The 54,990-nt window shown below is 63.0% G+C and carries 59 protein-coding genes and 1 tRNA gene (1 of these 60 running past the window's edge); 29 read left to right on the top strand and 31 right to left on the bottom strand.

The window, feature by feature from the left end; genetic code table 11:
* On the bottom strand, window positions 1-952 hold the 5' portion of the coding sequence (locus V1286_RS30555) for a patatin-like phospholipase family protein (protein WP_334485950.1). The gene continues 224 nt to the left of window position 1, outside the view; only the first 952 of its 1,176 coding nucleotides appear in the window; its start codon is at window positions 950-952; its stop codon lies beyond the left edge, outside the window.
* A gap of 35 nt (window positions 953-987) precedes the next feature.
* Window positions 988-2,319, bottom strand: coding sequence for a TRAFs-binding domain-containing protein (locus V1286_RS30550; RefSeq protein WP_334485948.1), 1,332 nt, complete (start codon window positions 2,317-2,319; stop codon window positions 988-990).
* 289 nt (window positions 2,320-2,608) lie between these two features.
* Here V1286_RS30550 and V1286_RS30545 point away from each other — a divergent pair, with 289 nt between their 5' ends.
* The 3 genes from V1286_RS30545 to V1286_RS30535 all read left to right on the top strand — a co-directional run bounded on the left by V1286_RS30545 (window position 2,609) and on the right by V1286_RS30535 (window position 5,335).
* Window positions 2,609-2,938, top strand: coding sequence for a hypothetical protein (locus V1286_RS30545; RefSeq protein WP_334485946.1), 330 nt, complete (start codon window positions 2,609-2,611; stop codon window positions 2,936-2,938).
* A gap of 159 nt (window positions 2,939-3,097) precedes the next feature.
* Complete coding sequence (locus tag V1286_RS30540) at window positions 3,098-3,295, top strand: hypothetical protein (RefSeq protein ID WP_334485943.1); 198 nt, start codon at window positions 3,098-3,100, stop codon at window positions 3,293-3,295.
* Between the two features lie 249 nt (window positions 3,296-3,544).
* Entirely contained in the window at window positions 3,545-5,335 is a 1,791-nt protein-coding gene (locus V1286_RS30535) for a peptide ABC transporter substrate-binding protein (RefSeq protein ID WP_334485940.1), read from the top strand.
* Window positions 5,336-5,412: 77 nt separating this feature from the next.
* Here the strand turns inward: V1286_RS30535 and V1286_RS30530 are convergent, their stop codons facing one another.
* From V1286_RS30530 to V1286_RS30520, 3 genes are all read right to left on the bottom strand, one after another.
* Window positions 5,413-6,456, bottom strand: a complete 1,044-nt coding sequence (locus tag V1286_RS30530) for a lytic transglycosylase domain-containing protein (RefSeq protein ID WP_334485938.1) — start codon at window positions 6,454-6,456, stop codon at window positions 5,413-5,415.
* A 201-nt stretch (window positions 6,457-6,657) separates the two neighbouring features.
* Window positions 6,658-6,927: a hypothetical protein gene (locus V1286_RS30525; protein ID WP_334485937.1), complete on the bottom strand. Its 270-nt coding sequence runs from the start codon at window positions 6,925-6,927 to the stop codon at window positions 6,658-6,660.
* Window positions 6,928-7,412: 485 nt separating this feature from the next.
* Window positions 7,413-8,000 carry a TetR/AcrR family transcriptional regulator gene (locus V1286_RS30520; RefSeq protein WP_334485935.1) on the bottom strand — a complete coding sequence of 196 codons (588 nt, stop codon included), beginning with the start codon at window positions 7,998-8,000 and terminating at the stop codon, window positions 7,413-7,415.
* 144 nt (window positions 8,001-8,144) lie between these two features.
* Between V1286_RS30520 and V1286_RS30515 the strand changes: the two genes are divergently transcribed.
* Window positions 8,145-8,861, top strand: coding sequence for a hypothetical protein (locus V1286_RS30515; RefSeq protein WP_334485933.1), 717 nt, complete (start codon window positions 8,145-8,147; stop codon window positions 8,859-8,861).
* Window positions 8,862-9,147: 286 nt separating this feature from the next.
* Here the strand turns inward: V1286_RS30515 and V1286_RS30510 are convergent, their stop codons facing one another.
* Window positions 9,148-9,396 carry a hypothetical protein gene (locus V1286_RS30510; protein ID WP_334485931.1) on the bottom strand — a complete coding sequence of 83 codons (249 nt, stop codon included), beginning with the start codon at window positions 9,394-9,396 and terminating at the stop codon, window positions 9,148-9,150.
* Window positions 9,367-9,451: transfer RNA gene (locus V1286_RS30505), tRNA-Leu, on the bottom strand. Before V1286_RS30505 ends, V1286_RS30510 begins: the two co-directional genes overlap by 30 nt.
* A gap of 170 nt (window positions 9,452-9,621) precedes the next feature.
* On the opposite strand from V1286_RS30505, the gene V1286_RS30500 reads away from it, so the two are divergent.
* Window positions 9,622-10,161 (top strand): disulfide bond formation protein B, encoded by a 540-nt coding sequence (locus V1286_RS30500; RefSeq protein ID WP_334485929.1) that lies wholly within the window; start codon window positions 9,622-9,624, stop codon window positions 10,159-10,161.
* 391 nt (window positions 10,162-10,552) lie between these two features.
* Here V1286_RS30500 and V1286_RS30495 read toward each other — a convergent pair whose 3' ends face one another.
* Complete coding sequence (locus V1286_RS30495; RefSeq protein ID WP_417021196.1) at window positions 10,553-11,638, bottom strand: AbrB family transcriptional regulator; 1,086 nt, start codon at window positions 11,636-11,638, stop codon at window positions 10,553-10,555.
* Between the two features lie 142 nt (window positions 11,639-11,780).
* Window positions 11,781-12,020, bottom strand: a complete 240-nt coding sequence (locus tag V1286_RS30490; RefSeq protein ID WP_334485927.1) for a PsiF family protein — start codon at window positions 12,018-12,020, stop codon at window positions 11,781-11,783.
* Between the two features lie 176 nt (window positions 12,021-12,196).
* Here V1286_RS30490 and V1286_RS30485 point away from each other — a divergent pair, with 176 nt between their 5' ends.
* Complete coding sequence (locus V1286_RS30485; protein ID WP_334485926.1) at window positions 12,197-12,703, top strand: hypothetical protein; 507 nt, start codon at window positions 12,197-12,199, stop codon at window positions 12,701-12,703.
* A 41-nt stretch (window positions 12,704-12,744) separates the two neighbouring features.
* On the opposite strand, the gene V1286_RS30480 is transcribed toward V1286_RS30485, so the two are convergent.
* Complete coding sequence (locus V1286_RS30480; RefSeq protein ID WP_334485925.1) at window positions 12,745-13,338, bottom strand: TetR/AcrR family transcriptional regulator; 594 nt, start codon at window positions 13,336-13,338, stop codon at window positions 12,745-12,747.
* A 97-nt stretch (window positions 13,339-13,435) separates the two neighbouring features.
* On the opposite strand from V1286_RS30480, the gene V1286_RS30475 reads away from it, so the two are divergent.
* The 4 genes from V1286_RS30475 to V1286_RS30460 all read left to right on the top strand — a co-directional run bounded on the left by V1286_RS30475 (window position 13,436) and on the right by V1286_RS30460 (window position 15,931).
* Window positions 13,436-13,861, top strand: a complete 426-nt coding sequence (locus tag V1286_RS30475) for an acyl-CoA thioesterase (protein WP_334485924.1) — start codon at window positions 13,436-13,438, stop codon at window positions 13,859-13,861.
* 5 nt (window positions 13,862-13,866) lie between these two features.
* Window positions 13,867-14,343, top strand: coding sequence for a PaaI family thioesterase (locus tag V1286_RS30470; protein WP_334490007.1), 477 nt, complete (start codon window positions 13,867-13,869; stop codon window positions 14,341-14,343).
* Between the two features lie 90 nt (window positions 14,344-14,433).
* Window positions 14,434-15,219 carry a sulfite exporter TauE/SafE family protein gene (locus V1286_RS30465; RefSeq protein ID WP_334490005.1) on the top strand — a complete coding sequence of 262 codons (786 nt, stop codon included), beginning with the start codon at window positions 14,434-14,436 and terminating at the stop codon, window positions 15,217-15,219.
* Between the two features lie 31 nt (window positions 15,220-15,250).
* Window positions 15,251-15,931 (top strand): DsbA family protein, encoded by a 681-nt coding sequence (locus V1286_RS30460; RefSeq protein WP_334485922.1) that lies wholly within the window; start codon window positions 15,251-15,253, stop codon window positions 15,929-15,931.
* 75 nt (window positions 15,932-16,006) lie between these two features.
* Here V1286_RS30460 and V1286_RS30455 read toward each other — a convergent pair whose 3' ends face one another.
* From V1286_RS30455 to V1286_RS30425, 7 genes are all read right to left on the bottom strand, one after another.
* On the bottom strand, window positions 16,007-16,213 hold the full coding sequence (locus tag V1286_RS30455) for a hypothetical protein (RefSeq protein WP_334485920.1): 207 nt from the start codon (window positions 16,211-16,213) through the stop codon (window positions 16,007-16,009).
* A 53-nt stretch (window positions 16,214-16,266) separates the two neighbouring features.
* Window positions 16,267-17,337, bottom strand: a complete 1,071-nt coding sequence (locus V1286_RS30450; protein WP_334485918.1) for a carboxylesterase family protein — start codon at window positions 17,335-17,337, stop codon at window positions 16,267-16,269.
* 91 nt (window positions 17,338-17,428) lie between these two features.
* The gene (locus tag V1286_RS30445) at window positions 17,429-18,400 is read right to left on the bottom strand and encodes a S1C family serine protease (RefSeq protein ID WP_334485916.1); all 972 of its coding nucleotides are present in this window, start codon (window positions 18,398-18,400) and stop codon (window positions 17,429-17,431) included.
* A gap of 162 nt (window positions 18,401-18,562) precedes the next feature.
* A complete protein-coding gene (locus V1286_RS30440; protein ID WP_334485914.1) occupies window positions 18,563-20,080 on the bottom strand; it encodes an AMP-binding protein in 1,518 nt (505 codons plus the stop codon).
* 281 nt (window positions 20,081-20,361) lie between these two features.
* Window positions 20,362-20,682 carry a hypothetical protein gene (locus V1286_RS30435; RefSeq protein WP_334485912.1) on the bottom strand — a complete coding sequence of 107 codons (321 nt, stop codon included), beginning with the start codon at window positions 20,680-20,682 and terminating at the stop codon, window positions 20,362-20,364.
* A gap of 125 nt (window positions 20,683-20,807) precedes the next feature.
* A complete protein-coding gene (locus V1286_RS30430; protein ID WP_334485910.1) occupies window positions 20,808-21,731 on the bottom strand; it encodes a division plane positioning ATPase MipZ in 924 nt (307 codons plus the stop codon).
* Between the two features lie 212 nt (window positions 21,732-21,943).
* On the bottom strand, window positions 21,944-22,501 hold the full coding sequence (locus V1286_RS30425) for an HNH endonuclease (RefSeq protein ID WP_027539519.1): 558 nt from the start codon (window positions 22,499-22,501) through the stop codon (window positions 21,944-21,946).
* A gap of 193 nt (window positions 22,502-22,694) precedes the next feature.
* On the opposite strand from V1286_RS30425, the gene V1286_RS30420 reads away from it, so the two are divergent.
* Window positions 22,695-24,455 carry a chloride channel protein gene (locus tag V1286_RS30420; protein WP_334485906.1) on the top strand — a complete coding sequence of 587 codons (1,761 nt, stop codon included), beginning with the start codon at window positions 22,695-22,697 and terminating at the stop codon, window positions 24,453-24,455.
* Window positions 24,456-24,638: 183 nt separating this feature from the next.
* Window positions 24,639-25,469: an N-acyl homoserine lactonase family protein gene (locus V1286_RS30415; RefSeq protein ID WP_334485904.1), complete on the top strand. Its 831-nt coding sequence runs from the start codon at window positions 24,639-24,641 to the stop codon at window positions 25,467-25,469.
* 29 nt (window positions 25,470-25,498) lie between these two features.
* On the opposite strand, the gene V1286_RS30410 is transcribed toward V1286_RS30415, so the two are convergent.
* On the bottom strand, window positions 25,499-26,131 hold the full coding sequence (locus V1286_RS30410) for a LysE family translocator (protein WP_334485902.1): 633 nt from the start codon (window positions 26,129-26,131) through the stop codon (window positions 25,499-25,501).
* A gap of 49 nt (window positions 26,132-26,180) precedes the next feature.
* Window positions 26,181-26,606 carry a YybH family protein gene (locus V1286_RS30405; protein ID WP_334485900.1) on the bottom strand — a complete coding sequence of 142 codons (426 nt, stop codon included), beginning with the start codon at window positions 26,604-26,606 and terminating at the stop codon, window positions 26,181-26,183.
* Between the two features lie 211 nt (window positions 26,607-26,817).
* Here V1286_RS30405 and V1286_RS30400 point away from each other — a divergent pair, with 211 nt between their 5' ends.
* Complete coding sequence (locus V1286_RS30400) at window positions 26,818-27,741, top strand: LysR family transcriptional regulator (RefSeq protein WP_334485898.1); 924 nt, start codon at window positions 26,818-26,820, stop codon at window positions 27,739-27,741.
* On the opposite strand, the gene V1286_RS30395 is transcribed toward V1286_RS30400, so the two are convergent.
* The 3 genes from V1286_RS30395 to V1286_RS30385 form a co-directional block, all read right to left on the bottom strand.
* Complete coding sequence (locus V1286_RS30395) at window positions 27,738-28,709, bottom strand: peptidyl-alpha-hydroxyglycine alpha-amidating lyase family protein (RefSeq protein WP_334485896.1); 972 nt, start codon at window positions 28,707-28,709, stop codon at window positions 27,738-27,740. The two genes, V1286_RS30400 and V1286_RS30395, sit on opposite strands and share 4 nt — an antisense overlap.
* Window positions 28,710-28,873: 164 nt before the next feature.
* A complete protein-coding gene (locus V1286_RS30390) occupies window positions 28,874-29,554 on the bottom strand; it encodes a response regulator transcription factor (RefSeq protein WP_334485894.1) in 681 nt (226 codons plus the stop codon).
* Entirely contained in the window at window positions 29,542-30,948 is a 1,407-nt protein-coding gene (locus V1286_RS30385; RefSeq protein ID WP_334485892.1) for a sensor histidine kinase, read from the bottom strand. Before V1286_RS30385 ends, V1286_RS30390 begins: the two co-directional genes overlap by 13 nt.
* Window positions 30,949-31,351: 403 nt before the next feature.
* On the opposite strand from V1286_RS30385, the gene V1286_RS30380 reads away from it, so the two are divergent.
* Window positions 31,352-31,774 carry a DUF3280 domain-containing protein gene (locus V1286_RS30380; RefSeq protein WP_334485889.1) on the top strand — a complete coding sequence of 141 codons (423 nt, stop codon included), beginning with the start codon at window positions 31,352-31,354 and terminating at the stop codon, window positions 31,772-31,774.
* A 60-nt stretch (window positions 31,775-31,834) separates the two neighbouring features.
* A complete protein-coding gene (locus tag V1286_RS30375) occupies window positions 31,835-32,344 on the top strand; it encodes a DUF2380 domain-containing protein (RefSeq protein WP_334485887.1) in 510 nt (169 codons plus the stop codon).
* A 15-nt stretch (window positions 32,345-32,359) separates the two neighbouring features.
* Here V1286_RS30375 and V1286_RS30370 read toward each other — a convergent pair whose 3' ends face one another.
* The 5 genes from V1286_RS30370 to V1286_RS30350 all read right to left on the bottom strand — a co-directional run bounded on the left by V1286_RS30370 (window position 32,360) and on the right by V1286_RS30350 (window position 39,312).
* Window positions 32,360-34,120, bottom strand: a complete 1,761-nt coding sequence (locus tag V1286_RS30370) for a flavin-containing monooxygenase (RefSeq protein WP_334485885.1) — start codon at window positions 34,118-34,120, stop codon at window positions 32,360-32,362.
* A 95-nt stretch (window positions 34,121-34,215) separates the two neighbouring features.
* Window positions 34,216-35,301 (bottom strand): DUF2855 family protein, encoded by a 1,086-nt coding sequence (locus V1286_RS30365; protein WP_334485883.1) that lies wholly within the window; start codon window positions 35,299-35,301, stop codon window positions 34,216-34,218.
* A 233-nt stretch (window positions 35,302-35,534) separates the two neighbouring features.
* Window positions 35,535-37,067, bottom strand: a complete 1,533-nt coding sequence (locus V1286_RS30360; RefSeq protein ID WP_334485881.1) for an acyl-CoA synthetase — start codon at window positions 37,065-37,067, stop codon at window positions 35,535-35,537.
* A 30-nt stretch (window positions 37,068-37,097) separates the two neighbouring features.
* On the bottom strand, window positions 37,098-38,285 hold the full coding sequence (locus V1286_RS30355; protein WP_334485879.1) for an ABC transporter substrate-binding protein: 1,188 nt from the start codon (window positions 38,283-38,285) through the stop codon (window positions 37,098-37,100).
* Between the two features lie 52 nt (window positions 38,286-38,337).
* Window positions 38,338-39,312, bottom strand: coding sequence for an NAD(P)H-dependent flavin oxidoreductase (locus V1286_RS30350; RefSeq protein ID WP_334485877.1), 975 nt, complete (start codon window positions 39,310-39,312; stop codon window positions 38,338-38,340).
* 204 nt (window positions 39,313-39,516) lie between these two features.
* Here V1286_RS30350 and V1286_RS30345 point away from each other — a divergent pair, with 204 nt between their 5' ends.
* A complete protein-coding gene (locus V1286_RS30345; protein ID WP_334490003.1) occupies window positions 39,517-40,404 on the top strand; it encodes a LysR family transcriptional regulator in 888 nt (295 codons plus the stop codon).
* Here V1286_RS30345 and V1286_RS30340 read toward each other — a convergent pair.
* Complete coding sequence (locus V1286_RS30340; RefSeq protein ID WP_334485875.1) at window positions 40,361-41,053, bottom strand: DNA-3-methyladenine glycosylase family protein; 693 nt, start codon at window positions 41,051-41,053, stop codon at window positions 40,361-40,363. The genes V1286_RS30345 and V1286_RS30340 overlap by 44 nt on opposite strands.
* A 134-nt stretch (window positions 41,054-41,187) precedes the next feature.
* On the opposite strand from V1286_RS30340, the gene V1286_RS30335 reads away from it, so the two are divergent.
* The 3 genes from V1286_RS30335 to V1286_RS30325 all read left to right on the top strand — a co-directional run bounded on the left by V1286_RS30335 (window position 41,188) and on the right by V1286_RS30325 (window position 44,268).
* On the top strand, window positions 41,188-42,045 hold the full coding sequence (locus tag V1286_RS30335; RefSeq protein ID WP_334485873.1) for a nucleotidyltransferase domain-containing protein: 858 nt from the start codon (window positions 41,188-41,190) through the stop codon (window positions 42,043-42,045).
* Window positions 42,045-42,947 (top strand): tRNA glutamyl-Q(34) synthetase GluQRS, encoded by a 903-nt coding sequence (gluQRS, locus tag V1286_RS30330; RefSeq protein ID WP_334485871.1) that lies wholly within the window; start codon window positions 42,045-42,047, stop codon window positions 42,945-42,947. Before V1286_RS30335 ends, gluQRS begins: the two co-directional genes overlap by 1 nt.
* 64 nt (window positions 42,948-43,011) lie before the next feature.
* Entirely contained in the window at window positions 43,012-44,268 is a 1,257-nt protein-coding gene (locus V1286_RS30325; RefSeq protein ID WP_334485869.1) for an ATP-binding protein, read from the top strand.
* On the opposite strand, the gene V1286_RS30320 is transcribed toward V1286_RS30325, so the two are convergent.
* Complete coding sequence (locus V1286_RS30320; RefSeq protein WP_417021290.1) at window positions 44,192-45,052, bottom strand: YihY/virulence factor BrkB family protein; 861 nt, start codon at window positions 45,050-45,052, stop codon at window positions 44,192-44,194. The two genes, V1286_RS30325 and V1286_RS30320, sit on opposite strands and share 77 nt — an antisense overlap.
* A 191-nt stretch (window positions 45,053-45,243) precedes the next feature.
* On the opposite strand from V1286_RS30320, the gene V1286_RS30315 reads away from it, so the two are divergent.
* The 6 genes from V1286_RS30315 to V1286_RS30290 all read left to right on the top strand — a co-directional run bounded on the left by V1286_RS30315 (window position 45,244) and on the right by V1286_RS30290 (window position 49,504).
* Window positions 45,244-45,438, top strand: coding sequence for a twin transmembrane helix small protein (locus V1286_RS30315; protein ID WP_108512116.1), 195 nt, complete (start codon window positions 45,244-45,246; stop codon window positions 45,436-45,438).
* A gap of 21 nt (window positions 45,439-45,459) precedes the next feature.
* Window positions 45,460-46,032: a cob(I)yrinic acid a,c-diamide adenosyltransferase gene (locus V1286_RS30310; protein ID WP_334485865.1), complete on the top strand. Its 573-nt coding sequence runs from the start codon at window positions 45,460-45,462 to the stop codon at window positions 46,030-46,032.
* A gap of 116 nt (window positions 46,033-46,148) precedes the next feature.
* Window positions 46,149-46,898, top strand: coding sequence for an electron transfer flavoprotein subunit beta/FixA family protein (locus V1286_RS30305; RefSeq protein ID WP_334485863.1), 750 nt, complete (start codon window positions 46,149-46,151; stop codon window positions 46,896-46,898).
* Window positions 46,898-47,842 (top strand): electron transfer flavoprotein subunit alpha/FixB family protein, encoded by a 945-nt coding sequence (locus V1286_RS30300; RefSeq protein ID WP_334485861.1) that lies wholly within the window; start codon window positions 46,898-46,900, stop codon window positions 47,840-47,842. The genes V1286_RS30305 and V1286_RS30300 overlap by 1 nt, the downstream gene beginning before the upstream one ends.
* 290 nt (window positions 47,843-48,132) lie before the next feature.
* A complete protein-coding gene (locus tag V1286_RS30295; protein ID WP_334490001.1) occupies window positions 48,133-49,014 on the top strand; it encodes a 3-hydroxybutyryl-CoA dehydrogenase in 882 nt (293 codons plus the stop codon).
* Between the two features lie 310 nt (window positions 49,015-49,324).
* Window positions 49,325-49,504 (top strand): putative motility protein, encoded by a 180-nt coding sequence (locus V1286_RS30290; RefSeq protein ID WP_334485859.1) that lies wholly within the window; start codon window positions 49,325-49,327, stop codon window positions 49,502-49,504.
* 151 nt (window positions 49,505-49,655) lie between these two features.
* Here the strand turns inward: V1286_RS30290 and tlpA are convergent, their stop codons facing one another.
* Entirely contained in the window at window positions 49,656-50,324 is a 669-nt protein-coding gene (gene tlpA / locus V1286_RS30285; protein ID WP_334485857.1) for a thiol:disulfide interchange protein TlpA, read from the bottom strand.
* A 147-nt stretch (window positions 50,325-50,471) separates the two neighbouring features.
* Between tlpA and argH the strand changes: the two genes are divergently transcribed.
* The 3 genes from argH (at window position 50,472) to lysA (ending at window position 53,584) form a co-directional block, all read left to right on the top strand.
* Window positions 50,472-51,869 (top strand): argininosuccinate lyase, encoded by a 1,398-nt coding sequence (gene argH, locus V1286_RS30280; protein WP_334485855.1) that lies wholly within the window; start codon window positions 50,472-50,474, stop codon window positions 51,867-51,869.
* Between the two features lie 112 nt (window positions 51,870-51,981).
* Window positions 51,982-52,248, top strand: a complete 267-nt coding sequence (gene lptM / locus V1286_RS30275) for an LPS translocon maturation chaperone LptM (protein WP_334485853.1) — start codon at window positions 51,982-51,984, stop codon at window positions 52,246-52,248.
* Between the two features lie 70 nt (window positions 52,249-52,318).
* Window positions 52,319-53,584: a diaminopimelate decarboxylase gene (lysA, locus tag V1286_RS30270; RefSeq protein ID WP_334485851.1), complete on the top strand. Its 1,266-nt coding sequence runs from the start codon at window positions 52,319-52,321 to the stop codon at window positions 53,582-53,584.
* 133 nt (window positions 53,585-53,717) lie between these two features.
* Here the strand turns inward: lysA and V1286_RS30265 are convergent, their stop codons facing one another.
* Complete coding sequence (locus tag V1286_RS30265) at window positions 53,718-53,972, bottom strand: hypothetical protein (protein WP_334485849.1); 255 nt, start codon at window positions 53,970-53,972, stop codon at window positions 53,718-53,720.
* 293 nt (window positions 53,973-54,265) lie between these two features.
* Between V1286_RS30265 and V1286_RS30260 the strand changes: the two genes are divergently transcribed.
* Complete coding sequence (locus tag V1286_RS30260; protein WP_334485847.1) at window positions 54,266-54,559, top strand: DUF4167 domain-containing protein; 294 nt, start codon at window positions 54,266-54,268, stop codon at window positions 54,557-54,559.
* The last annotated feature ends 431 nt before the right edge of the window (window positions 54,560-54,990 follow it).

The following is a 54,990-nucleotide window of genomic DNA, read 5'->3' as shown; positions in this document are numbered from 1 at the left end:
CGAGGACTCCCTCGAGCGGATCGCCCTGCCGCGGAATCATGTCGCCGATCTCGCGGTCGATCGGCTCGCCGAACACGCAGCGGCCGATAGCGCGGCAATTGATATCCTGGTCGATCGCAGCGCCGCCCATCAGCACGCCGGGAAGGTGCGCGACGTTGGCCGGGATCAATTGTCCGCGCGCGTTGAGGTCACGGCTGACCGCTGCCGCCGCTCCCGTGCCGACCGAAATCAGCATCATGCGGTCCTCCCCGGTAGGCCAGTTCAGCCGGTACTGCGGCAGCGTCGCCATCCGGAACAGCAGGAAGGCCGGGTTATTGTAAGGTGTGACGCCGCCATCGACGAAGAAGAAGGTTTTTGCAGGGTCGTCTTTATCCCACTCGACTATTTCAGGCGGGAAATAGACGGGTGCGGCGGTGCTCGCCCGCACCAGCTGCCACAGCGGAATTTGCAGATTGCTGTCCGGGCGGTCGCGATCGTTGTACCGGGCGAGGGGATTGCTAGAGACGGGCCACGGCGAATCCGTCGTTGCATTTCGCGTGACGACCAACAGCAGCGAACGCAGGTCTTTGGCTCCAAGCGTGCGCTCCCCGAACACGTCGTTCAGTTTCTCGCGCAGCGGATCGGCCTGATAGAAGCTGCGCAGCCGGCCGATCAGGGATGTCTTTTCGAACATCAGCGGTCCCGCCTCGATGTAGAAATCGATCAGTTCCTGAACTGACTTTCCCATCGCGAGGCCGGCCGCGATGATGGCGCCGGTGCTGGTGCCGCCGATATAGTCGAAGAAGTCTCCGAGACGGAATGACGCGCCCTTGCCGGTGGCCGTCGCCAGATCCTGCTCAATCTTGCGCAGGATTTCGAGCGACATCACGCCGCGGATTCCGCCGCCATCGAGCGCCAGCAGCCTGCGCGGTTTTGCGGTCGAAGATTCTGCTTGCCCGTTGAGATCAGCCATTTGTCGCCCCGATTTGCTGTCGTGTTTCGAACCCGTCAAGGCGGCAATAGCTCGCCCAGCTTCTTCAACTGGTCGTTCAGGCTGGACCCCATCCAATTCACGGCGTCGCCATTGCGGCCGGCCTTGATCAGGCGCTGGCGTTCCTTCTCGACAATCTCGGTCTTCAGACTTCCCGCCTCGTCTCTGCGGCCCAACCCGAACAAGGCCTCAACCTTCGTCCCCCCGATCCAGAACAACTCGTCGGCGCTGGCGCCGGGTGCGTCATGCTTCGATCCGGGTTCGGCCGCCGCGGCTGCGGCTTGCAACAGACGGTCGCAGATTTTCAGGACGTCCTTGCGGACCCGTCGCGCGAGAAGCCGATCCACCAAAGCCTCATCGCCCTCGCTGCGGGACGCGCGAACGTCGAGCACGAATGCGTAGTTGATGCCGTTATAATAATCGGTTTTGATGTAGTAGCCTCTCGCATAAGCCCGCACCGCATCATCGAGATCCTCAGGATTTTCCGTCTCATCCCACAGCCGTTTGTGGATGGCGCCCCACAGTCCCACCGTCTCGGCATCGCTCGACGTTTGTGGCGCAAGCGCGTTCAGAATGTTCTTTGCATTGATAAGCGATGTCTTCTTGTCCGGCTGTTGGAACTTGTAGGTCGCGAGCGCCAGTTGCTGGAGGATGTAGGGGTCGTCAGGCTGCATCGCCTTCAGTCGCTTCAGAAGGGCCAGAGGTAGAGCCCAATCGTCAGCCTCCTTGACCTCGTCTTTCGCGGCGCGAAAGCTTACGAGCAGTTCGGCGAAGCTCTTCTGCTCCCGATCCGTGGGCTCAGAGGAGGGCGCGGGCGGCCCCGCGGCGACCATCGCCGGCGCCTTGGGAAGGCTGGCAGGCTGAAGCGAGGGGATGAACAGAAAGACCGGGCTGTCGGGCTCGGGACTGTCCATCAGCACCGTGATCTTTTTTTTCAGTTCTTCCCTGACGCGCATCACCTCCTTGAACCCAATCTCCTTTCCGAGGTGTTCGTATTTCAGGATGCTGAGATGATTGAGGTCGAACGGGAAGCTGAAGTTCTTCTCCGCCAGCACGATCGTCCGCTGTGGGCGGAGCGCGTGACGAACGCCGAGCTCATACACCGCGTTGACGTTGGCCGTGGACAGGTCCGCAATGACCAGATCTGCCGAAAGCAGATTGTCGTACATCGGCTTGTCGATGACGGTGGAATGGATGATCTCGTCCGCGCGAACGCAGGTGTGGCCGGCCTCTTCCACCACCGGCTTGATGATGTCTTCGTAGGTCCTGTTCAGGTTCAGAACACGCTGCGGGTTCGACTGGAAGTCGGTCTTCTCGCCAAAGCCCATAATGACAAAACAGCTACCCATAATATCCTCCGGCCGGCTGGTAAGCGGCACCGCTGGAGTCGTCGGCAATCAATGGTTGCTTATGAAATGATGCACAAGTCTGAACCAGAACGAGTGTGATTGCAAGCTGGAAGCTTCGCGGGTGGATGTGCTGCCGAAGTCAACGCGAACTTCGCGATGGTCAATTGTTCAGAAGAACTGCGTTCAGTTTCATGAACATTCGTTCAGGCGATCTTGGGCTTTATGTCGCACGCCGGAACGTCACGTGCGCCGGCCGGTTAGCCTTCACTCGTTCTACTGGAGTTCGACGATGAAGAAGCTAGCTATCGTGTTTGCCGTTGGTGCCGCCGCCCTGATGGGAGGTTCCGCGGCCTACGCCGCCGACAATGCGGTGAAGTCGAGATCTTCGGCGGATGCCTCCCGGACTGCCACGCAGTCCTCGACCGACATCAGCGCGCAATATCGCTATCGCCACTGGCATGGCCATCACCATCACCACTGGCGCCACCGTCATTACCGGCCGTACTATGGGAGCTACAACTACTATGCCCCGCGCCCTTACGGCTATTACGGTCCCCGCTACTACGGCGGCGGCCCCGGCGTAACCTTCAGCTTCGGCACCGGCGGCTACCGCTGGTAGGAGAGGTTGCAAGAAACGAAAAGCCCGCGAGCGCCGCGGGCTTTTTGTATGCTCGATGGATGACGCCGCGCCATTGATCGATATGGTACCGGCGGCTGGATCGGTGTACGCATGAGATTGGCGCCGTGGCGTCGATCCCCTCCGTTGAAAGCAACCAAAATGAGCGAGCGACTTGAAACGCTGAAGAAAGCCCGTGAGCGCATGATCGAGGACAGGGACATGCATGCGAAGGTGCTGGCCGCTCCCTTCGACCGCGACAAAGCCGAACGGGCCCGCAACAAGTTCATCGAGATTCAGGTGCTGATCGACGCCCTGGACCGCGCGATTGGCGGGGAGGGGGCAGGCTCGCCAACATAATGGCGGCGGTGACAGCGCACTTCATTCGCAGGCGAGCCCGCGAAGGCCTGACGTGTCAATTGAGTGCACCGCCGCCGTAATTTCCATCAGCCGGCTGGCGCCGCGTCACCTTGTCTCGGTTGGATTTGGCAAAAATCGACTTGGTATGAAGGGATGGCCCGTATCCTGCTTTGACAGGTTCGCGCTGACCTGATCCATTTCCATCATCGAGAGTGACCAGGCATTTACCACCAGTGAGAGAGCCGGCCCATGAAAGAGCGGGAACTTCGAGACCTGATTGCAGACGTCAAGACCGGCCGGTTGTCGCGGCGGGCCTTTGTCCAGCGAATGATTGCCGTGGGCCTTTCGGCGCCGATGGCCGGGATGATGCTGAGCCAGTCCGGAGTCGCGATGGCTGCGACCGCGCTTCCCTACAAGCCGACCAAGGCCGGCGGCGGCGGCGTGCTGAAACTGATGTACTGGCAGGCCATCACCCTGCTCAATCCCCATTTCGCCGTCGGCACCAAGGATCAGGAAGGCTGCCGGATCTTTTACGAGCCGCTGGCGGGATGGGATGGCGACGGCAATCTGGTTCCGATCCTCGCCGCCGAAATCCCGAGCAAGGAGAATGACGGCTTGGCCGAGGACGGTCGCTCGGTGGTCTGGAAGCTGAAACGCGGCGTCAAATGGCATGACGGCATGCCGTTCACGGCCGACGATGTCGTTTTCAATTGGGAATATGCCAGAACGCCGGAAAGCGCGGCGGTCTCGATCGCCAGCTACAAGGACGTCACGGTCGAGAAGATCGACGACTTCACCGTCCGCCTTATTTTTGCCAAGCCGACGCCGTTCTGGGCCGATGCCTTTGTCGGCAACTACGGCGCGATCATCCCAAAACATCTGTTCAAGGATTACGTCGGCGCCAAGTCGCGCGAGGCACCGCACAATCTGAAGCCGGTCGGCACCGGCCCTTATCTGTTCGTTGATTTCAAGCCGGGCGACATGCTCCGCGCAAAAATCAATCCCACCTATCACGTCGCCAACCGGCCGCACTTCGATGAGGTGGAGGTCAAAGGCGGCGGCGACGCCGTGTCGGCGGCGCGCGCGGTGCTGCAGACCGGAGAGTACGACTATGCCTGGAACATGCTGGTCGAAGAGGAGATCCTGCAGAAGCTGGAAGCCGCCGGAAAGGGCAGGGTCAACATCACGGTGTCAGGCAATGTCGAATTCATACAGCTCAACTCGACCGATCCCGCGGTCGAGGTCGATGGCGAGCGCGCCAGCATAAAGACCAGGCATCCGCTGTTCAGCGACCCGGCCGTGCGCCAGGCCATCCATCTCCTGATCGATCGCGTGTCGATCGAGAAATTCATCTATGGCCGCACGGCGCGGGCCACTGCGAACTTCCTCAACAACCCGGAACGCTTCCGGTCGAAAAACACCAAGTTCGAATTCAACATCGAGAAGGCCAACCAGATCCTCGAGGCCGCCGGTTGGAAAAAGAGCGGCGACGGCATTCGCGCCAAGGACGGCAAGGCGCTGAAGTTCGTATTCCAGACCTCGATCAATGCGCCCAGGCAGAAGACCCAGGCCATCATCAAGCAGGCGTGCCAGAAGGCGGGCATCGACGTCGAGCTGAAGTCGGTGGTGGGATCGGTGTTCTTCTCCTCCGACACCGCCAATCCCGACACCTACCCGCATTTCTATTGCGACGCGCAGATGTACAACACGACAATGCCGCAGGCCGATCCGCAGCTGTTCATGAACCAGTATGTGTCGTGGCAGGTGGCGAACAAGGAAAACAAGTGGCAGGGGCGCAATGTCTCGCGCTGGCAAAGCAAGGAATACGACGAGGTCTACAAGCAGGCCGAGCAGGAGCTCGACGCCGTGAAGCGCGCGGCGCTGTTTATCAAGCTCAACGACCTCGTCGTGACAGACAACTACATCCAGCCCATCGTCTCGCGGACCCGGGTCGCGGCGCTCGGCAACAAGCTGACCGCGCATATCTCGGGCTGGGACAACGATCTGTGGCAGCTCGCGAGCTGGTACCGGGAGGCGTGAGAGCGGGGTTTCCCGCGACAAGGAAGCCCGCGAGCGACGCGGGCTTCTTTCGTTTGGCGACCGATCGGTGGCAACGGTTACAATTCTCGCGCCCTCGATGACTTCGTGCGGCCGGCGGTGGAAGAAGCCGACGCGAGACGCACGGCGGCTTGTTTCCCCTGCTTGCGCGACGGTCCCTTTGCGGCCAGCAGGACAGCGCGCGCATTGGTCTTTCGGAAGGCCGCGCCGGCATGCCGAGCCGCCGAAACTGCCGCAACGCGCAGCTTGCTGGCGGCCGCGTTCTTTTTGTCCTCGGCGTCGTCGGCCTCCGCCTTGCGCAACAGCGCGCTGGCGGAAGGCGTCAGGTCGACATTCACGGCGGCGATCTGGTCTTGCCGCGACAGGCCGCCGACGCCCTCGCACGGCGCTTTCTGCGGCAGATCGGTCGGCATGTGGACGGTATTCTCTTCGTCGGTCCACGCTTCGGCCTTGTGGCCGGTGATGATCTTGACGTAAGCGCGCGTTTCCTTTGGGAGTGTGCTGCGGCGTGAGAGCCACTTCTCAATCCGGCCGCCGCCCGCATTGTAGGCAGCCGCCGCAAGCCCGAGATTTCCGAACTGGTTATGAAGCTTGCGAAGAAATCTTGCCGCCACAGGGATCGCCTGCAGCGGATCGAACGGGTCTCTCAAGCCCATTTCGACGGCCGTTTGCGGCATGAATTGCGCAATGCCCCGCGCGCCTGCCGAGCTGATCTCCTCGGCGCGAAACCTGCTTTCCTGCCAGAGCAGGCGCGCGAAGAATCCGATCGGGATATCGTTTTCCTCCGCGGCGACCTTGACCGCTTCGCAGATCGGATTCGGTGGCGCGGACTCGTCGTAGAACGATGCGGCTGCATGAGCGGCGGCATCGGCTGCTACAGCTTTCTCGTATGGCGCAGCGACGACGTTTGTTGAGTCCAACGCCTGCGAATACTCGACCGACGCGGCCGAAATTCCAGCGTGGGAATTCGGTGTCGTGGCCGGTTCCGATTGCGCTTCGGCGACGACGAAAGACGGTTCCATCCAGACTGACCTGACGTCGGAACTTTCAAAATCCACTGCGATCACGAACACAGCAATCACGGCGGCGAAAAGATATCGCATCAAACTTCCATCCATGGGTGTGAAGGCCGGCCGGATAGAAGTCGGATGTGGACATTTCGCGGATGAACTGCGGCAGCGTTGTGTTTTCTGACCCGTAGTACTACCGAACAGAGTTCCCGCGTGCCGAGTTCAATGCAGAGTCAGTACGCGCGACAACGCAGCTTCGCGCTGCCGAATTGAATTTGACGCTGACGGACGTGGTCAAGCGCCCAGCGTAAAAGCTTCGTGCCCGGACGATTGCACTGAGATCACCAGGTCACGTCGCAACAGCAGGTTCAGCGGGCGGTTCAGCGCCTGCTGGAGACGCCGATGATCTCGACGAGGGAGCCGACCGATATGCCGGGCCGGCGCGCAATGACGTAGAGGATTGCGATGGTGCGCTCGCGACAATCCCAGCGTGCCCAGATATTCATCCGCCGCCAGCGTCATCCCGCGCCAACCGAAATACATCAGCTCTAGCGCGTCATCCAATTCATGGATCTTCTTCAGCGAGGCCCGGTACGTCTCGACCGAATGAGGTGCTCTTCGCATGGCGTGCCTGGATGGCTTGGACAGATCGAGGGCGGGCGTGAATTACGGAATTACGGTGACAGCCTGTCACAGAAATTATCGTGTCTCATTCCAGGGGTGCAGTCCAGTGCACCAAATGGGATGATCGCGTCTTTTGGTCATAGCGATGCGCGCTTGATCTACACCCGCATCGCAAGCAGGAATTTCATTCGCCTTCCCATGGCCGCAGCCGCGCGCCATGTCGAACGTAATGAACAATGACCTCGTCCGATCCGACCTCATATACGATCAGATAGCTGTGACCGGAAATCGTCGGAATTTCGGATTGCGGATTGCCGGGCCGAGATGCGGTTGCTCGGCGATCAGTGCTGTCGCCTGTTCGATCCGGGCGACGAATTGGGACGCTGCTCCCAAGCTCGTTTGATGGCAACCGCAAGGCATTGATTCTACCGTTGGCGGCCGTCCGAGACGATTGCCCGCCCAATGCCTTGCATCACCAGATGACGGAAAATGGCGTTCGCCTCGGAAGGCGCCAGTTTCGACCGCTTTTCGAGGCACCATATCAGTGTTGTCAGAAACGTTCCCACGACGAATTGCAGCATGAGTTCGCGCGGCACCGCGCCATCGTCGCCGAGCGTCGGCAATTCCTCCTTCACCAGTTCGGAAAGGGCGCGGCGGATTTCGTTGACGGCGATGATGCTGCCTTGTCCTCCCAACATGGCGCGATAAACATCCCGGTAGGCGCAAGCATGCTCGAACATCGCGAGGCTGAATGTCAGGGGCTGATCCCGCTCGCCGCCATGCCGCGGAGCTTGTCGTGCGGCTTTCAACTCGCTGCGAAGCCGCTCGAAGCCGCCGCGGAGCAGAGCGTCCTTACTGCGGTAGTGGGCGTAGAAAGTTGCACGGCCAATATCGGCCTCGTCGATGATCTCCTGCACGGTTAGGGCATCAAAGCCCTTGCGCATGATCAGTCGGATCAGTGCCTCGTGAAGCGCTCGCCGCGTGCGCGCGACGCGCCGGTCGATCTCTTCCATTCCTCACCTTTTTTCCGGACTCGTGCCGTCGATCGTTCGGTAACGAACGGCAGGCCACGGGCTGTCTGTTGTTCCGAACACGATGTTCACTATCATACGCCGGGTTCGGTTGTGGCACAGCAGCAAATGCTCCGGGAGGTCACCATGCTCGATATCGTCGCAGCGATTTTTGCCACCGCCTATTGCGCGGCTCAGGCAGGTCTGTTGATTGGCCCTGCGTTCCTTCGCGGAGCAACCAAGATTGCCCTTTTTGCTGCGACCGCGGTGTGGCTCGCAGTTGTCGTCGCAGTCTATGGGCTGGGGGTCCTCTCGCCCGGGACACTTGGCCCGTTTCCGGTCAACCTCGTGCCATTCACCCTTTTTCTTGCGATCCTGTTTGGAGCCTGGGTGCTGATCCCGCAGGCGCGCGATGCATTGCTGTCTGTTCCAATGCCAGCTCTGGTGGCGGTGCATGCCGGCCGTGTCGCCGGCGTGTTCTTCTTGCTTCTTTATTTCGACGGGCGACTGTCGGCACCGTTCGCGCCGGTCGCCGCTATTGGCGATATCATTACGGGCGCGGTAGCGCTCTTGCTCGTGCCGTTGCTGGTACTTGGGGTCAAAATGCCAAAGCTATGGCTCGGGGCTTGGAACGCGTTCGGACTGCTCGATCTGCTGACCGCACTCACTCTTGCGATGTTGTCGGTCCCGGGCACGGCATTCCGCGTGTTCACGGAAGGGCCGGGCACGCTCGTCATGGGGACGCTGCCCTGGATCTTCGTGCCCGCGATGCTGGTTCCGGTCGATCTGCTGGTCCACGTTGTGATCATGACCAAGCTCAGATCTGCCCCTCGTGTGCTCGGGGCGATGGCGATGGCTGGTTGAACGCGAGGGACCTCAATGACCGAAATAGCGACGAAACCTCACTCGCTTTCCCATGGCGAACGAAGTGAACGATGACCTCGTTCGATTCGACTTCGTAGACGATCAAGTAGTTACGGGAAATCGACGGAATTTCGGATTGCGGGTTGCTGCGCCCAAATTTCGGTTGCGCGGCGATTTCGGCTGTCGCCGCATTCGATGCGGGCGACAAGTTGAGCCGCCGCTGCCCCTTCGCGATGTACGCAAAAATCTCAGAGATCGGCGAGCGCGCCGCGTCCGTACCGGAGCTTCATGCGTTGCGGTAGCGGCTGAAAACTGCCTCAACCTGTTCGTCGCTCACCAGATCGCACCGGGCGGCGCGTTCTTCAGTTATTCGCCATTCCTCTTCGGAAATGTCATCGGCATCCAAAGCAGCGAAGGCTCGTCCGTCTTCGTTCTCGCGTTGCTCGAGCTTCGCCGGACATGCTCCGACGTGGCTGCGCCACGCGAAGCCCGCGAGGGCGAAGCGTGGTGCCCCTGGCCGGAATCGAACCAGCACTCCTTGCGGAACTCGATTTTGAGTCGAGCGCGTCTACCAGTTCCGCCACAGGGGCCTTCGGTCGCGGGCCGGAGGGCCGGTGCGGCGAAGCGGGCGGGAATATAGCGGGCGGCCTGCGCGGGTCAACCCGCGCGGATGTGATTGTGGCGTCTCTCGACACCCGGGCGGCGAGGGGATACGACGCTGTTGCCTGTTTGAGCATGGATTGTGCTCCGGAGAACGTCCGTGACATCAGATGCAGCCGCCCATTCGTCGCCTGCGCGCCTGTCCGCTGATCCCGCGCTGGTCGCGGCGCTGGCGATTGCGTTCATTGCGGCGGATGCGCTGGCGGGCGCGTGGTTCTTCCAGCTGGTCCTGGACATCCGCCCCTGTCCGCTCTGCCTCGAGCAGCGCTACGCCTATTATCTGGCGGTCCCGCTCGGCCTTGTGGTGGCGTTTGGGGCCTACCGGGGGGCGCCGAGGCCGGTGCTGCTGGCGGGCCTCGCCATTCTTGCGCTCGCAGCCCTCGCCAATGCCGGGCTCGGCGCCTACCACGCCGGCGTCGAGTGGCAATTCTGGCAGGGCCCGACCGATTGCTCCGGCCCCATCGCCGATCTCGGCAGCGCCGGCACGCTGCTGCAGCGGCTCGACACCGTCAAAGTGATCCGCTGCGACGAGGTGCAGTGGCGCTTCCTCGGCCTCTCGCTCGCCGGCTACAACGTGCTGATCTCGCTGTTGATGGCCGCGATCGCCGCGTGGGGCATGGTGTCGGCGAAGCGGGCGTAGCTTCGTAGGGTGGGCAAAGGCGCACTTGCGCCGTGCCCACCATCAAGCATTCCGCTCGTGATGGTGGGCACGCTGTCGCTTTGCCCACCCTCTACGACTTCACTTGTCAGGCAAGTCACCAAAAGTCTGTCCAGCCCTTCGCGTAAAAATATTCTGCTTTCGTTCTCGCGCAAATCAGCGGCTTCCCTGCGCCCTCTGAACAAGAGGGCGGGAAGTTGATAGCAAACCTCGGGCGCAATGCGCCGCGAGATCGCGAAACTACATCCACGTTATTGCGAGCGGAGCGAAGCAATCCATTGTCACCTCGTGCGCGGAAAGACGGGATTGCTTCGCGGAGCCTGTCATCCGGCGGCGCTTTGCGCCGACCGGGTGGCTCGCAACGACGGCCACCCTAATCGTCCACATCCTCCTGCGGACGGCCGAACAGATGCACGATGCCGGGCGTCGTGATCGATACGAACACGAAGCGCGACAGATGATGGGCGCCGACGAAAATCGGATCGATATGCAGCGTGAGCGCCAGCGCCAGCATGGCGTCCATCGCGCCCGGCGCGAACGCCACCACGACGTCGGCGAAGCGCACATGGGTGGAGAGCACGATCACCGTGACGAAAATGGCTGATATGGCGATGGCGACCGCAAAGGAGCCCAGCCCGGCATTGATGTGGCTGACGAGCGTCGACTTGCTGATCCGCGAAAACCGCGTGCCGATCACAGCGCCGATGCCGACCAGCGCCACGTTGCGCATCCATGGCGGCAGGCCGCCTTCGATCAAGTCAGTGCCGTGCAGCACGGCGGAGGCGATCATCGCGCCGAACATCCAGCTCGCCGGAAATTTGGCCAGCCGCAGCAGCAGCGCGACGGCTATGGCAGCGGCCGCCAGCACGGCGAGTTCGAGCGGCGAGGCGATCAGGCTGGCGACTTCAGCCGGCGCCGAGGGCGCAATCCCGGTAAACGCCAGCAGCAGCGGCAGCGCCGCGGTCAGGATGATCACGCGCATGGTCTGCACCACCGCGATCGCGGCGACATCGGCGCCCTTCTCGGCGGCCAGTATCGTGATCTGCGACAGCGCGCCGGGGCTGCCAGCCAGAAATGCCGAGGTCTGGTCCCAGCCGTGCATGCGCTGCAGATAGAAGCTCGAGCCGAAGGTCGAGCAGAATGTCGCCAGCGCCAGCAGGCCGATGGTCAAGGGATAGGCACTCATGTGCTGGATCAGTTGCCGCGACACCAGCGAGCCCAGCGTGATGCCGAGCAGCACCAGCACGGTCTGCGTCAGGACCGGCGGCATGGTGACCGGCCGCCCGGCGAGAGCGGCGATGCCGACGGCGACCATCGCGCCGGAAATCAGTCCGCCGGGCAGGTTGAGCCACAGAAACAGCAGGCCGCCGCCGGCGCCGATGACGAGCGTTTCGAGCGTGCCGAGAATTTTGGCACGGTCGGCAACAGCGGAGGACATCGAGGCGGGGATCAGGCTCACGCCGCCTTATGGCAAATCCGCATACGAGGGACAAATGCGCCACGCGATTGCAGCAATGCGCGGGCGGCGCCGGCGGTGGCCTGCCGGCGTCATAAAAATGCTGATGGTCCCGACACGGCCCTCGCGCAGGAGGGCGGGGCGGTTACTTCGCCTTTTCGGCGGCGGCCTTCTTGCACGCGGAGCGGAATTTCTTGCGTTCCTTGCCGTGAAGCCCCTTGGCATCGGCTTCCTTCGAACATTCGAGCGAGGCGGCGGTGCGCGGTTTGGCCGGCTCAGTCTTGGACGGCTCGGTCTTGGCCGGCGCCGTGGTTTGCGCGAAGGCGGAGCCCATGAGCAGAAGGGAAACGGCGGTTGCGGTGGCGAGGGAGGATATTTTCGTCATGGGGCACCTCGGATTGAAACAAGGACGCAACCGTTGCGTTGCAATGCTGAACCACAGGTGAATGGAGTTGAACTGGCTGACACAAAATTTTTTACCGGAGGGTCGCTCTGCGCGTTGTCGCAAGCTGTGGTTGCGCTAGGATGGCAGGTGCAGATGACTTCCCCAAGGAGACCAGGATGACTATTCAAGCAAAAATACTGGGCGCGATTGCGATGTCGGGTTTGGCTGCGTTTGCGATGACGTCGCAGGCGAACGCTCTGACCGCGCAGGAATGCAGCGCCAAATACCAGGCTGCCAAAACCGCCGGCACGCTCGGCGGCCAGAAGTGGAACGACTTCCGGAAAGCCCAATGCGGTGCCGACGCAACGGCCGCGCCAACGACCGCCGCTCCCACCGCTGCGGCTCCGGCCCCCACCGCGGAGCCGAAGGAAGCCGCCAAGAAAGCATCCAGGAAGGAAGCCAAGGAAGCCGCGGCGCCGGCGGCACCGGCAGGCCCGGCGGTCTTTCCGAACGCCGTGGATCCGAAATATTCCAAGGAGACCGCCGGCAAAGCGCGCATGCACACCTGCGTGGATCAGTACAATGCCAACAAGGCCACCAACGGCAATGGCGGCCTGAAGTGGATCCAGAAGGGCGGCGGCTATTACAGCGAATGCTCCAAGAAGCTGAAGGGCGCAGCCTAAGCAGCAACCCACAAGGGCGCGGCCGGATGTTTCGGCCGCGCCTACACCCCGCGGAGCAATGTTTCGGCCGACTTCGCCACCAGTTGCGCGCGCTTGCGCGGGCCGCGTTCGAGAAACAGCAGGCTCTGGCCGAACACGAAACAATAGAACAGGAACGCCTGCGCGTCGGCGTCCTCAGCCGCCAGCCCCCTGGCGCGGTAGAGATGCCCGACATTCTTCAACCGCGCGGCGTCGACGCGGGCCACCGCGTTGGCGGCAAGCTCGTCGGAGCGGGCCCATTGCCGGATCGCGAGCTCAACAGCCATGCCTTCGGTATTCATCCGTTCGGAGTAAAGCGCGATCAGCGCCTTCAGCCGCTCGCGTGCGGTGGCGCCATCGAGGCTGGTGTGCTTTTCGATCGCGGCAATCCGCCCCTCGCTCCAGTGCTGCAGCATGGCTTCGAGCAAGGCCGCGCGGTCGCGGAAGCGGCGGTAGAAGCCGCCCTTGGTGACACCGAGGTGTTTTGCCAGCACCTCCACCCGCACCCCCTCGACGCCGGTCCGGGCGATTTCCTCAAAGCCGGCCTCGATCCAGCTCTCGCTGCGCACCTCGCCGGTTCGCGCCTCCGCCTTGGCGTCGCTTTTGGGATCGCTCATGGTCCGGCCTCACCGATTCTTGATACGGTACCGTATTGCTAACCCGGGCGGGGTCTGATACGCCACCGTATCAAAATTAAAAAAGCGGGAGCGAACGATGGAGACGGACGCGACCTATTGCGGCACGGTCTATCCCTGGCAATGCGATCATGTCGGGCACATGAACATCATGTGGTATGTCGGCAAATTCGACGAGGCGAACTGGAATCTGTTCGCAAGGCTGGGGCTGACGCCGTCCTACTTGCGCGAATCCGGCCGCGGCATGGCCGCCGTGCAGCAGACCGTCACCTACAAGCGCGAGCTGCTGGCCGGCGATATCGTCGAAGTCAGGAGCCGGCTCCTGGAAATCCGCGACAAGTCGGTCCGCTTCATGCACGAGATGCGCAACGCCGAAACCGGCGAGATCGCCGCGGTCTGCGAATTCGTCGGCGTCCACATGGACCGGCAGGCGCGGAAGTCGACGCCGTTCGCGCCCGCGATCCGCGACGCCGCGATGAGGTATCTCGAGCCGGCGATGGCGTGAACCGCATGCCGCGCTTCCAGCCGAAGAACCCGGATTATCGCGCAATCGCGATCCATACGTTCAACCAGCAGCGCGCGATGCAGACGCTCGGCATTTCGATCGCGCGGCTGGAGCCGGGCGAGGTCGACCTCGCGATGGACTATTCAGCCGACCTCACCCAGCAGCACGGCTTCGTCCACGCCGGGATCATCACCGCAGGTCTCGACAATGCCTGCGGCATCGCTGCCTTCACGCTGATGCCGGCGGCAACGGGAATTCTCACCGTGGAATTCAAGACCAACCTGCTGGCGCCCGCGCGCGGCGAACGCTTCACCTTCCGTGCCACGGTGGTAAAACCCGGCCGCACGCTGACGGTGTGCGAGGCCCGCGCCTATGCAACGCATGACGGGGTCGAGACCTTGATCGCGACCATGAGCGGCACGCTGATGGCGCTGGCGGCCCGCGAGGATGCCCCGCAGGAAAGGGCGCACGCACCGACCTGACGCTGCTGCAGTGCATACTTATGCTATCGGCATAGCAGGACGTGAAAAATCCTTCTATGGTCCGGCCGTGCAACTGAGTCTTTCAACTTGATCATCACAGCCGCGCATGGCGTGCTGGGACTGGCGTCGGGGATGCTGGTCGGGTTCTCGCTCGGCCTGGTCGGCGGCGGCGGCTCGATCCTGGCGGTGCCGCTGATGGTCTATGTGGTCGGCGTGGCGGAGCCTCATGTCGCGATCGGCACCAGCGCGATCGCAGTGGCTGCGAACGCCGCGATCAACCTGTCCAACCATGCGCGCGGCGGCACCGTGATCTGGTCTTGCGCGCTGATCTTCGCCGCCGCCGGCATGGCCGGTGCCTTCGGCGGCTCGATCCTCGGCAAGATGGTCGACGGCCAGAAACTGCTGGCGCTGTTTGCGCTGGTGATGATCGTGATCGCGCTGTTGATGCTGAAGACGCGTTCGCGGATCGGCCTGCCTGACGTCAAGGTCTCGATGTCGAACATGCCGGCCATCGTCAGTCTTGGTCTGGCGACCGGGACGATATCGGGATTCTTCGGTATCGGCGGCGGCTTCCTGATCGTGCCGGCCCTGATGCTGGCCACCGGCATGCCGATCATGAACGCGGTCTCCTCGTCGCTGGTCGCTGTCACCGCGTTCGGCCTAACCACGGCCGCCAGCTATGCCTGGTCGGGCCTGGTTTCGTGGGCACTGGCGGGACTGTTCGTGGCGGGCGGCATCGCCGGTGGATTGGCCGGCACGCGTTCGGCCCGGCACCTCGCCGAGCGCCGCGGCGCGCTCAATATCGTGTTCGCCGTGGTCATTATTGCGGTGGCGCTCTATATGCTGGCGCGTAACATATCCCCATCTCCGGCGTAGACAGGGGATGCAGCCCCTTCGCGAGACCCACATGAAGCGATCGAACAATCCGGCCGGGGCCAACCACCCGGGATGCACGCGGCGTAAGGCGCTCGGCCTGCTTGGCGGCGGTGCCGCGCTGCTCGGCGCCGGCGCGGCGTCGCGATCGGCGTTCGCGCAAGCCAGCGACGACGTCCTGACCGAGGCGCTGGTGCTGCGCGACCCTGATGTACCCTCCACCGGCAATCCCGACGGCGACATCAACATCGTCGAATGGTTCGACTACAACTGCCCGTATTGCCGCAAGATCGCGCCCGAGATCCAGCAGGTGGTGCAGGACGACGGCAAGGTTCGCCTGGTGCTGAAAGACTGGCCGATCCTGGGCGAGATCTCGAAATTCGGGGCGCGGATGGCGCTGGCGGCGAAGTATCAGGGCAAGTACATGGCCGCGCATGAGGCGATGATCGGCGTCAGCTCGAAACTGACCGAACCGCGCATCCGCGAATTGCTGGCCGGCGCCGGCGTCGACATGGATCGCCTCAACCGAGACGCCACGTCCAACGCCAAGGCGATCGACATCATCCTCGCGCGCAACCACGATCAGGCGGTGGCGTTCGGATTCAAGGGCACGCCATCCTTCATCGTCGGCAAGTTCCGCGTGCCGGGAATCCTGACCATGGCGCAATTCGAGATGGTGATTGCCGACGCGCGCAAGGCGAAGAAGGCCAACTAGCCATCAGAAAAAATGTCCAGAAAAAACGCCGTCGTGCATGACGACGGCGTGAATCCTATCGCTGCTATCGCCGAATTACTTCGACGAAATCTTGACCCAATCCTCATGGGCGCGCGTCTTCAACTTGTTCCAGTCGGCGGCCGCGACGTCCCAGTTGACGATAGTGCGATTGGCCTGGGCGACCTGGCCGCTCGCGACGCTCGACGTTTGCATGGAATCGTAGACATAAACGCCGCCAACCAGCAGCAGCGCACCCAAAATCATTCCGACAAACGTCTGCATGGCAAACCCTCCGTTGCGGCTGATAACGCCGCACCCGGAGCATGGTTCCATGTCTACGGGCCATCAAGCCATTGCAGCATTTCCGCGTTCATCTCGCGCGGATAGGCATGGCTGAGATCGTCGAGCTCGCGGTAGGTGACGTTGGCGCCGGCTGCCGACAGCGCCTGGCTGGTCTGCCGCGCCACCTGCACCGGAAACATCCAGTCGAGCCGGCCATGCACGATATGAATCGGCAGGCCGCGCAGCCTGTCGGCATCGGCCATTTCCGCCAGCATCGGATGAAATGTCGCCGATACCGGCGCGAGGTGGGTGAAGGGCGAAGCGCCGTCGAAGCCCGTCACATAGCAGAATGTGCCGCCGTCGCTCATGCCGGTCAGCAGCATCCTGCCCGGATCGACATTCCAGCGCGCGCGGACGGATTCCAGGATGCACATGAGGTTCGGTGTATCGGTGTCGTCGCCCATCAATGCCCAGGTACTGCCGGTTGCGGTCGGTGCGACCAGGATCGCGCCGCGACTGCGGGCGTCGCGCAGCCAGCTCCACAGGAAGCCGCGGCCGTTGCCCCTGCCGCCGTGCAGCGCCATCACCAGCGGCCATGCGCGATCGGGCGTGTAATATTCCGGCACGTAGAGCGAGAAGCCGCCGCGGCTGTCGGGCTCGTTATGATTGTGGAAGACGCCGGTGTTTGAGTTGGCCGGCGCCGCCAGCCGCGCTTCAAGCCCGGCGTCGTCGCGCAGCGCGGGATCGACAAAGAACTGGTTCACCGGCGGAAGTTTCGCCGACAGCGCATAGAGCGCCTCCTGCGCGCGCGGGGCGTAACGCAGCGCACGAAACAGGCTGACGAAATCGCCCTGGCCGTTTTGCACGACGCGCAAGGCCGCGAAAGCGGCCAGCGCCGCATCGCTGGCCGTCTCCAGCGGGGTCTTGATGTCTGCAAATTCCGCCGGCCATTGCGCGAGTCGCGGCCGAATGGCGCGCAGGGCTTCATCCGGTTGCCCAACGCGCTCCATCACGCGGTCGAAATCCGGCGGATTGAGGTAGCGCGCGATGAACCCCAGGGCTTCAAGCGAGTGCAACAGCGGCGGCAGCACGGCCACGATGTCGTCCACCACGGCCTCACTCATCGGGCGTACTCTGCTTTCAATGGTGGCTTGGTTCTTGGTTCAATTCAATGAAGCCTTAGCTTAATGAAGCCTTTCTTAATGCAGCCCTAGCTCAGTGAAGCCTTGGCGCCTTCAACAGCCTGGCGCGGTCGGTCGAGCTCAGCACCACGTCGAAGGTAACGCCCTCATGGTAGACGGTGAGCGGCACGTCGACGCCGGCGGCACCGAGCGACCAGAGCTTGCGGTAGAAGCCGGTCTGGCTGGTGATCTTGTCGCCGTTGACCGCGAGGATGACGTCGCCCGTCTTCAATTCGGCGCGCGCTGCCGGTCCCTTGCTGGCGATGCCGACCACCACGACGCGGTTGTCGATCTCGGTGGTGTACATGCCGAGCCACGGCCGTGACGGCTTGTTGACGCGGCCGAATTTCCTGATGTCGTCGAGCACGGGCTTCAAGAGGTCGATCGGGACGATCATGTTGACGTGCTCGGCCTTGCCCTCGCGCTCGCGTTCGAGCTGCAGCGAGCCGATGCCGATCAGTTCGCCGCGGTTCGAGATCAGCCCGGTGCCGCCCCAATTCGGATGCGCGGGATGGGTGAAGATCGCCTCATCCAGCAGATATTCCCAATAGCCGGCGAATTCCTGCTTGGCCGCGATCTGGCTTGCGACCGAGCGCGTGCGCCCGCCGGCACCGCCGACCACCACGCGGTCACCGACCTGGGTGGTGGCTGAAGAACCGAGCGGCAGCGGTTCGAGATCGAGGTCGCCGAGCGCCTGCACCAGGCCGAAGCCGGATTCGAAATCGAAGCCGAGCGCGTGGCCTTCCACGACGCGGCCGTCGCCGCGATGCAGCCACACTGCTTCAGCCTCGGTGATGAGATAGCCGATCGTCAGCACCAGCCCGCTATCGATCACGACGCCATTGCCGGCACGTTCGGTGCCGAGCGTCTCCGCGCTGTGGGCATCGGACGGGATGATCGAATGCAGCCCGACAACCGACGACAGGGCTTTGTCGAGGTCGAAAGCGTAGTCGCTCGCGCGCGGCTGGTTTGCGGGCGGCACTCTCCACTCGGTCAAAGTGGCCATGGATGGTCTCCTGGGGAACCGGCGCGCTTTCGGCAGGGCGAAAGCGCCGGGAATTCATGACAATCTATGCTGCAAACGGCCGTCTTGAAAGTGTCCCCCAAAAAGGGCCGTCATGCGACTCATAAGAGGCCATATTTATAAATGTTCCACGGACATTGAAGGTTAGCTCGCCTTGGCCCGTTCGCGCGACGGCATGATCCGGAAATCGCGATTTTGCTTCAGCCAGCCCGCGCGTTCGTCGCGCAGCAGCGTCCGGCGAACCTTGCCGGAATCGTCGCGCAGGCCGACGGTAACGGCCTCAAAACTTTCCGGGTGCTTGTAGCGGCTGAGCCGGTCGGCCAGGAACGCGGCCATGCCGTCGGCAACCGCCTGTGCATCGGCGCTCGGGTCGAGTTCGAGGATGGCGTGCACGCGCTGCCCGAATTCCGGATCGGGGAGGCCTACAGCGACGCAGGAACGCACCTCGGGATGTTCCGTCACCGCGGCCTCGACTTCCGCCGGATAGATGTTCGCGCCGCCGCGCAAAATCATGTCGGCGAGGCGGTCGCCGAGATAGAGATAGCCTTCCGCATCCAACCTTCCGATGTCGCCGAGCGATTCCCAGCCGTCGGCGCGGCGCTTCGGCTCGGCGCCGAGATAGTGATAGGTCGAGCCGGCGCCGTCATTGGGCAGGAAATAGATCTCGCCGGTTTCGCCGGTGGCGACCTCGTTGCCGTCTTCGCCGATGATGCGCAGGCGCGCGGTCTCGCCGATCTTGCCGACCGAGCCGCGGTGTTCGAGCCATTCGACGCCCGATATGATCGTGGCGCCCTGTGCTTCGGTGCCGCCATAGAGTTCGTAGATGCGCTCGGGCCCCAACCACTCGATCCATTTTTCCTTCAGCCATGGCGGCATCGGCGCGGCCATGTGAAACACGATCTGCAGGCTGGACAAGTCGTAGCGGTTGCGCACCTCGTCGGGCAGCGCCCAGATCCGGTGCATCATGGTGGGCACGAAATTGACCCACTGTACCCGGCTGGCCTCGATCAGGCGCAAGCATTCCTCGGCGTCGAATTTGACGAGGCCGGTGACGCGTCCGCCGTTGAACAGCGCGGTGTGCGAAACGATGAAGGGGGCGTTGTGGTAGAGCGGGCCGGGGTTGAGCAGGGAAGCGCCGAGTGGCATGCCGAGCGCCGCCGATCCGCCGGTATCGACCACGGCGGGCTTGTGATCGAGGATCACTTTCGGCCGACCGGTCGAGCCGCCGCTGGTCATCGCCTTCCAGTAGCGCGCCACCGGATTGCTGATTGGCTCGTCGGAAAAGCCATCCAGCACGAAATCGGCCGGCACTGAATTGGGCGCGTTCCAGTCGGGCTGGCCGCCGACCACCAGCGATGGCTTGAGGATGTCGAGCACGGCTGCGGCCTCGCCGCGCGGCAATCGCCAAGTCAGCGACGTCGGCGTCGCGCCACATTTCCACACTGCAAAGGTGGTCTCGAAAAACACATTGCTGTTGGGCAGCCCGATGGCAACGAAATCGCCGGGCTTGACGCCTTTAGCGGCAAAAGCACGTGCGCGCCGGTTGGCGTTGCGCTCGAGCTGCTCCCAAGTGATGGCATCGTCACCGTGGCTGACCGCGATGGTGTCCTTCGGTTTCCGTTCGGCATACCAGCGCGGCACGTCGGCGATGGGAATGAGCATGGGGGCGTTTCCGTTGGGGCGTTGTTGCCGCTCTTGTGGTTGTGACGAGGCGGGCGCCTCAAAAGTATCGTGACAGAATTAGGTGGCTGAGTGAAGGGAGACCGGAGCACGTGTGCCGGGTCGGAACGCATTTGCCCGGACATTGTTACCGGCTTGAATCAGCGCAGTGGCGCCATGTTCGACCGCAAGGGGTCGGCACGCTGCGAGGCAGACCGCGAAAAGAAAAGGCCCCGCTTCGGCGGGGCCTTCCTACGCGGGCGTTGGGCGTCTACGCGTTCGGCTCACCAGTCAGAAACGACAATGTTGCCGTAGGGTGCGTAGTCGAGGGGCACCGGCGCGCCAAACGCGGGGGCCGGCACATAGGCCCGACGGCTCACCACCACGGTGCGGGGCCGCACGATCGGCGGTGCTCCGATAACCGGCCCTGGTGCGACGTAAACGCTGCCCGGAGCCACTGCCACGGGATACGGATCGGCTACGGGATAGGGGTCGGCATATGAATCGACATAGATTGCCTGTGCCGACGCACCGGTGACGCTGAGGGCCAACAAACCGGCGATTGCCAGGCCGGCCGTCGAGCAAATGCGCGATCTCGTTGTCATGTTCCGCAAACTCCTTCACTGCTTGTTAAGGCTTGCAACCGAACTACCGAACCCACACCGCGCGCGGTCGTTCCCGGCGCTCACGAGGTTTTTGACCGCAAGTTCCACCGTGATAGCTTCGCACTTTACGGACCGGCCAGGATATCGGTATCCAGCGGGCGATCGCGAGAAGCAAACCATTCGGCGCGAAGCGCTGCATGGCGGCGAGCGCGATCGTTGATCGGCAGTTTCAACCCCTCGAGCAGGCCCTCAACCTCGCAGCACGCGGGGATGCGAGAGACCTCCCCATCGATGCCGGGCATTGTCTCGCATAGCGCGTCCAGCGCGGTGAGCCCCCGGGGAAAAAGGTCGCGATAAATCGGGCGGTCGTGAAAGCCGGGTACAACTCGAAAACCTGCATCGAGGGCCAGCTCCTGCAAGCAGCCGCAAAGAACCTGGGCGGTAGATGATCGTCGCGGCGAAATCCGGTTGCGCACGACCACCCAATCGATGAGGGCGCCATCGACCGGCCGGCGATGGCGACGCGTCTCGCGCACCAACTCGCCGTAATGGCTGATCCCCGTGACCGTCAACGTGACCGGATCGAGCGTCGCCAGCACATCGAGGTCGACAAAACTGTCGCTGAGCGGCGTCACCAGGGTGTCGGTGATCGAATGGGCGAGCCGCATCAGATAGCTGTCATGCGGAGGCGTATCGATCACGACGAAGTCATGGCGATCCTGTGCAGCGGCAATCGCTCGCTGAAAATCGGAGCATTCGGCGGCCTCGTTTTCCGCCACCATGGCACCTTCGACGCGTGCGATGCAGGAATGCGTCGGCAACTCCAGATCGACTTGTTTCCGCCGCGCCCAGTCGCGCCGGCTCTCGACATAATGGGTGAGTGTCCGCTGCCGGCTGTCGAGGTCGACGGTTGCGACGCGCTGGCCGGCCTTCAGCAGCGCAACCGCGATGTGCATTGCGATAGTGGTTTTGCCCGAGCCGCCCTTCTCATTACCGACCACGACGACATGCGGCGGGGGACGCAATTGATGTACGGGCGCGGTAAGCACGGCTGCGCCTTAACATTCGGTTGCTTTCAAGCCTGCTCAGGAGGGACGAGATCCGCGAGGCGGCGGCAGTCCCTGCAGGCCAAGGGATTGAATAACTGCGCAATCAGCCAGTTTGTTCCTGGAACGGCCAGTCGCCCATTTGTGTTGATGTTGTTGCCGGCTCGAACAGAAGGCCAACCGAGGGATGGCGCGACAAATCCGTGGCGCGAATCCTACGGATCGAGCTCGGTATCCCAGTACAAATAATCCAGCCAGCTATCGTGCAGATAGTTCGGCGGAAACAGTCGCCCGTTGCGATGCAGTTGATGCACCGTTGGCGCAAACGGGTGTTGCCTTGGAAACATCCGCGCCTGCTGCGGCGTCAGATTGCCCTTGCGCAGATTGCACGGCGAACAGGCTGCGACGACATTTTCCCAGGTGGTCTGGCCGCCCTTGCTGCGCGGGATGATGTGATCGAAGGTGAGGTCGTCATGCGCGTGGCAGTACTGGCAGACAAAGCGGTCGCGCAGGAAGACGTTGAACCGGGTGAAGGCGGGGTGCGTCGTCGGCTTGACGAACGACTTCAGCGACACCACGCTCGGAAGCTGGATCTCGAAGGTCGGGCTGCGCACCGCGCGGTCGTAGTGCTCGACAATGTTGACGCGATCGAGAAATACCGCCTTGATCGCGTCCTGCCACGACCAGAGAGACAGCGGGTAGTAACTCAGCGGCCGGAAATCCGCGTTCAGCACCAATACCGGCCAACCGCCTTGCGAGACATGTGCGTTCAAGTAACGCTCCTGACCCCCATGTTAGCTGCGAAGCAGCATGCGCCTTGCATACTACAGGCAGCGTGACGGGATTGTGAAGAGCGTTCCGGGCCTTATCCGCCACTGCCACCGTTCCGCCCGCATTTGCAACATGGCCGTGAAGACCGCTAAACCGGACGGACAGGCATCGTTCAGCCGCTGGCGGACCTCAAAAATGGCCACCCCTTCACGTTATCTTGAGGCTCCGCGCCGGTTACGGGCGTTCGTTCGCGCCCATGAAACGAGCCTGGTGGTGCTGGCGGCGATGATCGGAACCATCGGCGGCCTGGTGGTGCTGGCGATGAGTGTGGCGGTAGCGGCGCTGCACGCGCTGCTGTTCAACATCAGCACCACGGAGCGGCTTTCCAGCCAGCCGAGTGTCGAGACGCTGCGGGCCGTGCTGGTTCCAAGTCTCGGCGGCTTGCTGCTGGGGGGCGCCCTGCTGCTGTTGCTGCGCTGGCGGCCTGCGCGCGAGATCGACCCGATCGAGGCCAACGCCCTTCATGGCGGGCGGATGTCGTTTCGCGGCAGCGTCATCGTGGCCCTGCAGACCACCTGGTCCAGCGGGGTCGGAGCGTCGGTCGGCCTCGAAGCCGGATATACCCAACTTGCGAGCGGCCTTGCCGCTTCGCTCGGCCGTGGATTTCACCTGCGCCGCGCCGACCAGCGCATCATGGTCGGCTGTGGAGCGGCGGCTGCGATCTCGGGCGCGTTCGGCGCCCCGCTCGCCGGCGCCTTCTATGCTTTCGAACTCGTGATCGGAGGCTATACGTCGGCCAGCCTGACGCCCGTCGGCGTCGCCGCCGTGGCGGGTTATTTCGTCACCCATGGATTTGAGGACCTGTCGCTCGGCATCAGCGTCGGCCCGGTCGGCGACGTGGTCGGGCGCGATCTTGCGGTTGCTGCGCTGCTCGGAATTTTGGCGGCACTGTTCGGCATCCTCATCATGCGCGGCGTCGCGTTGTGCGAGACGGGGCTGGCGAAGACCCGTCTCTGGCCGCCGCTGCGCCCGGCACTCGGCGGCCTCGCCGTCGGTCTGCTCGCGCTGCTGACGCCGCAGGTGATGTCATCAGGTCACGGCGCGTTGCATTTTTCCGGCCTCGTTTCGATGCCGTTGCAGATCATCGCCGGCGTCTTCGCGCTGAAGGCGCTGGCCTCGATCATCTCGCTCGGCTCTGGCTTTCGCGGTGGATTGTTCTTCGCCACGCTGTTCATGGGTGCGCTCGGCGGCCGGCTGTACGCCGCCGGCGTCGATCTGGTCTGGCCGGGCCTTGCGCTGGATCCCAATGTCTATGCCGTGATCGGGATGAGCGCGCTGTCGGCGTCGGTGATCGGCGGCCCGCTGACGATGTCGTTCATCGCGCTCGAATCGACCGGCAATCTCTGGCTCACCACGGTGGTGCTGGTCGCGGTCATGATCTCCACCCAGATCACCCGCGAATTGTTCGGCTACTCGTTCGCGACCTGGCGCCTGCATCTGCGCGGCGAAACCATCCGCAGCGCCGCCGATGTCGGCTGGATCCGCGATCTCACGGTGCGGCGCCTGATGCGGTCGGATGTCGCCACGGTCGATGCCGGTATCGGGATCGAGGACTTCCGGGTGAAATTTCCGCTGGGATCGAAGACGCAGGTCGTCGCGGTCGATGCCACGGGGCGCTATGTCGGGCTGGCTGTGGTCGCCGAAGCGCACGCACCTGACATCGATGCCACACGCGGTCTCATCGGCATCCTGCATCATCGGGACGTCGTGCTGCATCCGGTCATGAACATTCAGGAAGCCATCGCGGTATTTGACGCCGCCGAAGCGGAATCGCTGGCGGTCGTCGAAGCCGGCGGCGAACATCGGCCGGTCGGAATTCTCACCGAAGCCCATGCCATGCGGCGCTACGCGGAAGAATCCGACAAACGCAGGCGGGAGGCGATCGGCGAGGTTTGAGCGCCGGCGTCTATGGCGCTGGCCTCGACAGGCTGCCGCGGTTCCTGGATGGCAAAGTTAACGCGCCCGCTGGTCAATCCACCGTGATCGCGCGGGTCGTTCGTGCGCCGGCGCGCTAGCCGCCGATGATCAAGGCGCTTAACCTGAGGTTTCCTGGGGTTTCCAACCATCGCAGAGGCTGCCATGAAAGTTCACGCGATTCAGACCGGCTTTGTCCGGATCAAAACCGCGCAGGTCGAAGGACGCGGACATGGATGGTCGCGGCGGCTCGCTATTTTTGCCGACCCCACCTGGACCGATTGGCTCCCGACCTATGCATGGGCCATCGACTGCAGCGAAGGCGTGATCGTGGTCGATACCGGGCAGGGTGCGCATCTGCTCGAATCCGGCAAGTCGTTGCATCCCTATGTCCGTTGGGAAGTTGCGTTCCGGATCGAGCCGGAGCAGGAGATCGGTCCGCAGCTGCGTGCACTTGGTGTGGGCCCGCGCGATGTCAAACGGGTCGTTCTCACCCATCTGCACATGGATCACGACGGCGGGCTGGCGCATTTCCCGAACAGCGAAATCCTGGTGGCGCCGGGTGAGTTGAAAATCGCCAGCGGCTTTGCGGGCCGGATGCGCGGCTATCTTCCGCACCGCTGGCCGTCCTGGTTCGATCCGGCGCCGTTGCGGCTTGAAGCCCGGTCGTTCGGACCCTTCGCGCAAAGCCGGCGATTGACGGCCGCGGGAGATGTTATCGCAGTCGCCACGCCCGGCCACACGGCCGATCATCTCTCGATCGTGGCCGACGATGGCAATACCACCTATTTTTTCGCTGGCGACACTTCCTACGACGAGAGATTGATGCTCGCGGGCAAGCTCGACGGTGTCAGCGCCGACGAGGGGGTTTCCACCGCCACCCTCGACGCGATCCGGAATTTCGTCCAGTCCCGTCCGACCGTCTATCTGCCAACCCATGATCCGCAGGCGGCGGCGCGGCTGGCGGGCCGGCAATTGGCCGGCGCCGAGGTCTAGATCTTCTCCAGCTTCTGCAGGCTGCCCGTCTACGGTTTGGCGGCGCTGGTAATGAGCTTCAGCCCGAGAGCGAACATCACGGCGCCGGCTGCTCGATCAACCCACGACTTGCAAGACAGATAAGCCCGTTGCGGCCCTGACGACGAGAAGAGAAGGGCGACCAATACATACCAGCCGGTCTCGACGAAAAGCACGGCTGCAAGCAGCGCGGCAGCGAACCCCAGCGTGAACGACGCCGGGAGAAAAGCGGCGAACACGCTTGCATAGACGATGGCGGCCTTCGGGTTGCTGAGCTGTGTTGTAAGGCCCAGCCAGAACGCTGTAAGGGGCCGGCTGCTGCCCTTGCCGCTGTCGGCGACAGCCGCGAGAGGCTGCCGCGCAGATCTGAATATGAGAAATCCGAGGTAGCAAAGGTACAGACCGCCAACGACCCTGAGGGCAGCATAGAGCGCGGGCACCGCCAGCAGGACGCTCTGCAGCCCGAGCAGCGCCGCCGCGCCGAAGATGGTGCCTCCCACGCCCATACCCAACGCTGTGGCAAGCGCGCGAATTCTGCTTGATGCGACAGCCACGCGGGCCACCATCACGAAGCTCGGCCCGGGGCTGATCACTCCGACGCTGAGCGCGGCAACGATACTGGCGAGCGTTGCTAGTTCTTGCATTGTCTAATCCTCCGGGCGGCTTGCACGGGCTTGAGTCGCACGGCTTGGCTTATTCGGTGTGCGGCGGAGCTTCGACCGCCCAGCTCGGATCGGCACCGAACGGGTGATCCATGAAAAACACCCAGCTGCCATCGGGCAACCGGCGGTGAACCTCCATGCCGTGATGATGCACCTCGGTTGGCTTGCCGTCCTTGTCGGTGCCCTTGATCAGCCATTGCGACCGCGTCATCGCGAAGTCGCCGGAGACGGTGGTGTGATGGGTCACGACGTCCATGTGCGGCTTCAATCCGACATAGGCGGCCATCGTCTTGCGGATGCCGTCGGCGCCGCGCGCGATAGTGCTGCCGCCATGGACTTCGTCGACCTGAACGATCGAGGCATCGGGGTGGTACATCGCGGCCGCGGCATCGACGTCCTGTGCATTGAATGCGCGTGCCAGCCAGAGATTGCAAAGCTCGGGTGACGGAGCTCCCATGGCTCAACTCCCCATGTTCAGGGTTGATCGATCAGCGAGCTGACGCAAGCCGCCTCGTGCTACGGCAGCAAAGCTGAACTGGCGTCATGCTGTGTTCCATTATCTCGCTTTTCTCGCTGCTCAGACAGGTAACGTCTGGCGCAGCGGAAAGCACGTTGGAAATGCGCCAGCGCGGCTTGCGAAACTGCAAGGGACCCCTAGCTGTGCAGCCATGGAGGACTGGAACGAGCCTCAACTCGTATTGGCGGTGCATCGGGCAAGCAGCCTCACCGGTGCCGCCAAAGCGCTTGATATTGACCATTCGACCGCGTTCCGGCGTCTGAATGCCCTGGAAACGCGGCTCGGTGTTCGTCTGTTCGAACGGCTTCCCGGCGGCGCTTACCAGGCGACGCCGGCGGGCGAGCGGATGGCGGCAGCCGCCGAGCGGATGGAAGATGAAGCGCTCGCCATCGACCGCGACATTGCCGGCCGCGACCGCCACCTCTCCGGCCGCTTGCGCGTCACCTCCTCGGAAACGCTGGCCTATCGAAAGCTGACCAGCCATCTCGCAACGTTCCGGCAAACCCATCCCGGCATCATCGTCGAGCTCGTGGTCGACAACCGCGTCCTCAACCTCTCGCGACGGGAGGCGGACATCGCGCTTCGTCCCATGCGGCCGAAGGAGGGCGACCTCTGGGGCCGCAAGCTCGCCGACGTCGCATGGACGATCTATGGCGCTGTGGCCTATCTCGAAGAGAGCGGCGGGACGATTTCTTCCGCGGACGATCTCCGCCGTCACGCCCTGATCGGATGGGAAGAAACGGCTGTTGGCATCATGGCTGCCGATTGGCTGAATCGCATGGCGCCGGACGACGCCTTCGTCTACCGGACCAACAGCCTCGTCAATCAGTTTGCCGCCGCGAAAGCCGGCATCGGTCTCGCGCTGCTTCCCTGCTATCTCGGCGACGAAGATGCCGACCTCGTCCGCGCGCTGCCCGGTCCGGTGCCGGATTTGGTTGGCGAACTATGGATCGTGACCCACGCCGACCTGAAGCGGACCGCGCGGGTGCGAGCGTTCTTCGAAATCGTTGGAGAGGGCCTTGCCCGTGAGCACAATCTGTTCGACGGGCAGGGCCGATCCCGTCCTGCCGCCTAGATCTTCTCCAGCTTCTGCAGGCAGCGGCTCACCCGAACCTCCGGCGGCATCGGCGTGTCCGGAAAGCTGGTCTTCCAGTCGGTGACGCCGACTTCGCCGATATAGATGTCGCCATTGGAATCCATCGCGATGCCGTGCGGCGCGAGGAATTTTCCGGCCTCCAGCCCCGGGCCGTTCTCGCCGCCGAGGCGGGCGATGCGCTTGCCTTTTGAATCGACGATCGAGAGTCGAGGGCCGAGATTGGGCACCTTGCGGTTGACGGCCAGGCCGGGGCCGAGCTCGCCGATGATGAAATTCGGCTGCTTGCCGCCGCCGCAACGACACAGCGCACAGGGCCGGTGCAGATTGTTCCACTGCGTCTCGTATTTGCCGTTGCCGTCGAACACCTGGACGCGATGGTTCTCGCGGTCGGCGACATAGACCCAGCCGTCGGCATCGGTCGCGATGTTGTGGACGATGTTGAACTGGCCGGGATCGGTGCCGGGCTCGCCCCAGGTTTTCAGCAGCTTTCCATCCGGCGAATATTTATGGACGCAGGCATTGCCGTAGCCGTCCGAGACATAGATCTCGCCCCTCGGCGACAGCGCCGTATGGGTGCAGCGGTGAAACGGCTCGCCGCTCATGAACGGCGCGGGCTTGTTTGGGATGCCGATCGTCAGCAGTACCTTGCCGTCGGTCGTGCACTTGCGCACGGTATGGTCGCCGTCATCGGTGCAATAGAGATTGTCGTCGGCATCGATATGCAAACCATGCGCACGATTGAACAGGCCTTCGCCCCAGCTCCTGAGGAAATTCCCTTCGCGGTCCAGCACCACCATCGGATGGTCGCCGCGGTTGAAGACATAGATGCGGTCCTTGCTGTCGACCGCGACGGACGCGGCGTCGGTCAGGCTCCAGCCGTCAGGCAGCTTCGCCCAGTTTTCGACGACGCGATAACGGTGCTCGCCCGAGCCGAGAATAGCCGGCATCTTCGGTCCTCCCCAATGTTACATCGTTGATGCGAGTGTCGCAGACGCCGGTTCGGATCGCGAGGGGCTTTTGCGCATGGCCGCAGCCCGCCGATGGTGGTCTCTTGCGCGTATCGAGATGCATCGCGGATCGCGTTTCGGGTTTGCGTCGAAGCCCGTCCAGTCTAACTCCTCATATCCTCCGCCGCGATGATCCGCTGGCGAAGCGCCAGGCGTACCAGTTCGATGTCGGAGCCGACGCCGAGCTTGGCGCGGATCTGGTAGCGGGTGTTGGCCGCGGTCTTGACGCTGATATGCAGCGTGGTTGCGATCTCGTCCACGGATTTCTCCGCCAGCAGCATGCGCAGGACTTCGAATTCCCGCGGGCTCAGTGCGTCGATCGCCGAAGGCTCGTCGGCGAGGCTGTTGATGGCGAGTTCGTGGTCGATGTCGGGGCTGAGTGCGATGCGCCCGGCCATGACCTCGGCGATCGCGCGCAGCAGCGCCTCGGGCGGGTTGCTTTTGGTGACGAAGCCGCGTGCGCCGGCCTTGATCGCCTGGATCGCATAGGCGGCGCTCTGGTGCATCGTGAATACAAGGATGCGCGCGGACTTGTCCCACTGCCGGATGCGCCTGATGGCCTCGACCCCGCCAATTCCGGGCATCGACAGGTCCATGATGACGAGGTCGGGCCTGGCTTCCTTGTAGACGCGATAGGCATCGGCCCCGTTGTCGGCCTCAGCGACGACCTGAAGGCGATCCTGCTTCTGCAACAGCGAGCGATAGCCCTCGCGCACGATGGCATGGTCGTCCGCCAGCATCACGCGCGTGCGGCCTGCGGTGTCCGCCAAGTCTAAGGCTGCCATGGCTGAGGCTCCGCCCGCATGGTGGGAATGCGCGCGACAAGCCGGGCGCCGCCCGCCTCGCGCCGCTCGAATTGCAAGGTCCCTCCGAGCGAAACCACGCGCTCCTGCATACCGAGCAGTCCCATGCCGGCTTTCGGCGCGAGGCTGGCGCCATCAGCTTCGCCATCGTCCTCGACGCTCAGGACGATGTCGGCATCTCCGGCCTCGAGGCGCAATTGCACGTGCCTGGCGTGCGCGTGCTTTGCCGCGTTGGTGATCGCCTCCTGCGCGATCCGGTAAAGACTGGCGCTGACACCGGGCGGCAAATCGTCGGCCTCGCCAATGACGGCAATCTCAAAGCGGGTGCGGCCCTTCTCAAAACCGTTCCAGCTCGCAACCAGGCTTTCGAGGCTGATCGTGAGGCCGAGTTCCTCGACATCGGGCGGACGCAGGCGCACCAGCGCCCCGCGCAGGGTTTCCATCATATGCGCGGTCGTGCGCGAGATGCCCCGGCATTCCTCGTAGAGCGGCGGGCATTCGCGCTCCGCGGTGTGGGCGGCGGCGGCGGCCTGCGCCGCGATAGCGGAAAGCGACTGGCCGAATTCGTCGTGCAACTCGCGTGCAAGATGGCGCCGCTCCTCGTCCTGCACTTCGATCAGCTTTCGCGTCAGGGCGTTGCGTTCGGCGAGGGTGGTCTGCAGCCGTTCTGCAAGCGTATTGAATACGCCGGAGATGACAGACAATTCCGCGAGATCGAAGCGGGGCAGCCGCGCGGAAAGGTCGTTCGCCGCCAGCTGGTTCAGCCCGGCGCCAATGGCCCGCGTCGGCCGCAGCGCGCGCGCCAGCGTGGCATAGACCGCAATGCAAAGCCCAGCCAGCGCGAAAGCCATGATGGAGAGCAGCCGGCTCGCCTCGCGCCAGCTCTGGCCGATCTGCGTGGCCGGGTCGAAGGTCGCGACGGCCGTGCCCCGGGCACTGCCCGCCACGAGGACCGGCATCGAGACCGGTTCACCCGGCCGAAAAATGGCCCGGTAGAGCGACGCGAAGATTTCGGGGGCGGCCATTTCGTCGGCGGGCGCTCCGCTGCAGACGCCTTGCCGAAACGCGCCGGCGTTGTCGCGGTAGGCGATGCAGAGCCCCGGCTCCATCAACGCCGCGATTCCCTGCAAATCCGGCGTCGAGTTGATGGACACCGAGACCCATTGCGCCCGCGATTGCTGCAACGAGATATCCCGGGCCACGATCTCGGCGATACGGCTTGCTTTGGCCTTCGCGACACGGTCGCTGTCAAACAAGGCGTAGGCTGCAACCGCGATGAAGCAAACCGCCGCGAGCGCCGCGACGCGTAACGCCAGCCGCAGCTTCAGATCGATGGCGGGCGGGTGGCTCGCCACGGAGTTGGATGCCTGTCGCAAGCTTCCTCCTCAAGCTTTCTCCCATCGGCATCGATAGTGAGGCAAATCTCGCCGGGAAGAAAGTGGGGCAGGAGGGGCAGGACAAGATCGGGTATTTCACCCGGCCGATCCAGGGAAAGCGGCCGTTTCCGCAGGGCAGCAGCTCGGGCGATATCGCAACGAGTAAGGCAGTTCCGAGATAGAGCGTTTTCAAGCGAAGTGGACGCCGGTTCGCGTGAAGAAAACGCATCAAAACAAGAATCTAGAGCCCGGTTCTGATGCAATCAGAACCGAAAAGGCTCTAACAGTTCCGAGGTGATCCATGTGCTCCATCGCCCTTATCCTTGCTCCGGCCATCGTACTTGCAGCGCTATCGACGGCTGGAGCCGCTGAGGCGGTCGCGCCGTCTCCGATCAAAATTGCGGTGTTTCCGTTCGAACTGGAGGATTTCAGCGCCGGGGCCGCCTACGTCTCCCCTGATGACATCGACCGCGAGCAGTTGCTGCTGTCGACGGAGGAAGCCCGCCGGCTGATCGCGGCATCCGGGCGCTACCAACTGGTCGACGTCAGCACTGTGAACGACCAGGCGGCGAAGGCGGGCAAGTTGCGGGATTGCGACGGCTGCGATGCCAGGATCGCCGCCGGCCTCGACGCAGATCAATCAATGATCGGGATCGTCACGCGCATCACCCGAATGGAATACGCCGTCACCTACAAGGTTCGCGACGCCAGATCCGGGGCGATCGTCGCCGTCGCGCAGACCGACCTGCGTATGGGCGCCAACGTGGCCTGGAGCCGCGGGGCGCGGTGGCTGATCGAAAACCGTCTGCTGGAGCAGGCGAAATAGTTTGCCAGAACGAAACGCAAGTTATGCAATGCAAAGGAACCATTTGCGATGGAAAATCTGATGAAAATGCGGATGCTGAGCCTCGCCTTGACCGCCGCCGCTGTTGTCTGCGCCTGTTCTGTCCGGCAAGGTCGGGCGCAGGCGCCGACGCTCGTGCTCGCCGTCGCCGAAATCCACTATGTCGACACCTCGGGTGAGGTGATCGATCAAAGCGCCGACCATCGCCGGCGGCTGCGTGAATTCGAAGCCGCGTTGCGCAGCGATCTGGTAGCGAGCGGAAAGATAGCAAATGCAGCGCTTGAATGTCCGCCAAACGCCTGCTCGGTGGGCGACATCCATGACGGTCAACTGCTGGGCAAGGCGAAGGAGGCCGGCGCCACCCATCTATTGATTGGCCGCTTTCACAAGATGAGCACGCTGATACAGCAGGCGAAATTCGACGTCATCGACGTGAAAGCGCGGAAAGTCGTGTTTTATCGTTATATCAGCTTCCGCGGCGACAACGACGCGGCCTGGCGCCGGGCGGAATCCTTCCTTGCCCGGCAAATCCTCGATCACGGCGAATGGTGAACGGCAGCGCTGGCGTTAGCGCTGCAGCAGCCCCTCCTCGATCGCCTTGATCTGCAGCGCTAAGTGTTTCGAGCCGATGCGGCATTGCGCGAGGCCGCCGGCGATCAGCCAGAGGCCGGGCTGGCCGGTGCGGGCGTACATGTTGCGCAGTTCCTGCTCCTCGCCAAAGCCCCAGATCGTGCCGACGCGTTTCTCCACCGTCTCGCCGAACAGTTTTCGCACCAGCTCTTCCTGGCGCTTGTAGCCGGTCGCCAGCACGACGAGGTCGGCGGCAATGGTCTCGCCGCCCTTCATCTTGGCGCCATCGGCCGTGAACGTATCGAGATCGGCGAATTGCCTCAGCGCGATTTCGCCCTTCACGATCAGGTCGGAGCAGCCGACGTTGAAATAATAGCCGCCGCCGCGGGTGAGATATTTGAACTGCCAGCCGGTATTGTCGTCGCCGAAATCGAGCTTGAAACCGACGCGCTCCAGGCCGTCGAGCAATTCCTTGTCGAGCGCCTTGGATTTTTCTGCAGTCATCGCGTGACTCCTGCGCGCCAGCTTGAGCGGCATCGAGACGGTGATCAGGTCGTTATCCTCCAGCGTGCCTTCATTGTAGGGCGCGTAGACCAGCTGCGCCGATGGCTCGATGCTGACGATCAGCGTGGAAGAGCGCTGAAACAGTGTGACTTTTGCGCCGCTCGAATGCAGGTCCTGCGCGATGTCGTGGCCGCTGTTGCCGGTGCCGATCACGATGGCGCGCTTGCCTTTCCAGTTCTCGCCGTCGTCGTATTGGCTGGAATGCATTACCTTGCCGGCAAAATCCTTCAGTCCGGCAATGTCAGGCACGCTCGGAATGCCGCTGACGCCGGTCGCGAGCACGACATGGCGCGGATGCATGGTGCGCTTGGCGCCGTCGGCACGGCGCAGCGTCACCGTCCAACGGCCTTGCTGCTCATCGTAACTGCCGCCCTCGAAGTCGGTCTCGGTCCAGAAGTTCAACTCCATCGCCTCGACATAGGCTTCGAACCAGTTGGCGAGCTTGTCCTTCGGAATATAGGTCGGCCAGTTCGGCGGGAAATGCAGGTAAGGCAGGTGGTTGACCTGAACTTGATTATGCAGCGTCAGCGCATGGTAGCGCTTGCGCCAGTTGTCGCCGATGCGCTGCTCGCGATCGACGATCAGCGTGTCGACATTCAGTTGCTTCAGGCGGGCGGCGATGGAAAGCCCGGATTGGCCGCCGCCGATGACGAGGACGGTTGGATCGTGGTCGGCATATTCGGCGGAGGCCTTGCGCAGGTCGAGCCAGTTAGGCCCGCGAAAGTCCCGTGAATAGGCGTTGCCGCGCGGCCGATTGACGCCGAGTTGCTCCTCAAAACCTTTCAACTCGCCAAGCTCGGTCAAGAGCGTCCAGGCCTTCAAACGGTTGCCATCGTCCGCATCGGGGATCAGGCGGATGATGCCGCTGCCGCGCCCGACCCTGGTTTCGAACTTGAAGATGGCCTCGATCGCGTTGGTGCCCGCACGCATCACCTTTCGCGGCGCGGCGCGCCCGGGCGTAACGGCGAAGCCGCTGGGCGAAGCGCTGCGGGCCAGCGGCGGAAGGGCTTTCAGGATCGCATCGGCGCCATTGATCGTCTGGATATTCCAGCTCAGCGCCAGCACGTCGCGCCAATAGCTGTCGGGATGGAACAGCGTCTTCAGCAGGGCTTCATCGGGCTTTCCGAGCGCTTCCTCGAATTGCGCCAGCCAATTGTCTGCGGCAACCGAACTGTCGTCCGTCCTGTCGAGCATGGGCGATTCCCGTCACCAGCCGTCTGTGCGGCGTTTCCCTTTCTGCGAGCCTATACCTATTCGGGACGGCGCAGAAAGGGGCGAGGAGATGCCGCCTATTCCGTTAGAGAGAGGATAAGTCCCTGATTCGGCGGCACGCGGCCGTTGAGGGTATCAAGATAGGCGCGTTGAACGGCTGCAGGCCCATGGCTCTCGCTCACTTTCACCCACTGATCCAGCCTCGGGACGAAGCCTGACCATGCGGCGCCAAACCGCATGTCGACGCCGCCCGGTCCCCATTCCTTGGCCCGCTTGCGGATCTGGTCCGGCGCGAAGAACCAACTCGGCTTCGCACCCGGCAATTCCGGCTCGTCGGCCGCCGTGCTGCGATGGGTTAGCCCGACCCGGCCGGAGTATTTCATCTGCTCGCCGAAATGCCGGTGCAGTTGTTCGCGCAAGGAGCTGTTGCCCGCCATGTCGACATACGCCACGGGCAGGTCCGCCGCCATCGAGTTCACGCGGTCATAGGTCACAACGTCGTCGTAGCAGCCGAGCGATTTGACGAACTCGCTATTGCCGGCCGAAGTCAGGCCGATCACCTTGATGCCTCTCGCGTGCACAAGATGCGCAAGGCCATAGGCCGTCTTGCTGGAGGCCGAGGAAAGCATCACGCGCTTTGCGCCATAGAATTCATTCTCGGCGAGAAAGTCATCGACCAGGAACGACAGCATGAACAAAGGCCGCAGCAGCGCCTGATAGTCGCCCTGCTTGCCGGTAAACGCCGGATTGCCGCTGACGCGCGCATAGGCATTGTAGACCGGCGCCACGCCTTGCCGGTGCGCGGCGGCGTCGCGCAGGCCGCGCTTGGAGACGTCGGCGGCTTCGATGACGAGATGCGTCGCCATCGGGAAATAGCCGAACAGCGTTTCGCCTGCGGCAATCCCGGGATGCTTCGAGGCAATCACCTCGCCAAATCCCCATACCGGAACGTTGCCGAAACCTTCGGGTGCCGGAAACAGCTGCCAATACTTCAGACGATCGCCGAGCACGGCATAAGTGATGTTATTGGCGGTGAAGGCGAAGCGCGTGATCTTCACCAGCAGCGCCTCATCAGGCAGCGCGGCTGCGTCAGGCAGTTGCGTCTCGATCGCCTTGCATTGCTGCAGATCATTGCGGGCAACGACGAAGTCGGTGGCTTGCATTGTTTCGATCCCTGCTTCTTACATGCAGCGATCTTTGCGCCGTCCGATGACCGTTTTGCAACAGCAATGATGTTTAAAACGGTGTTCGATTTCGAGGCCGGATGGCTCCCCCGTCATTGCGAGCGAAGCGAAGCAATCCATCTCTCTGCACGGGGATAGACGGATTGCTTCGTCGCTTCGCTCCCTTGCGCAAACGCTTTGCGTTTGTCGCAGGCATGCCGCGGGGCGAGAGTTCACGCCAACGCGCGCAGCCTGCCCTCGGTATACAGATCACGCAGCTTGCGCTTGAAAATCTTGCCGGTGGCTTCGCGGGGCATCGCGTCCATGAACTGGATGTCCTTTGGCACCTTGAAATTCGCGAGGCGTCCGCGCAAAAATTCCTGCACCGCGGCCGGTGATAGCGCGGCATTCGCTTCCGGCTCGATGCAGGCGAACAGCCGCTCACCGAATTCGTCGTCGGGGACGCCGAACACCGCGCAGTCGCGCACGCCGTCCATGCCGATCAGCGCGTTCTCGATCTCCGCCGGATAGATGTTGACTCCGCCGGAGATCACCATGTCGCGCTTGCGGTCGCACAGGAACAGGTAGCCGTCTTCGTCGAGGTAGCCGACATCGCCGACGCTGACGAGGCCGTCGCGGCCAGCCTCAGTGCGCGCCTCGGCCTTGCCGTGGTAGTCGAAATCCGGAACGGACATTTGCCGCATGAAGATCTCGCCGGGCTCATTGACGGCACACAATTCACCGTTCGGGCGGAAGATCTTGACGATGCCGCCCTCGATCGTGCGGCCGACGGTGCCGGGTTTTGCAAGTGCCTCCTCGGCCGAGTGCCAAACCGGAATGCCGGTTTCGGTCGAGCCGAAATATTCGTTGATGACCGGACCCCACCATTCGATCATGGCGCGCTTGACCTGAGGCGGGCAGGGCGCTGCGCCGTGAACGATGAAGCGCAGCGACGACAGATCGTAACGCCGCTTGACGTCATCCGGCAGCCGCAGCAGGCGGACGAACATCGTCGGCACCATGTGCATGTGGGTGACGCGATGACGCTCGATCAGCTGCAGCATGTCTTCGGGATCGAAGCGCGGTTCGAGCACGATTTTGCAAGCACTGCGGAACGCCAGCATACCGTAGGAGTTCGGCGCCGAATGATACATCGGGCCGTTCATCAGTATGACCTGATCTTCGTTCGGCTTCACGCCATAGGCGATGCCGCCGACCCGCGCCGAGGCCGCGATCTGTTCCGGCTTCATCGGCTTGCGGCGCACGCCCTTGGGCAGCCCGGTCGTGCCCGATGTATAGAACATCGGCGCGCTGCCGATCGGGGCTTCCTGCAACGGTGTATGCGTGTCGCGCCAGCGGTCCCAGTCGGTCATGCCGTCGGGGACTTGCGTCAGCGCGGCGGGGACGTTGAACGCCGCGGCGATTTCCGGCGGGGTCGCCACCACCAGTAGTTTGATATCGCCGGGCAGGCCGTGGCTGATCTGCGGCAGCAGGTCGGCATGACAGACCAGGATTTTCGCACCGCTGTCGGCCAGGATATAGGCGACCTCCTCGGCCTTCAGATGCCAGTTGATCGGCACCACCGGGCTGCCCAGCGTCGCCGCCCCGACCGAGACTTCGAAGAACGCGAAGTCATTACGCAGCATCATGCCGACCGGCGTGCCGCCACTGACGCCGAGCGCCCTGAAGCCAGCCGCCGCCCGCGCGATGCGGGCGTGGATCTCCGGATAGCTGATTTGGCGTTCACCACTGATGATCGATGTCATATTTCCTCCCGGCCGGCCGGAATCGTCGGCCTAGCCATCATCCAGAATTTCGTCGAAGCCGATCCAGCTTTTGCCGTCGAAGCGACGCAGCCTCAATTGCTGGAACGGCAGATAGTCGTCGGCGCCGGTCGATACCGTGATGCCCGGCAACAACAGCGGCAGCGGCACCTCGCGCAGCGACGCCGCCTGCTTCATGATGTTCTCGCGGCTGAGATCGTCCTTGCAGGCCAGCAGAACTTTCACCATCAGGTTGGCATAATGATAGCCGGCAGCGTAGTTCGAATTGGTCAAATCCGCATTCGGCAGATACTGCTTCATGAAGGCGAAATACTCCTTCACACCGGGATCATTGGCCCACTGCGCGTCCAGCGTGTCCTTTACGTTGCTGGACGAGATCAGGCCGACGGCGTTGTCGAGGCCAGCCGGCTCCAGGAACGAGATCGATGATGCCGAGGTCGGCACGAAGAACTGGTCCGGCTTCCAGTTGATCTCGGCGACGCCCTTGATCATCTGCGAGGTGAATTTGCCGAGCACGACGCCGAACATCACGTTGGCGCCGGAGGCCTTCAGCGTCGCAAGCTGCGAGCTGATCGTCGGCGCTGATGTCTCGTAGGTTGCCTCCGACACGATCATGGTCGCGGCCTTGTCTCCCAGGCCGCGCTTGAAGCCGGCGACGTAATCGCGGCCGAAATCGTCATTCTGGGAAAGAATGGCGATCCTGGCGTCAGGCTTGGTTCGCAGGATATGCTTGGCATAGACGACGCCTTCGGACTGGTAGGCGGCCATTCCCGGCATGGTCCAGCGGAAATTCTTCGGGTCGGCCCATTTGGTCGCGCCGCTCAGCACGAAGAGCTGCGGCACCTTCTTGCCGTTAAGGTAGCGATGCACCGCGTTGTTGGTGGCGGTCCCGAGCGAGCCGAACATCAGCAGCACTTCCTCCTGCTCGACGAGTTTTCGGGTCTGCTCGACCGTCTTGGGCGGGGAGTAGGCGTCGTCGAGGCTGATGAACTTGATCTTGCGGCCATTGATGCCGCCCTCAGTGTTGATCTTCTCGAAATAGGCCTCCTGCGCCCGGCCGATGATGCCGAAGCCGGACGCCGGACCGCTGTAGGGCAGCGTCTGGCCGATGCGGATTTCGTCCTTGTCGCCCTCGGCGAGAGCGGCAGCATTTGCCAACAGCGCGAATGCGATCGTCAATAAAGGTCGCGACACTCTCATTGTTTCCGTCCCTCTGTTTTGTTTGATTGGCTATTCGTTGTGCCGGCGTGTCTTACGCACGCGCTCGCTTGAGGAAGTCGCCACTAGCATCAGTGAATTCAGCCTTCAGCCGCTCCACCAGTTCGGCGACCGGCGGCGCATCCGCGATCTGGCCGATGCCCTGGCCGGAGCCCCAGATGTCGCGCCACGCCTTGGCCTTGGTGTTGCCGCCAGAACCGAAATTCATCTTCGACTTGTCGCTGAGCGGCAGATTGTCGGGATCGAGCCCCGCGGCCACGATCGAGGGCCCGAGATAATTGCCGTGCACGCCGGTGAACAGGTTGGAGTAGACGATGTCGTGCGCCGCGTGCTCGACCAGCGCCGCCTTGTAGGCCGGATCGGCGTTGGCTTCCGCGGTCGCGATGAAGCGCGTGCCCATGTAGGCCATGTCAGCGCCGAGCGCGAGCGCGGACGCAATACCCCAGCCGTCGGAGATTGCGCCCGACAACAGGACGGTGCCCTTGAACCACTGCTTCACCTCGCGCAGCAGCGCGAACGGCGACAGCGTGCCGGCATGGCCGCCGGCGCCGGCGCAGACCAGAATGAGACCGTCGACGCCATGCTCGGCGGCTTTTCGCGCATGCTTGACGTTGATCACGTCATGGAAAACCACGCCGCCATAGGAATGCGCGGCCTGGACGATTTCGATCGGCGGCCGCAGCGAGGTGATGATGATCGGAACTTGGTGCTTTACGCAGGTCTCCATGTCCTTCATCAGCCGGTCGTTCGAGGCGTGGCAGATCTGGTTGACCGCGTAAGGCGCGACCTTCTTCTGCGGATGCAGCGCCTTGTACTCGCCGAGCTCGTTCTCGATTCGGCTCAGCCATTCGCCGAGTTTTTCGACGGGGCGGGCGTTCAGGGCGGGGAATGAGCCAACGATGCCGGCCTTGCACTGGGCGATCACGAGTTCCGGTCCGGACACGATGAACAGCGGCGAGCCGACCACCGGCAGTTCGAGCGAATTGGCGAGCGAAGCGGGCAGCGGCATTCAGTTCCTCCTTGATCGCGCAGGGCCGGTTACGTCCGGAGCGCATCCATTGATGTTGATTTGAGAGCTTCAGGCCGGGCGGAGCCGCTGACCTGCGCTTGTTGACGGCATTATAGGGCTGGACGGCACGCTGCAGTCGTTCAATATTGAACAGGTGATCAATCAGGAATGAACAGTGCGGCTGCGGCGTCGCGAGGGGAGCCGATGGACTGGGAGCTGTGCAAGACCTTCGTCGCGGTGGCCGAGACCCGCAGCCTCGCCGCCGCCGCGCGCCGGTTGCGCTCAAGCCATCCGACGGTCGGCCGCAAGATTGCCGAACTGGAAGGCCAGCTCGGCATTCCCCTGTTCGCGCGCTCCAATGAAGGTCTTTCGCTGACCGCGCAGGGCCGCAAGTTTCGCGAGCACGTCGAGGCGATGGCGGCGGCGGCGCTGCGTGCGGAGGCCGCGGTGTCTGCGACGGGCGCGCAGGCGCGCGGCGTGGTCAAGCTGTCGATCGGTTCTACGCTCGCCTCGCACTGGTTGATGCCGAAGCTCGGTCCGTTCCTGCGCGCACATGACCATATCCAGCTTGAGATCATCACCCATCCCTATCCGGCCAGCGTGCGCCGCCGCGAGGCCGATGTCGTGCTGCGCCCGGTGGACAGCGGCGAAGAGAATTTGATCGGCCGCAAGATCGGCCGGCTCGGCACCGGCTTCTACGCCTCGCGGGAGTACGCCGCGCGGCGGCGGCTCCCCGAACGGCGCGACGAATGGAAGGGACACAGCGTGATCGGCTTTGCCGACCGCTTGTCGAACGAGCGGCTGGCGCGCTGGAGCGACGCAATCACACGGCAGGGCTCGATGGTGATGCGATGTTCGTCGCAAGGCGACATGCTCGCCGCGGCGCGCGCGGGCCTGGGGATTTCGACGCTGTCCTGCTTTGTCGCGACCGCCTATCCGGATCTCGTCCGCGTCGCGCCACAGAAGCTCGCCAGCGTGGCCGACCTCTGGCTGCTGGCGCATCCCGATCTCGTCGAACTTCCAGCCGTGCGCGCCGTAATCGATTTCGTCACGGCTTCCGCGCGAGAGGATCGGGTGAGGTTGCGGGGATGAGCTTGTCGGCCAGCACGCCCTCGCGTTTCTTCAGCACGCGATAATAGCTCCACCACAGATGCGCTGCCGCCCCGCGCAGCGGGCGCCATGGCTCCGCCAGTGGCGCCATCTGCTTGGCGTTCGGGCGCGCCTGCAGGCCAAGTCCAATCTTGATCGCTTCCTGTATGGCGATATCGCCGGCCGGCCAGGCATCGCCATGGCCGAGGCAGAACAGCAGGTAGACGTCGGCGGTCCACGGGCCGATGCCGTGCAGCGCCGTCAGCGTGTGGTGGGCGGCGTCGGCATCCTCTTCCGCCAGCACGTCGAGGTTCAGCCGTTCGGCCGCCAGTTCGCGCGCGATATTCTTCAGCGTCTTGATCTTGGCGGCCGAAAGCCCGAGCCGGCCGAGGCGGTCGGCGCGGGCCTTGCGGATGGAATCATGGTCGAACGGATCGAACGCGGCCGCCAGCCGCGCCCAGATCGCCCCAGCGCTGGCTGTGGATAATTGCTGGCCGCACACGATCGCGGCGAGGCCGGCAAAGCCCGGCTCGCGCTGCCGCAGCGCCGGCATGCCCGTCAGCTCGAAAATCGGCTTCAGCCGCGCGTCCTGCTTGACCAGCGCGTGGACGGCGTCTTCGAGGTCGGACTGGCTGCTGAGGTGGATGGTCATTTACGGAATCTTCTTAGTCATGGCCGGGCATGGTAATCTGCCTTGTGCAGACTGCGAAAGCCGTCTGCGGTTTCCGGCTGTCGATATCTTTCTGCCTCGGCGGACAGGTCATAGCCCGCCCCTGAGTTGGAAAGATGAGTTTGAGAAGCATCCCACCCGAAATGGATGGCGAGAAGGTCGCGCTTATCGATGCGCTGCTCGACCGCATCGCCTGCGAGCATAAGGTATTCCTGCCGCTGGCTATTGAGAGCGGAAGTCGTGCATGGGGCTTTTCCTCGCCTGATAGCGACTACGATTGTCGTTTCGTCTACGTGCGGCGTATTGCGGAGCATATCACCCCTTGGCCAGCGCGAGACGTCATCGAGTTCCCGCCCAAGGACGACCTGGACGCGAACGGATGGGATCTCGGCAAGGCGCTCCGGCTGCTGCTGAAGGGCAATGCGGTGATTGTCGAGTGGTTGTTGTCGCCGGTGATCTATCGCGGACAAGCCTGGTTCCGGGACGGCTTCCTGGAATTCGCGCGGCATGCCGCGACCCGTGAGGCCATCGGTCGCCATTACCTTCATCTTGGAGAGCGCCAGCGACGGGTTTATTTTGGCGATGGGACAAGCGTGGCGCAGGAGAAGATATTCTATGCGCTTCGTCCGGCCGCAGCATTGCGCTGGATGCGGGTGCATCCGCTGGAAACCATCGCGCCCATGCACTTCCCGACGCTGATGGCGGAATGCGATCCCCCGGCAGCGTTGAGCAGGGAGGTTTCCGATCTCATGCGCCGCAAGCTTGCAACGCGCGAACTTGGCGCTGCTCCGCTGCCGCCTGTCGTCGCGCGCTTTCTCGATTCGGAATTCGAACTGGCGCGGGTGTCGTTTGAGAGCGGTCGCGCGCGGGCGCCCGAAGAAGTCGTCGCGCAGGCCGGACGATTCTACCGGGCGGTTGTCGACCGCCTGGAGCGGGAGGGCCATGGCAGCCCCGATATGCCGGGACCTGCGTGATGCCGCCACCCGTTTTCCGATTTGCACCCAGCCCGAACGGCTACCTCCATCTCGGTCACGCCTATTCGGCGCTGCTCAATTTCGACCTCGCGCGCCGCACGGGGGGAAGGTTCCTGCTGCGGATCGAGGACATCGACGCCACGAGATGCCGGCCGGAATTCGAGGCGGCGATCTACGAAGACCTCGCATGGCTCGGGATATCCTGGGAAACGCCGGTGCGGCGGCAATCGGAGCATTTTGCGCGCTATCGGAAGGCAGTCGAAAGATTGGCAGACTTGGGCCTGATCTATCCGAGCTTCGAGAGCCGCGCGGAAATCGCCCGACTGGTTGCACAACGCGACGCTAGCGCGCCCTGGCCGCGCGATCCGGACGGGGCGCCGCTCTATCCGGGGGCTGCGAAATCGCTGCCGCCGGACCAACGCCGACAGTTGATCGCGCAAGGCACGCCTTACGCGCTTCGGCTCGACATGGCGGCGGCTCGCGCGCGCACGAATCAGCTCACCTGGATCGAACATGGCGAAGGCCCCGGCGGCGAGACCGGCGCAGTGCACGCACAGCCCGAAGCCTGGGGCGACGTCATTCTCGCGCGCAAGGAGACGCCAACGAGCTATCATCTGTCCGTCGTGATCGACGACGCCTTGCAGGGCGTTACCGATGTGGTGCGGGGCAGGGACCTGTTCTGGTCGACGAGCGTGCATCTGCTGTTGCAGCAACTGCTCGGTATCCCGCAACCGGTCTATCGGCATCACCGGCTCATCGAAGATGCGTCGGGACACAAGCTTTCGAAATCGACGCAAGCCACGGCCTTGCGCGAATTGCGTGGGCAAGGTGCCGCGCCTGCGGATATTTGCAGCCTCGTCGGTTTGTCCGGCGACTTCTGTAATACTACTGGGGGTTGTTGAAAACGTCTCCGTGACATCGGCTGCTATCGCGTGTCATGCTGGTCGCGGCAGAGGAAGGGGGACCATGGCGGCAAAGCGGCGCTCACAACGCATCACACGGCCAGTAAAGAAGCGGCCAGCGAAGAAGCGCGCATCCAGCGCCGCGGCAAAAATGCGCGGTGCCCGCAAATCCGCCGCCACCGGCGCTGGCATGGTCGAGACCGCGCTGGCGGCCTTCGCGCATGAGGTCCGCACGCCGCTCACAGGCATTCTGGCAATCAGCAATCTCCTGGCGACGTCCGAACTCGACGAGCGCGAGCGGCGCTGGGTCGACACCATCAAGGCGGGCGCGGAACATCTGGCGAGCCTTGCGACCCTGTTCGTCGATGCGGCGCGCAGCGGCGGTCCCGGGCTCGAGGTGCGGCAGGACTTCTTCGACCTGCGCACGCTCGCCCGCAATGCCGGTGATTCGCTGACCGGCCGCGCGGCGGCCAAGGGCCTGCAGTCGTCGGTCGTCATTTCCGAAAAGCTGCCGGCATTTGCGATCGGCGATCCCGTGCGCCTGCGCGCCGCGGTGGAGAACCTGATCGACAATGCCGTGAAATTCACCGACCAGGGCAGCGTCGCCCTCGAGGTTACGCCCCTGCGCAGCCCGAAAGGCAAGGTCGCCGTCCAATTCGAGGTCTCCGACAGCGGGATCGGCATGACGCTGAGCGAGGTCAAACGCCTGTTCCGGCCGTTTTCGCAGGCCAATGTCTCCATTGCATCGCGCTTCGGCGGCGCCGGTCTCGGATTGTCGTCGGTCAAGCAACTGGCGCGCGCCATGGGCGGCGATGTCGCCGTGACGCAACGCCGTGGCGGCGGCACCACCTTTACCTTCAATGTCGTGATGTCATCGGCAAAGGACGCGGTGACGGCGGCGTCGGGCGCCGATGGCGAGGCGTCGATCGGTTCGCCGCGGCCGTTGCGCCTGCTCAGCGTCGAGGACAATCCGTTCGGCCGCGTCGTGCTCAACGCGATCCTGACCGAGCTTGGTCACCAGACCGAGTTCATCGGCCAGGGCGAGGCGGCGCCCGAGCGGCTTGCGCACGGCGCGTTCGATGCGGTGCTGATGGACATGGTCCTGCCGGGGATCAACGGCATCGAAGCGATCACGCGCATTCGCGCGCTTCAGCCGCCGCTCGGGCGCATTCCGATCATCGGCATATCCGGCCGCAGCGAGGACGAGGCGGCATCGCGCGCCGCCGGCGCCGATATCTTTCTGGTCAAGCCTGTGTCTCCGCGCGCCCTGGCGACTGCGCTGCATGAAGCGACATCCCCTTCGGCAATTGCGACTTCATGATCGCCGCATTCAGTTCGCCGCCGAAGACGAAAATCGCGGAAATGAAATACAAAAACACGAGCGCGATGATGACCGAAGCAAGCCCTGCATACATGGTCACGTAGTTGCTGGCGAAGCGCGCCAGATACTGGCCGAAAACGATGCCCGAAATCAGTGACGCCACCATTGTAAAGACGATGCCTGGCAGGATCTGCAGAAAACTTCGGCGGCCGCAGGGCAGCCAGGCATGCAGGACGAACAACGCCGCCGTCATCGCCGTGATCGTGATGCCGTAGCGGGCGAAATTGAGCAGGCTTTCGTTGGATTCGACGAAGAACGGAATGTGGCGGCGTGCCGTTTCCAAGATCAGCGGACCGAGCACGATCAGGAACGCCATCAAGAGCGACGTGACGGCGGCGACCAGCGTGTAGCCGATCGATTCCAGCCGCAGCCAGTACCACGCCCGCGGCTCGACCACCGAATAGGCGCGGTTCAGCGCGACCCGCAGCGCCTCGACGCCGTTGGAGGCGAAATAGACCGCCAGCACCGCGCCGACGGTCAGGATGTCGCCGCGCGTCGTGGTCAGCACGTCGTGGATTTCGCCCGACAGCGCGTCCGCGACCTGTTGCGGCCAGGTCTGCAGCAGCAGCCCCACCGCGCCGTCGGCCAGCTCCTTGGACCCGAAAAAGCCGGCCAGCGACGTCAGCACGATCAGGAACGGAAACAGCGCCATCAATGTCGATAGCGCGATATGGCTTGCGATCGCCCAGCCGTCATCGGCAAGGAACGTATAAAACGCCTCCATCACGACGAGGTAGACGAAGCGAATGAACCTCACATCTTACCCCGATCTGGCTACGAAGGTCCGGTCGTAAATTTGTGCTAGCATCTGATATTATTCGCTTAAAAGCCAGATCGTCGATCGGTTGCGCGAGGGGTTGTGCGAGGGATTGTGAACGTGTGGCAGTCGGCGCTTGCCGGTGTTATGTAGCGTCGATGGCATCCTTTCTGAGTTCGATCGTCCTCCCGATCGCGGTTGCGGCCGTGGCTATCGTGCTGCTGCTCGGCCTCATCAACATGATGCGCGGCGGCTCGCCGAGCCGCTCGCAGAACCTGATGCGGCTTCGGGTGTTGCTGCAGTTCATCGCCATCGTCATCACCATGGTCGTGGTCTGGGCGATGGCCAAATAGGGCAGGAAAAGGGAAGCGCCAATGGTCGTACTCAACCGCATCTACACCAGGACCGGCGATGACGGCACCACGGCGCTCGGCAGCGGCGAACGCCGGCCGAAATACGATCTGCGCATCGCAGCCTATGGCACCGTGGACGAGACCAACGCCGCCATCGGTGTGGTACGGCTGCACCTCGGCGATTCCCGCGAAGTCGACGCGATGCTGGGCCGGATCCAGAACGACCTGTTCGATCTCGGGGCCGATCTCGCGGTGCCCCAGCGCGACGGCAAGGCTGAGCGGTTGCGGATGCTCTCAAGCCAGGTCGAACGGCTCGAGCGCGACATTGATAGCCTGAACGAGCATCTCGCGCCCCTGACCTCGTTCGTCCTGCCTGGCGGCACCCCCGCCGCGGCATACCTGCATCTCGCCCGCACCATATGCCGCCGGGCGGAACGGATCATGGTGGAACTCGCCGCGAACCCTAAGGAGCCGGTCAGCGAGGCTGCCATCCAGTATATGAACCGCCTGTCGGATTTCCTGTTCGTCGCCAGCCGTCACATGAACGATAATGGGGCCGGAGACGTGTTGTGGGTGCCCGGCCAAAACCGGTAAGATAGCCTCTATCCAAGGGCTGATTTTTGGCTTTCGCGCGTTGACCGCCGATAGCGGGGCCATTAGGTTCCGCGCCCAAGCCAATAAAACCCCAGAATTCAAGCGAAAGAGGATCGATGAAGGTTCTTGTGCCGGTAAAGCGGGTGGTCGATTTCAACGTCAAGGTCCGCGTCAAGAGCGACGGAACGGGCGTGGAACTGGCCAACGTGAAGATGTCGATGAATCCGTTCGACGAAATCGCCGTCGAGGAAGCGCTGCGGCTGAAGGAAGCCGGCAAGGCGACCGAAGTGGTGGTGGTGTCGATCGGCCCGGCGCAGGCCTCGGAGACGATCCGGACCGGTCTCGCCATGGGCGCCGACCGCGGGATTCTCGTCAAGGCCGAAGGCAATGTGGAGCCCTTGGCGGTCGCCAAGATTCTGAAAGCCGTGGCTGACGCGGAGAAGCCCGGCCTCGTCATTCTCGGCAAGCAGGCGATCGACGACGATTCGAACCAGACCGGCCAGATGCTGGCGGCGCTGCTCGGATGGTCGCAGGCGACCTTTGCCTCCAAGCTCGAAGTCGAAGGAAGCGATTTCAAGGTCACGCGCGAGGTCGACGGCGGCCTGCAGACCGTGCAGCTGAAGGGACCGGCGATCGTCACCACCGATTTGCGGCTGAACGAGCCGCGCTACGCGTCGCTGCCCAACATCATGAAGGCGAAGAAGAAGCCGATCGACGACAAGAGCGCGGCAGATTACGGCGTCGATCTCACGCCGCATCTCGAAGTGCTCAAGACCGCGGAGCCTCCGGGCCGCAAGGGTGGCGTCAAGGTCAAGGACGTTGCTGAGCTGGTAACGAAACTCAAGACCGAAGCCGGGGTTCTCTGATGACGACGCTACTGATCGCTGAACACGACAACGCGTCGATCAAGGACGCGACCAACAAGGCGCTGACGGCAGCAGCCGCCCTCGGTGCCGACGTCCACGTGCTGGTCGCCGGCGAGAACGCCAAGGCGGCGGCCGATGCCGCGGCCAAGCTTGCCGGTGTCAAGAAGGTGCTGCTCGCCGATAACGCTGCCTATGCCCACGACCTCGCCGAGCCGCTGGCCGCGCTGATCGTGTCGCTGGCTTCAGGCTATGACGCCTTCGTCGCGCCCGCCACCTCGCGCTTCAAGAACGTGATGCCGCGCGTCGCGGCGCTGCTCGACGTGATGCAGGTGTCGGAGATCATCAAGGTGGTTTCGCCTGACACGTTCGAGCGGCCGATCTATGCCGGCAACGCGATCCAGACGGTGAAATCGAAGGACGCCAAGAAGGTTATCACGGTGCGGACCTCGACTTTCGCCGCGGCCGGTGACGGCGGCAGCGCGACGGTGGAGAACGCCACTGCTGCGGCCGATCCGGGCCTATCCAGCTTCGTCGGCGAGGAGGTTGCGAAGAGCGACCGTCCGGAACTGACTTCCGCGAAGATCATCGTCTCCGGTGGCCGCGCCATGCAGAGCCGCGAGAACTTTGCCAAATATATCGAGCCGCTCGCCGACAAGCTCGGCGCCGGCGTCGGCGCCTCGCGCGCCGCGGTCGATGCCGGCTATGCGCCCAACGACTGGCAGGTCGGCCAGACCGGCAAGGTGGTCGCCCCGGAACTATATGTCGCGATCGGTATCTCCGGCGCGATCCAGCATCTCGCCGGCATGAAGGATTCCAAGGTGATCGTTGCGATCAACAAGGATGAAGACGCGCCGATCTTCCAGGTTGCCGATTACGGCCTGGTGGCGGACCTCTATCAGGCGGTTCCTGAACTGACCGAAGCGCTCGGTAAGCTCGGAAAGTAACGACGGACGGAGCGTGATCCGGAAAAGGGGAAGCCGGTTTTTCCGAAAAGATCATGTTCAAACAAAAAGATAGAGCGGAATGACGATTCGAGGCAGCGTTCATTCCGCTCCAGCCGGACGCGCAACGTCCGGAAGATATTTACCTTAAGCGGTTGCGAGCGAAGTGGATTAAGCTTCGCGTGAAGAAAACGTGCCAATGATGGGGACTGAAACCTCGATACTGATTATATCGTATCTGAGGTTCAGAGATGAACAGGCGCGATGTGCGCGCCGTTCCGGTGGATGAAAAGATGGCGGTGACAATCAAGAAGGTCGGCGTGATCGGCTCGGGCCAGATGGGCAACGGGATTGCGCATGTGGCGGCGCTCGCCGGCTTCGACGTGGTGCTCAACGACGTCTCCGACGAACGGCTGAAATCGGCGATGGCGACCATTAACGGCCATCTGTCGCGCCAGGTTGCCAAGCAGACCATTACCGAGGACGCGCGCAAAAAGGCGCTCGGCCGCATTACCACCACCGAGACGCTGGATGGTTTGGCGGACTGCGACCTCGTGATCGAGACCGCAGTCGAAAAGGAAGAGGTCAAGCGCAAGATCTTTCACGAGCTCTGTGCCGCGCTGAAGCCGGAAGCGATCGTCGCCACCAACTCCTCGTCGATCTCGATCACGCGGCTCGCCGCCTCGACCGATCGTCCCGAGCGCTTCATCGGCATTCATTTTATGAATCCGGTGCCGGCGATGGAACTCGTTGAGTTGATCCGCGGCATCGCCACCGACGATTCCACCTTCGAAACGGCAAAGGAATTTGTCGGCAAGGTCGGCAAGCAGATCGCGGTATCGGAGGATTTCCCGGCCTTCATCGTTAACCGCATCCTGCTGCCGATGATCAACGAGGCGATCTACACGCTCTATGAGGGTGTCGGAAACGTCGAGGCGATCGACGCCGCCATGAAGCTCGGCGCGCATCACCCGATGGGGCCGTTGGAACTCGCCGATTTCATCGGTCTGGATACGTGTCTTTCGATTATGCAGGTGCTGCATGAGGGGCTGGCGGATTCGAAATACCGGCCGTGCCCGCTGCTCGTGAAATATGTCGAGGCCGGCTGGCTCGGCCGCAAGACGCAGCGCGGCTTCTACGACTACCGCGGCGACAAGCCGGTCCCGACGCGCTAGGGCTCCACTCTCGATGCGTAGGGTGGGCAAAAGCCACCGGGTCGCGCGAATGCGCGCCCGATGACAGGCTCCGCGTGCCCACCATGCCTCTGCAAATTCAAACGCCGACGTGCTCTGCACAGGCGCTATCGCCGGTTGTGAAAAAATCGGCGGGCCCCTTCGCTCTTCGAGCTACGGCGGACAAGTCGCTTTGCCCACCCCACTTTTTTTCACGCTGCTCGGACAGGTTCCACCGCGCTCACAGCACAATCTCCAGAATTCGTTAACCGGTGCCGGGGTAGGGTGCCCTCAGGTTTGAGGAGTGCTGCGTATGGATATGATGGCTATGGTTTCGAGCATGATGGCGATGAAGGCGGCGGGCACGCAGCAGCAGATCCAGACCTCGATCATCAAACAGAACGCGGACGCCGAGAAAGCCGCGGTCCAGACGCTGCTGGGTACGGCCAATCTCGCCCACGGCGTTGGCGGCAACCTCAATATTGCGGCCTGAAATTACCGTCCTGCAGGGTAGGCAAAGGCGCGCTTGCGCCGTGCCGCCATCTCTCCAGTTCGCGACATTAGGTGGGCACGCTTCCGCCTTCGCTCTTCGAGCTACGGCGGACAAGTCGCTTTGCCCAGCCTACGATTCTATCGCCGGGCTGCTAAAGCCCCGCCTTCACTGGCTCCATCGCGGCCTTGATCAGCTTGATTGCGTCGTCGCTGGCCCATTCGGCGGGGCCGGCCAGGTTGCCGATTTCGCAGCCCTGGCCATCGACCAGTATCGAGGTCGGCATGCCCAGCGCCTTGCCTATGCCCTTAAGGTCCTGAAAAACCTTGGCTTTTGAGTCCGCGAAATAGCCAAGCCTGGTCAGATTGGCCTCTTTGAGGAAGGTTTTCGGCTTCTCGGGATCGCGGGTGTCGATATTGACGGCGACCACCTCAAAATCCTTGCCCCCGAGCTTGGCCTGCAGGCTGTCGAGCGCCGGCATCTCTTTACGGCAAGGCACGCACCATGTGGCCCACAGGTTCACCAGCACGGTCTTGCCGCGCCATTCCGAGAGCTTTCGGGGCTTGCCCTCGGCGTCCTCAAAGGCGAGGTCGGGGAGCCGCAGCGGGGTCGTCGCCATGGTCAGCGCGGCTACCTCGCCATGCGCCAGCGGCGCGATCTTGCGGGCCAGTTCGACGGCGCCCGTACAGGAGGGATCGCCGCCCCTGCCGCGCTTGAAGCCGCCGAACTCGTAAAACGCGCCCAATCCGATCACGCCCACAGCCGCCACTGCACCGATGGCGAGCGGGATCCGGCGTTTCGTGGCCGGGCGGGGCGGGGACATTTCGGGCATATCGTTTGTCATCCTGTATCAGATACGGCTATGCAGGGCGCAAGATTACGGTCGAGTTACGGCCGAAACCGGCACCGCGTTTCGCAGCCGGTTCGACGATTTAGATGGCAAGGCTTAAGAAGTAAGGCCAGGGAAGTCATGAGCAACAAGATGTGGGGCGGCCGGTTCACCGAGCGTCCCGATGCGATCATGGAGGAAATCAACGTCTCGATCGACGTCGACCGTCACCTCTATGCCCAGGACATCGCCGCGTCCAAGGCCCACGCCGCAATGCTGGCCGCGCAAGGCATTATCACCGCTGTTGATGCGAAAAATATCGGCAAGGGTCTAGACACGATTTTGTCAGAAATCGGCAAGGGCTCGTTCGACTTCAAGCGCGCGCTCGAAGACATCCATATGAACGTCGAGAGCCGGCTTTCCGAATTGATCGGGCCGGCAGCGGGACGGCTGCACACCGCACGCTCCCGCAACGACCAGGTGGCGACCGATTTCCGGCTCTATGTCCGCGACACGATCGACGTAACAGATGCGGCGCTGGCCGCCTTCCAGCATGCGCTGGCCAGCCGCGCGCTGGAACATGCCGCGACCGTGATGCCGGGCTTCACCCATCTGCAGACCGCCCAGCCCGTCACGTTCGGGCATCATCTGCTGGCCTATGTCGAGATGGCCGCGCGCGACCGCGGCCGCTTTGCCGATGCGCGCAAGCGGCTGAACGAATCGCCGCTCGGGGCCGCGGCGTTGGCCGGAACCTCGTTTCCGATCGATCGCACCGCCACAGCCAAGGCGCTCGGCTTCGACCGCCCGATGGCCAATTCGCTGGACGCCGTATCGGATCGCGACTTCGTGCTGGAGACCCTGTCGGCGGCGTCGATCGCGGCCGTGCATATGTCGCGTTTTGCCGAGGAGATCGTGATCTGGACCTCGCCGCTGGTCGGCCTGGTGCGGCTCTCCGACAAGTTCACCACCGGCTCCTCGATCATGCCGCAGAAGCGTAATCCGGACGCGGCCGAACTGGTGCGCGCCAAGACCGGCCGGGTGATCGGCGCGCTCAACGGTCTCCTGATCGTGATGAAGGGGCTGCCGCTCGCCTATCAAAAGGACATGCAGGAGGACAAGCAGGGTGCCATGGAGGCGTTTTCCGCGCTCTCGCTCGCGATTCGGGCCATGACCGGCATGGTCATCGATCTGGTGCCGGACGAGGCACGGATGAAGGCCGCCGCTGGCGAGGGCTATGCCACCGCCACCGACCTGGCCGACTGGCTGGTGCGGACGCTGAAAATGCCGTTCCGCGAGGCCCACCATGTCACCGGGCGAATCGTCGGCCTCGCCTCGAAGCAGGGCGTGGCGCTGCACGAATTGCCGCTGCAGGCGATGCAGGAGGTCGAGCCGAAAATCACGGCGGATGCCCTGCGCGTGCTGTCGGTGGAGGCCTCCGTCAAGAGCCGGACCAGTTATGGCGGCACTGCGCCGAAGAACGTGCTGTCGCAGGCCAAAGCCTGGCTGAAACGGCTGGAAAAAGAGCGAAAATTGGGCTGAGGAAAAAATTTCGCTGCAATTGCTTAGGTTTTTCTTGGGTTTCCGTGGCCGATCGGCACTCGCCAGACCAAGGCAATCTTTGTATGGTGCGGCGCGCATTGGGGATTTCGTCGTGATCAGTAACTACCGCCCGTCATCGTCGGGATGGGCCATCATCCTGCTGAGCGTGACCGCGCTCGCGCTCGGGGGCTGCGGACGCAAAAGTGGCCTCGACCTGCCGCCGACCGCGGCGGCGCCAGCGGCCCAGGCCACGTCGGATACCGAGGCCGAGCGCGCGGCGCAGCCCGGCGTGTTCAATTCGACCTACGGATCCGAGGCAGGCCCCAGCGCCCCCAAGGGCGGCAAGAAGAAATTCGTTCTCGATCCGCTGCTGGACTAGAGTCTTGTTTTGACGCGTTTTCTTGACGCGAACCGGTATCCACTTCGCTCGAAAACGCTGTGAGCGCGCCATGAACCATTTTGACTATCGCAACGGCGTGCTCCACGCCGAGGCCGTCAACCTGTCCGAACTTGCGGACGCGGTCGGCACGCCGTTCTATTGCTATTCGACGGCGACGCTGGAGCGCCATTACCGCGTCTTCACCGAGGCCTTTGCTGGCGAGAAGACGCTGGTCTGCTACGCCATGAAGGCGAATTCCAACCAGTCGGTGCTGCGCACGCTGGCGAAACTCGGCGCCGGGGCCGACGTCGTGTCGGGCGGCGAACTCAAGCGCGCGCTAGCCGCGGGGATTCCGCCGAGCAAGATTCTTTTCTCAGGCGTCGGCAAGACCGAACCCGAACTGCGTGCGGCGCTCGCCGCGGACATTCTCTGCATCAACGTCGAATCCGAGCCCGAACTGGAATTGCTGTCGAAGTTGGCGGTCGAGACTGGCAAGACCGCGCGGATTTCGTTGCGGGTCAATCCGGACGTCGATGCCGGGACGCATGCCAAGATCGCCACCGGCAAGTCCGAGAACAAGTTCGGCATCCCGATTCTGCGGGCGCGCGAGGTCTATGCCCTCGCGGCGAAGCTGCCGGGCATCGAGGTGACCGGCACCGACATGCATATCGGTAGCCAGATCACCGATCTGTCCAAGATGGAGACCGCGTTCCGGATTCTTTCCGATTTCGTGCAGACGCTGCGCGCCGACGGCCACAAGATCGAGCATATCGATTTCGGCGGCGGGCTCGGCATCCCCTATCACGCCGACCGCGAAGCGCCGCCATTGCCGTCGGCCTATGCTGCAATGGTCAAGCGGGTGACGCATAATCTCGGCTGCACGCTGATGTTCGAGCCCGGGCGGATGATCGTCGGCAACGCCGGCATCCTCGTTTCCCGCGTCATCTATGTGAAGCCCGGCGAGGCCAAGAACTTCGTCATCATCGACGCCGCGATGAACGATTTGATCCGCCCCACGCTGTACGAAGCCCACCACGACATTCTCCCCGTTCGCGAGCCCGTCAAGGGCGTCCGAACCATCACGGCCGACGTCGTCGGTCCGGTCTGCGAGACCGGCGACTATCTCGCCCTCGACCGCAACCTTCCCGAACCCAAGGCCGGCGATCTCATCGCGATCATGACCGCCGGCGCCTACGGCGCGGTGCAGTCCGGCTTCTACAATACGCGCGCGCTGGTGCCCGAAGTCCTCGTCAAGGACGACCAATACGCCGTGGTGCGCCCGCGCATCGAGGTCGAAGAGCTGATCGCGATGGACCGGCCGGCGCCGTGGCTGTGAGCCCGCTGATGGCGCCACAACAGCGGTGTCCTCCCTGCGAACGCATGCGTTCGCAGGGACGACGACAGACCAGACCACTTCCTATCATACAGCCCTTCGCTCCACCTCATCCTACGCAATACTGAAGCGTCCGTCAGACGGTTTCGGCTGTATTGGCCGCTATCACCGCAGTTGTTCTTTGCGCTGCGTCATAGACTTTGACCTGAAGCATCGGGAATTTGGTCTTGAGTTCCCGCGCTTTCTTTTCGGCGGCTTCCTTTGTGTCGAACACCGCCTTCATCTGACCGTCGACCTCCATGCCGAAACCCTCGGTGATCGTGACATCGGCGCGCATGATGTTCCTGGGTATTGGCTCCTCGGCCATCGTCGTTATGGGTTTTCTTATCATGGATCTTTCCTCCTACGTTCTGGCTGCTGCCGCGTTATGGGCGCGCACGACGAGGATGGACGTTTCGCTAAAACTTCTTCTGTTCAGCCAGCAACTTGAAATCGGTTTCTGCGCTCTTATCTAAAACGCAGTCGATATGGATTTGTTCGGCGGGCCCTCACTGTGCTAATCGGGCGCCAGGAACACCGTACCCTCGCGCTTTTGAGCGCCGCCCTCAGTGGCCCATCGACCGGATTGCAGCACGACAATTCCTCCAATGAACGTCGCACGGCTCTGCCGGAGCGGCATACAACATGAAAACCAACATGAAGCACATTTCGGAAGTTAAGCCGGTAACGGTACAGCCACGTCCAAATACGAAAGCTATGGCCGGCGTAGCGCGCCGAGGATCCCGGCCCGCCCGGAGAAATGAATCTTCCGGGTTCCCTCACCCTCACGCGAAGAACGCTCAGAGCGCCGAGAAAAACTATGAACGCTACCTGGCCTTGGCCCGCGCTGAAGCTCTGAAGGGAGACCGGATCGCAGCGGAGAATTATTTCCAGCATGCCGAGCACTATTTCCGGTCGATGGCGAAGAATGCGAATTAGTGTGCCGCAGGATGGGGGTGCGATTGCCGGACTTCCCCTGGATTGCTTGGAGTCCCATCGCGCCTGGAACCATGCCAAACCGTCGGGTTCCATACAGACATTGATTCGAATCAGATTTTTATTCCGGCCCATGCTGGGCACCATGTGGATGGGCATGCCCGGCATGGGACAAGGGACGGCCCCAACGGTTGATGCCTAGCCCGAAGCGGGGGCCATCCTTCCAATGTGCCGCACGGCGGTGCCGGGCACACGGAATAAACGCGCTCAACTGCGGCGCGTTCGTATGGCAGAATCCCAACAGAAGGGAGTTGATTCGATGATGCTCGAAACAATTCTGGCATTGTTGGGCCTCGCGACTTGCGCGCTGGTCCTCATTTCATTCTGGGGCTCCGACCTCTTTGGAAGCCGCACGCGGAAGCGGGGTTAATTAA

This window comes from Bradyrhizobium algeriense (assembly GCF_036924595.1).
GTDB lineage: Bacteria > Pseudomonadota > Alphaproteobacteria > Rhizobiales > Xanthobacteraceae > Bradyrhizobium > Bradyrhizobium algeriense.
The sequence above is the reverse complement of the archived record's forward strand: the minus strand, read 5'-3'. Positions and strand labels throughout refer to the sequence as shown.

Bases quoted from the DNA above. Each gene is read 5' to 3' on its own strand.
- gluQRS (WP_334485871.1), top strand. From the start codon at position 42,045: ATGCCGCCACCCGTTTTCCGATTTGCACCCAGCCCGAACGGCTACCTC.
- V1286_RS30310 (WP_334485865.1), top strand. From the start codon at position 45,460: ATGGTCGTACTCAACCGCATCTACACCAGGACCGGCGATGACGGCACC.
- V1286_RS30320 (WP_417021290.1), bottom strand. From the start codon at position 45,052: ATGGAGGCGTTTTATACGTTCCTTGCCGATGACGGCTGGGCGATCGCA.
- V1286_RS30390 (WP_334485894.1), bottom strand. From the start codon at position 29,554: ATGGCAGCCTTAGACTTGGCGGACACCGCAGGCCGCACGCGCGTGATG.
- V1286_RS30315 (WP_108512116.1), top strand. From the start codon at position 45,244: ATGGCATCCTTTCTGAGTTCGATCGTCCTCCCGATCGCGGTTGCGGCC.
- V1286_RS30370 (WP_334485885.1), bottom strand. From the start codon at position 34,120: ATGCTCGACAGGACGGACGACAGTTCGGTTGCCGCAGACAATTGGCTG.
- V1286_RS30365 (WP_334485883.1), bottom strand. From the start codon at position 35,301: ATGCAAGCCACCGACTTCGTCGTTGCCCGCAATGATCTGCAGCAATGC.
- V1286_RS30375 (WP_334485887.1), top strand. From the start codon at position 31,835: ATGAAAATGCGGATGCTGAGCCTCGCCTTGACCGCCGCCGCTGTTGTC.
- V1286_RS30300 (WP_334485861.1), top strand. From the start codon at position 46,898: ATGACGACGCTACTGATCGCTGAACACGACAACGCGTCGATCAAGGAC.
- V1286_RS30530 (WP_334485938.1), bottom strand. From the start codon at position 6,456: ATGCGATATCTTTTCGCCGCCGTGATTGCTGTGTTCGTGATCGCAGTG.
- V1286_RS30355 (WP_334485879.1), bottom strand. From the start codon at position 38,285: ATGAGAGTGTCGCGACCTTTATTGACGATCGCATTCGCGCTGTTGGCA.
- V1286_RS30340 (WP_334485875.1), bottom strand. From the start codon at position 41,053: ATGACCATCCACCTCAGCAGCCAGTCCGACCTCGAAGACGCCGTCCAC.
- lysA (WP_334485851.1), top strand. From the start codon at position 52,319: ATGAACCATTTTGACTATCGCAACGGCGTGCTCCACGCCGAGGCCGTC.
- V1286_RS30350 (WP_334485877.1), bottom strand. From the start codon at position 39,312: ATGCCGCTGCCCGCTTCGCTCGCCAATTCGCTCGAACTGCCGGTGGTC.
- V1286_RS30455 (WP_334485920.1), bottom strand. From the start codon at position 16,213: ATGCAGACGTTTGTCGGAATGATTTTGGGTGCGCTGCTGCTGGTTGGC.
- V1286_RS30545 (WP_334485946.1), top strand. From the start codon at position 2,609: ATGAAGAAGCTAGCTATCGTGTTTGCCGTTGGTGCCGCCGCCCTGATG.
- V1286_RS30400 (WP_334485898.1), top strand. From the start codon at position 26,818: ATGGAGGACTGGAACGAGCCTCAACTCGTATTGGCGGTGCATCGGGCA.
- argH (WP_334485855.1), top strand. From the start codon at position 50,472: ATGAGCAACAAGATGTGGGGCGGCCGGTTCACCGAGCGTCCCGATGCG.
- V1286_RS30470 (WP_334490007.1), top strand. From the start codon at position 13,867: ATGCCGCGCTTCCAGCCGAAGAACCCGGATTATCGCGCAATCGCGATC.
- V1286_RS30305 (WP_334485863.1), top strand. From the start codon at position 46,149: ATGAAGGTTCTTGTGCCGGTAAAGCGGGTGGTCGATTTCAACGTCAAG.
- V1286_RS30520 (WP_334485935.1), bottom strand. From the start codon at position 8,000: ATGGAAGAGATCGACCGGCGCGTCGCGCGCACGCGGCGAGCGCTTCAC.
- V1286_RS30415 (WP_334485904.1), top strand. From the start codon at position 24,639: ATGAAAGTTCACGCGATTCAGACCGGCTTTGTCCGGATCAAAACCGCG.
- V1286_RS30475 (WP_334485924.1), top strand. From the start codon at position 13,436: ATGGAGACGGACGCGACCTATTGCGGCACGGTCTATCCCTGGCAATGC.
- V1286_RS30335 (WP_334485873.1), top strand. From the start codon at position 41,188: ATGAGTTTGAGAAGCATCCCACCCGAAATGGATGGCGAGAAGGTCGCG.
- V1286_RS30345 (WP_334490003.1), top strand. From the start codon at position 39,517: ATGGACTGGGAGCTGTGCAAGACCTTCGTCGCGGTGGCCGAGACCCGC.
- V1286_RS30550 (WP_334485948.1), bottom strand. From the start codon at position 2,319: ATGGGTAGCTGTTTTGTCATTATGGGCTTTGGCGAGAAGACCGACTTC.
- V1286_RS30435 (WP_334485912.1), bottom strand. From the start codon at position 20,682: ATGACAACGAGATCGCGCATTTGCTCGACGGCCGGCCTGGCAATCGCC.
- V1286_RS30325 (WP_334485869.1), top strand. From the start codon at position 43,012: ATGGCGGCAAAGCGGCGCTCACAACGCATCACACGGCCAGTAAAGAAG.
- V1286_RS30290 (WP_334485859.1), top strand. From the start codon at position 49,325: ATGGATATGATGGCTATGGTTTCGAGCATGATGGCGATGAAGGCGGCG.
- V1286_RS30480 (WP_334485925.1), bottom strand. From the start codon at position 13,338: ATGAGCGATCCCAAAAGCGACGCCAAGGCGGAGGCGCGAACCGGCGAG.
- V1286_RS30360 (WP_334485881.1), bottom strand. From the start codon at position 37,067: ATGACATCGATCATCAGTGGTGAACGCCAAATCAGCTATCCGGAGATC.
- V1286_RS30265 (WP_334485849.1), bottom strand. From the start codon at position 53,972: ATGATAAGAAAACCCATAACGACGATGGCCGAGGAGCCAATACCCAGG.
- V1286_RS30460 (WP_334485922.1), top strand. From the start codon at position 15,251: ATGAAGCGATCGAACAATCCGGCCGGGGCCAACCACCCGGGATGCACG.
- V1286_RS30260 (WP_334485847.1), top strand. From the start codon at position 54,266: ATGAAAACCAACATGAAGCACATTTCGGAAGTTAAGCCGGTAACGGTA.
- V1286_RS30515 (WP_334485933.1), top strand. From the start codon at position 8,145: ATGCTCGATATCGTCGCAGCGATTTTTGCCACCGCCTATTGCGCGGCT.
- tlpA (WP_334485857.1), bottom strand. From the start codon at position 50,324: ATGTCCCCGCCCCGCCCGGCCACGAAACGCCGGATCCCGCTCGCCATC.
- V1286_RS30490 (WP_334485927.1), bottom strand. From the start codon at position 12,020: ATGACGAAAATATCCTCCCTCGCCACCGCAACCGCCGTTTCCCTTCTG.
- V1286_RS30535 (WP_334485940.1), top strand. From the start codon at position 3,545: ATGAAAGAGCGGGAACTTCGAGACCTGATTGCAGACGTCAAGACCGGC.
- V1286_RS30395 (WP_334485896.1), bottom strand. From the start codon at position 28,709: ATGCCGGCTATTCTCGGCTCGGGCGAGCACCGTTATCGCGTCGTCGAA.
- V1286_RS30440 (WP_334485914.1), bottom strand. From the start codon at position 20,080: ATGCTCATTCCCATCGCCGACGTGCCGCGCTGGTATGCCGAACGGAAA.
- V1286_RS30540 (WP_334485943.1), top strand. From the start codon at position 3,098: ATGAGCGAGCGACTTGAAACGCTGAAGAAAGCCCGTGAGCGCATGATC.
- V1286_RS30405 (WP_334485900.1), bottom strand. From the start codon at position 26,606: ATGGGAGCTCCGTCACCCGAGCTTTGCAATCTCTGGCTGGCACGCGCA.
- V1286_RS30450 (WP_334485918.1), bottom strand. From the start codon at position 17,337: ATGAGTGAGGCCGTGGTGGACGACATCGTGGCCGTGCTGCCGCCGCTG.
- V1286_RS30445 (WP_334485916.1), bottom strand. From the start codon at position 18,400: ATGGCCACTTTGACCGAGTGGAGAGTGCCGCCCGCAAACCAGCCGCGC.
- V1286_RS30485 (WP_334485926.1), top strand. From the start codon at position 12,197: ATGACTATTCAAGCAAAAATACTGGGCGCGATTGCGATGTCGGGTTTG.
- V1286_RS30410 (WP_334485902.1), bottom strand. From the start codon at position 26,131: ATGCAAGAACTAGCAACGCTCGCCAGTATCGTTGCCGCGCTCAGCGTC.
- V1286_RS30295 (WP_334490001.1), top strand. From the start codon at position 48,133: ATGGCGGTGACAATCAAGAAGGTCGGCGTGATCGGCTCGGGCCAGATG.
- V1286_RS30420 (WP_334485906.1), top strand. From the start codon at position 22,695: ATGGCCACCCCTTCACGTTATCTTGAGGCTCCGCGCCGGTTACGGGCG.